This window comes from Novosphingobium sp. B1 (assembly GCF_900176395.1).
Lineage (GTDB): Bacteria > Pseudomonadota > Alphaproteobacteria > Sphingomonadales > Sphingomonadaceae > Novosphingobium.
Map to the genome: position 1 here is coordinate 621905 of NZ_FWXL01000001.1, position 57671 is coordinate 679575.

General features: G+C 60.8%; 49 protein-coding genes and 4 pseudogenes (2 of these 53 running past the window's edge). 16 read left to right on the plus strand and 37 right to left on the minus strand.

Going from position 1 to position 57671, the window contains the following annotated elements:
• From B9A23_RS02945 to B9A23_RS02965, 5 genes are all read right to left on the minus strand, one after another.
• A protein-coding gene (locus tag B9A23_RS02945; protein WP_084277332.1) for a diflavin oxidoreductase crosses the window boundary here: on the minus strand, nucleotides 1-1411 show its 5' portion. Its footprint begins 302 nt before the window's first position; 1411 of the gene's 1713 nt are visible here — the first part of the coding sequence; its start codon is at nucleotides 1409-1411; its stop codon lies beyond the left edge, outside the window.
• 43 nt (nucleotides 1412-1454) lie between these two features.
• Complete coding sequence (locus B9A23_RS02950; protein ID WP_084277333.1) at nucleotides 1455-1787, minus strand: Rieske (2Fe-2S) protein; 333 nt, start codon at nucleotides 1785-1787, stop codon at nucleotides 1455-1457.
• Nucleotides 1784-3082 carry a cytochrome P450 gene (locus tag B9A23_RS02955; RefSeq protein ID WP_084277334.1) on the minus strand — a complete coding sequence of 433 codons (1299 nt, stop codon included), beginning with the start codon at nucleotides 3080-3082 and terminating at the stop codon, nucleotides 1784-1786. The genes B9A23_RS02950 and B9A23_RS02955 overlap by 4 nt, the downstream gene beginning before the upstream one ends.
• Before the next feature lie 123 nt (nucleotides 3083-3205).
• Nucleotides 3206-3979, minus strand: a complete 774-nt coding sequence (locus tag B9A23_RS02960; protein WP_139797288.1) for an SDR family NAD(P)-dependent oxidoreductase — start codon at nucleotides 3977-3979, stop codon at nucleotides 3206-3208.
• 59 nt (nucleotides 3980-4038) lie between these two features.
• Nucleotides 4039-5211: an alpha/beta hydrolase gene (locus B9A23_RS02965; protein WP_084277336.1), complete on the minus strand. Its 1173-nt coding sequence runs from the start codon at nucleotides 5209-5211 to the stop codon at nucleotides 4039-4041.
• A 169-nt stretch (nucleotides 5212-5380) separates the two neighbouring features.
• Here B9A23_RS02965 and B9A23_RS02970 point away from each other — a divergent pair, with 169 nt between their 5' ends.
• Nucleotides 5381-6307, plus strand: coding sequence for a helix-turn-helix transcriptional regulator (locus B9A23_RS02970; protein ID WP_176217851.1), 927 nt, complete (start codon nucleotides 5381-5383; stop codon nucleotides 6305-6307).
• A gap of 69 nt (nucleotides 6308-6376) precedes the next feature.
• Here B9A23_RS02970 and B9A23_RS02975 read toward each other — a convergent pair whose 3' ends face one another.
• From B9A23_RS02975 to B9A23_RS03080, 22 genes and pseudogenes are all read right to left on the minus strand, one after another.
• Nucleotides 6377-6970, minus strand: coding sequence for a VOC family protein (locus tag B9A23_RS02975; protein ID WP_084277338.1), 594 nt, complete (start codon nucleotides 6968-6970; stop codon nucleotides 6377-6379).
• A gap of 90 nt (nucleotides 6971-7060) precedes the next feature.
• The gene (gene leuD / locus B9A23_RS02980; protein WP_084277339.1) at nucleotides 7061-7681 is read right to left on the minus strand and encodes a 3-isopropylmalate dehydratase small subunit; all 621 of its coding nucleotides are present in this window, start codon (nucleotides 7679-7681) and stop codon (nucleotides 7061-7063) included.
• Nucleotides 7678-9081: a 3-isopropylmalate dehydratase large subunit gene (leuC, locus tag B9A23_RS02985; protein WP_066762571.1), complete on the minus strand. Its 1404-nt coding sequence runs from the start codon at nucleotides 9079-9081 to the stop codon at nucleotides 7678-7680. The genes leuD and leuC overlap by 4 nt, the downstream gene beginning before the upstream one ends.
• On the minus strand, nucleotides 9081-9989 hold the full coding sequence (locus B9A23_RS02990; RefSeq protein WP_229660422.1) for a hydroxymethylglutaryl-CoA lyase: 909 nt from the start codon (nucleotides 9987-9989) through the stop codon (nucleotides 9081-9083). Before B9A23_RS02990 ends, leuC begins: the two co-directional genes overlap by 1 nt.
• A 2-nt stretch (nucleotides 9990-9991) precedes the next feature.
• Complete coding sequence (locus tag B9A23_RS02995) at nucleotides 9992-11221, minus strand: CaiB/BaiF CoA transferase family protein (RefSeq protein WP_084277340.1); 1230 nt, start codon at nucleotides 11219-11221, stop codon at nucleotides 9992-9994.
• On the minus strand, nucleotides 11218-11856 hold the full coding sequence (locus tag B9A23_RS03000) for a nuclear transport factor 2 family protein (RefSeq protein WP_010237057.1): 639 nt from the start codon (nucleotides 11854-11856) through the stop codon (nucleotides 11218-11220). The genes B9A23_RS02995 and B9A23_RS03000 overlap by 4 nt, the downstream gene beginning before the upstream one ends.
• The gene (locus B9A23_RS03005) at nucleotides 11853-12986 is read right to left on the minus strand and encodes a Gfo/Idh/MocA family protein (protein WP_084277341.1); all 1134 of its coding nucleotides are present in this window, start codon (nucleotides 12984-12986) and stop codon (nucleotides 11853-11855) included. The genes B9A23_RS03000 and B9A23_RS03005 overlap by 4 nt, the downstream gene beginning before the upstream one ends.
• Nucleotides 12987-14243 carry a cytochrome P450 gene (locus tag B9A23_RS03010; protein ID WP_084277342.1) on the minus strand — a complete coding sequence of 419 codons (1257 nt, stop codon included), beginning with the start codon at nucleotides 14241-14243 and terminating at the stop codon, nucleotides 12987-12989.
• 141 nt (nucleotides 14244-14384) lie between these two features.
• On the minus strand, nucleotides 14385-15245 hold the full coding sequence (locus B9A23_RS03015) for an SDR family NAD(P)-dependent oxidoreductase (RefSeq protein ID WP_139797289.1): 861 nt from the start codon (nucleotides 15243-15245) through the stop codon (nucleotides 14385-14387).
• Entirely contained in the window at nucleotides 15242-16312 is a 1071-nt protein-coding gene (locus B9A23_RS03020; protein ID WP_176217852.1) for a phosphotransferase, read from the minus strand. Before B9A23_RS03020 ends, B9A23_RS03015 begins: the two co-directional genes overlap by 4 nt.
• Nucleotides 16313-16356: 44 nt before the next feature.
• Nucleotides 16357-16794, minus strand: a complete 438-nt coding sequence (locus B9A23_RS03025) for an SRPBCC family protein (protein WP_082924272.1) — start codon at nucleotides 16792-16794, stop codon at nucleotides 16357-16359.
• 27 nt (nucleotides 16795-16821) lie between these two features.
• On the minus strand, nucleotides 16822-17574 hold the full coding sequence (locus B9A23_RS03030) for an SDR family NAD(P)-dependent oxidoreductase (protein ID WP_084277345.1): 753 nt from the start codon (nucleotides 17572-17574) through the stop codon (nucleotides 16822-16824).
• Nucleotides 17571-18323, minus strand: a complete 753-nt coding sequence (locus tag B9A23_RS03035; RefSeq protein WP_084277346.1) for an SDR family NAD(P)-dependent oxidoreductase — start codon at nucleotides 18321-18323, stop codon at nucleotides 17571-17573. Before B9A23_RS03035 ends, B9A23_RS03030 begins: the two co-directional genes overlap by 4 nt.
• An 80-nt stretch (nucleotides 18324-18403) precedes the next feature.
• Entirely contained in the window at nucleotides 18404-20734 is a 2331-nt protein-coding gene (locus B9A23_RS03040) for a TonB-dependent receptor (protein ID WP_084277347.1), read from the minus strand.
• Nucleotides 20735-20838: 104 nt separating this feature from the next.
• Nucleotides 20839-22071 (minus strand): NAD(P)/FAD-dependent oxidoreductase, encoded by a 1233-nt coding sequence (locus B9A23_RS03045; protein WP_176217853.1) that lies wholly within the window; start codon nucleotides 22069-22071, stop codon nucleotides 20839-20841.
• 61 nt (nucleotides 22072-22132) lie between these two features.
• Nucleotides 22133-22450 carry a 2Fe-2S iron-sulfur cluster-binding protein gene (locus B9A23_RS03050; protein WP_084277349.1) on the minus strand — a complete coding sequence of 106 codons (318 nt, stop codon included), beginning with the start codon at nucleotides 22448-22450 and terminating at the stop codon, nucleotides 22133-22135.
• A 138-nt stretch (nucleotides 22451-22588) separates the two neighbouring features.
• Nucleotides 22589-22852: pseudogene (locus B9A23_RS03055) on the minus strand (carboxyl transferase domain-containing protein); the annotation flags it as partial.
• A gap of 376 nt (nucleotides 22853-23228) precedes the next feature.
• The gene (locus tag B9A23_RS03060; protein ID WP_084277350.1) at nucleotides 23229-23951 is read right to left on the minus strand and encodes an IS6 family transposase; all 723 of its coding nucleotides are present in this window, start codon (nucleotides 23949-23951) and stop codon (nucleotides 23229-23231) included.
• Between the two features lie 55 nt (nucleotides 23952-24006).
• Nucleotides 24007-24435 (minus strand): annotated as a pseudogene (locus B9A23_RS23190) (NAD(P)H-dependent flavin oxidoreductase); the annotation flags it as partial.
• 182 nt (nucleotides 24436-24617) lie between these two features.
• Nucleotides 24618-26408: an acyl-CoA dehydrogenase C-terminal domain-containing protein gene (locus B9A23_RS03070; RefSeq protein ID WP_084277351.1), complete on the minus strand. Its 1791-nt coding sequence runs from the start codon at nucleotides 26406-26408 to the stop codon at nucleotides 24618-24620.
• A gap of 55 nt (nucleotides 26409-26463) precedes the next feature.
• On the minus strand, nucleotides 26464-28791 hold the full coding sequence (locus tag B9A23_RS03075) for a 3-hydroxyacyl-CoA dehydrogenase/enoyl-CoA hydratase family protein (RefSeq protein WP_084277352.1): 2328 nt from the start codon (nucleotides 28789-28791) through the stop codon (nucleotides 26464-26466).
• The gene (locus tag B9A23_RS03080) at nucleotides 28788-29924 is read right to left on the minus strand and encodes a thiolase family protein (protein ID WP_084277353.1); all 1137 of its coding nucleotides are present in this window, start codon (nucleotides 29922-29924) and stop codon (nucleotides 28788-28790) included. Before B9A23_RS03080 ends, B9A23_RS03075 begins: the two co-directional genes overlap by 4 nt.
• 276 nt (nucleotides 29925-30200) lie before the next feature.
• Between B9A23_RS03080 and B9A23_RS03085 the strand changes: the two genes are divergently transcribed.
• From B9A23_RS03085 to B9A23_RS03105, 5 genes are all read left to right on the plus strand, one after another.
• Nucleotides 30201-31565: a DUF3422 domain-containing protein gene (locus tag B9A23_RS03085; protein WP_084277354.1), complete on the plus strand. Its 1365-nt coding sequence runs from the start codon at nucleotides 30201-30203 to the stop codon at nucleotides 31563-31565.
• Between the two features lie 162 nt (nucleotides 31566-31727).
• Nucleotides 31728-32093: a DUF2147 domain-containing protein gene (locus B9A23_RS03090; RefSeq protein ID WP_084277355.1), complete on the plus strand. Its 366-nt coding sequence runs from the start codon at nucleotides 31728-31730 to the stop codon at nucleotides 32091-32093.
• Between the two features lie 42 nt (nucleotides 32094-32135).
• On the plus strand, nucleotides 32136-33431 hold the full coding sequence (locus B9A23_RS03095; protein WP_254894937.1) for an OmpP1/FadL family transporter: 1296 nt from the start codon (nucleotides 32136-32138) through the stop codon (nucleotides 33429-33431).
• Nucleotides 33431-35107, plus strand: a complete 1677-nt coding sequence (locus B9A23_RS03100; protein ID WP_084277356.1) for a long-chain-fatty-acid--CoA ligase — start codon at nucleotides 33431-33433, stop codon at nucleotides 35105-35107. Before B9A23_RS03095 ends, B9A23_RS03100 begins: the two co-directional genes overlap by 1 nt.
• 171 nt (nucleotides 35108-35278) lie before the next feature.
• Nucleotides 35279-35650, plus strand: a complete 372-nt coding sequence (locus tag B9A23_RS03105; protein ID WP_254894963.1) for a MerR family transcriptional regulator — start codon at nucleotides 35279-35281, stop codon at nucleotides 35648-35650.
• Nucleotides 35651-35773: 123 nt separating this feature from the next.
• Here B9A23_RS03105 and B9A23_RS03110 read toward each other — a convergent pair whose 3' ends face one another.
• Nucleotides 35774-36109 (minus strand): ATP-binding protein, encoded by a 336-nt coding sequence (locus B9A23_RS03110; protein ID WP_084277358.1) that lies wholly within the window; start codon nucleotides 36107-36109, stop codon nucleotides 35774-35776.
• A gap of 167 nt (nucleotides 36110-36276) precedes the next feature.
• On the opposite strand from B9A23_RS03110, the gene B9A23_RS23195 reads away from it, so the two are divergent.
• Together B9A23_RS23195 and B9A23_RS23200 are read left to right on the plus strand one after the other, a co-directional pair.
• Nucleotides 36277-36561 (plus strand): transposase, encoded by a 285-nt coding sequence (locus B9A23_RS23195; protein ID WP_254894938.1) that lies wholly within the window; start codon nucleotides 36277-36279, stop codon nucleotides 36559-36561.
• A 15-nt stretch (nucleotides 36562-36576) separates the two neighbouring features.
• Nucleotides 36577-36735, plus strand: coding sequence for a hypothetical protein (locus B9A23_RS23200; protein ID WP_254894939.1), 159 nt, complete (start codon nucleotides 36577-36579; stop codon nucleotides 36733-36735).
• A gap of 354 nt (nucleotides 36736-37089) precedes the next feature.
• Here the strand turns inward: B9A23_RS23200 and B9A23_RS03120 are convergent.
• Nucleotides 37090-37299, minus strand: a pseudogene (locus tag B9A23_RS03120) (ArdC-like ssDNA-binding domain-containing protein); the annotation flags it as partial.
• A gap of 167 nt (nucleotides 37300-37466) precedes the next feature.
• Nucleotides 37467-39454: pseudogene (locus B9A23_RS03125) on the minus strand (ParB/RepB/Spo0J family partition protein).
• Nucleotides 39455-39757: 303 nt separating this feature from the next.
• Between B9A23_RS03125 and B9A23_RS22660 the strand changes: the two are divergent.
• Together B9A23_RS22660 and B9A23_RS03135 are read left to right on the plus strand one after the other, a co-directional pair.
• Nucleotides 39758-40057 carry a hypothetical protein gene (locus B9A23_RS22660; protein ID WP_176217855.1) on the plus strand — a complete coding sequence of 100 codons (300 nt, stop codon included), beginning with the start codon at nucleotides 39758-39760 and terminating at the stop codon, nucleotides 40055-40057.
• Between the two features lie 122 nt (nucleotides 40058-40179).
• Nucleotides 40180-41571: a tyrosine-type recombinase/integrase gene (locus B9A23_RS03135; protein ID WP_084277359.1), complete on the plus strand. Its 1392-nt coding sequence runs from the start codon at nucleotides 40180-40182 to the stop codon at nucleotides 41569-41571.
• A 332-nt stretch (nucleotides 41572-41903) separates the two neighbouring features.
• Here B9A23_RS03135 and B9A23_RS03140 read toward each other — a convergent pair whose 3' ends face one another.
• The gene (locus B9A23_RS03140; protein WP_254894940.1) at nucleotides 41904-42431 is read right to left on the minus strand and encodes a PIN domain-containing protein; all 528 of its coding nucleotides are present in this window, start codon (nucleotides 42429-42431) and stop codon (nucleotides 41904-41906) included.
• Nucleotides 42403-43458 (minus strand): helix-turn-helix domain-containing protein, encoded by a 1056-nt coding sequence (locus tag B9A23_RS03145; RefSeq protein WP_084277361.1) that lies wholly within the window; start codon nucleotides 43456-43458, stop codon nucleotides 42403-42405. Before B9A23_RS03145 ends, B9A23_RS03140 begins: the two co-directional genes overlap by 29 nt.
• Before the next feature lie 161 nt (nucleotides 43459-43619).
• Between B9A23_RS03145 and B9A23_RS03150 the strand changes: the two genes are divergently transcribed.
• The 5 genes from B9A23_RS03150 (at nucleotide 43620) to B9A23_RS03170 (ending at nucleotide 48742) form a co-directional block, all read left to right on the plus strand.
• On the plus strand, nucleotides 43620-44852 hold the full coding sequence (locus tag B9A23_RS03150; protein ID WP_084277362.1) for a nucleotidyltransferase domain-containing protein: 1233 nt from the start codon (nucleotides 43620-43622) through the stop codon (nucleotides 44850-44852).
• A gap of 2 nt (nucleotides 44853-44854) precedes the next feature.
• On the plus strand, nucleotides 44855-45304 hold the full coding sequence (locus B9A23_RS03155; protein ID WP_084277363.1) for a type II CBASS E2 protein: 450 nt from the start codon (nucleotides 44855-44857) through the stop codon (nucleotides 45302-45304).
• Complete coding sequence (locus B9A23_RS03160; RefSeq protein ID WP_217806573.1) at nucleotides 45297-46439, plus strand: SAVED domain-containing protein; 1143 nt, start codon at nucleotides 45297-45299, stop codon at nucleotides 46437-46439. The genes B9A23_RS03155 and B9A23_RS03160 overlap by 8 nt, the downstream gene beginning before the upstream one ends.
• A gap of 46 nt (nucleotides 46440-46485) precedes the next feature.
• Nucleotides 46486-47922, plus strand: a complete 1437-nt coding sequence (locus B9A23_RS03165; RefSeq protein ID WP_084277365.1) for a DUF2235 domain-containing protein — start codon at nucleotides 46486-46488, stop codon at nucleotides 47920-47922.
• 70 nt (nucleotides 47923-47992) lie between these two features.
• The gene (locus B9A23_RS03170) at nucleotides 47993-48742 is read left to right on the plus strand and encodes a DNA/RNA non-specific endonuclease (protein WP_176217856.1); all 750 of its coding nucleotides are present in this window, start codon (nucleotides 47993-47995) and stop codon (nucleotides 48740-48742) included.
• A gap of 152 nt (nucleotides 48743-48894) precedes the next feature.
• On the opposite strand, the gene B9A23_RS03175 is transcribed toward B9A23_RS03170, so the two are convergent.
• From B9A23_RS03175 to B9A23_RS03195, 5 genes are all read right to left on the minus strand, one after another.
• Nucleotides 48895-51234, minus strand: a complete 2340-nt coding sequence (locus B9A23_RS03175; protein WP_084277367.1) for a S8 family peptidase — start codon at nucleotides 51232-51234, stop codon at nucleotides 48895-48897.
• A 10-nt stretch (nucleotides 51235-51244) separates the two neighbouring features.
• Nucleotides 51245-52228 carry an AAA family ATPase gene (locus B9A23_RS03180; protein ID WP_084277368.1) on the minus strand — a complete coding sequence of 328 codons (984 nt, stop codon included), beginning with the start codon at nucleotides 52226-52228 and terminating at the stop codon, nucleotides 51245-51247.
• Between the two features lie 183 nt (nucleotides 52229-52411).
• Nucleotides 52412-55504, minus strand: a complete 3093-nt coding sequence (locus B9A23_RS03185) for a beta strand repeat-containing protein (RefSeq protein WP_139797292.1) — start codon at nucleotides 55502-55504, stop codon at nucleotides 52412-52414.
• A gap of 88 nt (nucleotides 55505-55592) precedes the next feature.
• On the minus strand, nucleotides 55593-56888 hold the full coding sequence (locus B9A23_RS03190) for a CsgG/HfaB family protein (RefSeq protein WP_254894941.1): 1296 nt from the start codon (nucleotides 56886-56888) through the stop codon (nucleotides 55593-55595).
• Nucleotides 56889-56953: 65 nt separating this feature from the next.
• On the minus strand, nucleotides 56954-57484 hold the full coding sequence (locus B9A23_RS03195; protein WP_084277520.1) for a hypothetical protein: 531 nt from the start codon (nucleotides 57482-57484) through the stop codon (nucleotides 56954-56956).
• 137 nt (nucleotides 57485-57621) lie between these two features.
• Between B9A23_RS03195 and B9A23_RS03200 the strand changes: the two genes are divergently transcribed.
• A protein-coding gene (locus B9A23_RS03200; RefSeq protein ID WP_254894942.1) for a GIY-YIG nuclease family protein crosses the window boundary here: on the plus strand, nucleotides 57622-57671 show its 5' portion. It continues 433 nt past the right edge of the window; 50 of the gene's 483 nt are visible here — the first part of the coding sequence; the start codon lies at nucleotides 57622-57624; its stop codon lies beyond the right edge, outside the window.

Below are 57671 nucleotides of genomic sequence, written 5' to 3' on the forward strand. Positions count from 1 at the left end.
GATAGAGAAAGTCGAATTCCCGGTTCCGCTCACCAAACAGCAGCCAAGCCTTGCCGCGATTCGTCTCGCAGGATCGTTCCTGCAGGAACCCCCTGAAGGGTGCGATCCCGGTGCCGGGGCCGATCATGATAATCGGTGTCGTTGGTGCAGGCGGCCGAAAATGCTCGTTGGGTTGAATGTATACTTGAACCTGCGAGCCGACGGGTGCGCGCAGGACAAGCTGCCCTGTCGCGACGCCGCGCCGCGCTTCACCGTGCAGTTCGTACTCAACCGGCGCAACCGTGAGGTGGACCTCTCGGGCGGTAACCCGCTGGCTTGATGCGATCGAATAAAGCCTCGGCTGTAGCGGCCGGAGAAGCGAAATGAACTCTTCCGCGCTCAGCCCTGATATGGGGTACTGGCGGATGACGTCGATCACATGATTGGCATGCATGAAGGCGATCCGCGCCTTATCATCCGATTGCAGCGCTTCGAGCCCAGGTGAAGATGCAAGCTTTGACCACCCTTCGATGAAGCGCGGCGTCAACGCACAGATTTCATAGGATTCAGCCAGCGCACTGGCGACTGAAATCATTCGCCCGTTTGAAGGCACCTGTATTGCCGGATCGAAGGACAAGGCCTTCAAAAGAGCATCGACAACGCCATCATCATTATGCGCGATCAATCCAAGCGCGTCGCCCGGTGCATAGGCAGGAGGTTCGTCCACGAACTCAAGCGCGATATGCCGGGTGGCCTTGGTGGATCCCGGCGCTGTCAGTATCCGGTTTTCCGTCACGCACGCGGTAAGCGGTTCGTACCGCGGCGATCGCTCGACCGATCCTGCGATTTCCGCTTCTGCGACAGGCTTTGCAGCTTCCTCGCCGATGAGTTTGGCCAGGACAGAACCACGCCATTGCGCGGCTGTATCCTCGTAATCGACATCACAGTCGACGCGGTCCTGGATACGTACAGCACCTGCCGTAGCCAGCGCGCGGTCGAGCCGCTTGCCAGCCTCGCAGAACTGTTCGTAGGTGGAATCCCCGAGGGCGAGAACCGAATAGCGAATGCCCGACAGATCGGGGCAATCTTCGCTTTCGACCGCTTCGAAAAATTCCTCGGCTGTATAGGGTACTTCACCTTCGCCCGTAGTGCTTGTAACGAACAGCAGCACATCGAGTGTGTCGAGATCCTCTGGATCGAAATCGGCGACATCCTGACACGTGACTGTAAGGTCGGCGGCCTCGGCTTCGCGCGAGAGCGCACCTGCCACGTCCTCGCTCGCTCCGGTCTCAGTCGCGTAGAGGATGGTTACCAGTTTCGGTCGCTCGGTCGCAGTCACCGTCACAGCTTCCTCGACAAGGGTTTGTGCGCCTGCATCAGCAGACCAGACATCCCGCCCGTCAGCCACGATTGATCGATCGGCCGTCAGCATCGCGACCCCATCGATTCAAGCGCGAGAAAGGCGGGCCCGGAATTCATGCCGACGCTTCTTCCGATTCTTCGACGATAAGGAAAACGCTGTCACCTTCGACCTCGACCGGATAGGTCCGGACCGGAATCCAGGCCGGCACGCCGGTGACTTCGCCAGTGAGAAAGCTGAACCGGGAACTGTGCATGGGGCATTCCACGCTCTCGTCGCAAAGGTAACCTTCGCTGAGCGATTCATCTTCGTGCGTGCAGCGATCGTCGATCGCGCGGTACCCGTGTTCTTCCAGATGCGCGACGCAGATTGTCCGGCCTGCCGCCTCGACCTTGGTCATTTCGCCAACGGGCAGCTCGCTTGCCTTGAGTACTTCAACCCTACTCATGCCACATTACTCCAATTGTCCAGAATCACCGGGAAAGAAACGAAGGTCGGGATCTGGTCGCGTGGATCATCCGAATGCTTCAGCGGCAAAGTCTGGACCTGCCGGTCTGGATCGCGCCGGATGCCGGCGCGGAAGAGGCCCTGAACCATGCGCAAATGGCTGCCGCTCTTGCCGTCGTTGCCGAGCACGGTGCGCAGGCCCAGGCATTGGTGCGGGCCAGTGGCAAATGCAAGACCATAGCGATTGATGCCTTCGGGAATTGTCCGGTCGGGGTTGAACTGATTTGAGTCACCCCCGAACACGTCCGAATCCCGCCCTGCACGCGCAATGTAGGCATGGATTTCGTCGCCAGCCTTGATCTCGACCTCGTCGACATCGACATCGTCGACTGCAAGTCGCGTAAGATAGGGAACGAAAGGTGCGCGCAAGCGCAGCGTTTCCTGGAGCGCATTCGAGACGAATTCCATGTCTTCGATGCGCTGGCGATCCTCGGGATGTTCCTCGAACCAGCCGATGAGATAGTCGACCGTAGACATGACGGCCTGCGCACTCGTACCCGTGGTTGCGACGAAAAACAGGATGGCTTCCTTGACCCCGGTTTCTTCGTCGGCATAATCCTCGACTGCTTCGGTTGCGATCATGTGCAGCAGATTGAGCGGCACCTCGTCTTCAGACAGATCTCCGGCTTCGACCTGTACCAGCTGGCTCTTCGCAAACTCGAGTGACGGCTTGTAGAATTCCTCTACGAATACCTTCCGTGCTTCGAGCCCCGCATTGGTCACTTCTTCGCGATTTTCGAAATGGGCCGCGCTCAGGCCACCGAAGATGGGCAGCGCACAGCCGCGCAAACGCGCCATGCCTTCCTCGGACTCGACGCCCTGGATGCCGATGATCTTGGCCGCAAACTCGAGGAAGATGAGCTCGACTACGCCCGCCAAATCGATGCTGAAGGTGCCATCGGCATTTTCTTCTGCCTTGCGCCCCATCCAGCGCTGGACTGCCGGGAGGATGATTTCCTCGCGGTAATGTACGAGCTGCTCTGGCCGCACCAGTTGGTTTAGGAGCCGGCGACGCTTGCGGTGCGCATCGCCCTTGCTCATGGCAAGGTTACCCTCTTGAAACGCCTTGACGTTGATGGCCCCCAATTCGTCCGGGTGGAGGTAATTGTCTGCGGAGACGTTTGCATCTTCTTCGACGGCCTTGGAACGCAAAACCTTTTGCAACACATCGAGCTTCTCGATCTCGATGCGCGAAAACGGGCATTGTCCGGATTGCGCCGATGGATCGGATGCCATTCGAGTTCTCCTCTTCCTGTGAAAACCGGTCGCCGGAGCGATGCCTCACTTAGTATTCAATTAAACATAGAGGCTGGCCAAACCTTCGTATGTCACCAATGGTGGGGACCGTCACAACGCTGGTCAGAGCGCCGACCATCCTCCGTCGACCGGCAGGAAGATGCCGGTCACGAAGGCTGCTTCCTGCGAAGACAAAAACATGACAGCATTCGCGATATCACGCGTCGTCGCGAGCCGCTTCATCGGGTGCATGTCCGCAATCGCCTGGCGTGCAGCAACCTCCGCATCGGCATCGAGACCGGAGAGGCTCTGCTTCATCATGCCCGTGGGTGTCCCACCTGGAGCAACGCAATTGATACGAATGTTCTGCTCGGCATATTCGATGGCAGCGTTCTTGGACATGCCTAGGACAGCCGCCTTGCTGGCCACGTAGGCGGTTTGCATCGCCATCGAGTGGACGCTCAGGAACGATGCGGTATTGACGATCGCACCGCCAGAATCCTGCTGCAGCATCAATCGGATCTGTTCGCGCATACAGAGCCACACGCCCATCACGTTGATCCGTAACACCCGCTCGAATTCGTCCACGGGGATGTCGGCGGCCAGGCTGGAAGACTGGGTGATACCAGCATTGTTGAAGGCTATGTCGAGGCGGCCGTTGATGGAATGAGCTTCCTTGACGGCTGAACGAACCGAGTTCTCGTCGCCAACATCCGCGACGATGGGATGAAACCTACGCTCGCCATCTCCCAGCATATTGCCGGTTGAGGTCAACCCGCCTTCGGACAAGTCTATGCCCGCCACAGTCGCACCTTCGGCAATGAATGCGGCGGCCGCCTCTTGGCCGATCCCGCTGCCAGCGCCCGTGACCATTACAGTTTTTCCGTCGAAGCGCATCTTTGTCGGTTCCTTTCCCAAATTCGTCGTGCTCGGACCTGGTGCGCTCACAGCGCAATTCACCGCCCCAGAAGTCGCCGGTCAGCCAACCAGCCCTCGGTAAGGTCTATGGCTCTGCCCAAATGATCTGGCTGGCCGACGTAGTAGTGAGTGGCCCCATCGATCCGATGGTACTGCTTGTCCACGGTGCCTGCGGCCTTGAAGACTGACTGGCAATGATAGCTTGGCACTGCATCGTCAGCCGAGTTTTCGATCAGCAGCAATGGAGCGGATATCTGCTCCGCGCATTTGATCCCATCGGCATTGGTGTCGTCGATAGACCATTGCGAGAGCCAGCTGCGTAGGGTCGAGAAGCGCGCGAGCCCAACGGGGCCGGAATTCACCGTTTCGGGATCGCCCAGATAGCACCATCCGATCGGGCGATCATTGGGGTCGAGCGCAGGATCGAGGAACCGGGGGTCTGCAAGGGTGCGGTGCGTGACGAAACCACGCTCCTTCTCTTTTCCTCCAACATTGCGGAGTCGTTCGAGCGTGTCCTTCACATTAGCCGTGATCTTGCGCACGCGCGCCAGTTGCGCGCCCCGGTAGCGCTCCAGGAAAGCGGTGTCGAATGGCGGATTTACCTGGTCTCCGTAGATGTCCAGCGACTGGTCCCGCGTATCAGGATCGTCTTCATCGATGACAGAAGGATCTATGACATCGAGCAGGAGTTGCGCGCGGGAACTGTGTGCCGCCTGGAAAACTACTGCATCAGCCGGAATCAGCCGCGCCCCTGCGAGGTCTATGGGATCCCCGGCAGGCGTCCCCGTTATGGAAGGATTTTCGGCCTGAGACTGATAGAACAGCGAAAGGGAACCACCGCCGCTCCATCCGACGAGCACCACATGCTTGTAGCCAAGCACTTCCTTGGCGTGCCGGATATACGCGCCCAGATCGAGCAAAACCTTTTCGAGAATGCAGGCGGTATCGTTCCTTGCATAACGGCTGCCTGCACAAAGGACGTGCGCGCCGCGATGCGCAGCTTCGCGCGGAACCGGAAGCAATTGCAGGGTCGAAGCGGGATGCATATAGACCTGCAACGTGTCGCTCGACTGGTCGCGCGGTCGAATCAAAATTCCTTCGACGTTCACCGCGCCTTGGTTTCCAGCAAAGCCATATGTTTCGGTGAAGGCTTGGCTCTCGTCATAGGCGAGATGAAGCCATTCGAATTCCAGGTTGAAGCGCTGCGGCATTTCGTTTTATCCCCTCACACTTTGAGGCAGGGTCCGCGCGAAACTTGCCCGTTAACCTCTTCAAGTCTATGCTTTACCGAACAGCCGCGTCTGCCGCTGTCCCCTGCGCGCGGGACGGAACCGGAATTGACGGCTGAATTGGAGAGAGAAGATGCCTTTTTGGACCCAATTGTCCGAGACGAAGCTCATGCAATTGGAGTCGGAGTTTCCGAAACTGATTATGTCGATCGGTCAAAAGTCTTTCGGCGCCCATCTGCTTCGCCTTCTTAACGCAACTTGCGGAGCGGAACACGCATCAGTCTTTAATCTCACTAAAGACGATCTCGTAGAAATTACGGCAGTGAGTATCGACGGCTCGGACACGGCGCACCGCCAAGTGGAAATCTACCTGAAGGAGGGCCTGTGGCGCAAAGATCCTTCTCTCGACGAGGCGCGACAACAACTGCGCATCGAGGATGCCGCGGTTGTTCGGACCGATGTAGAGCACCTATCAAACCCGACCTTACGAGATCTGGTCTATGGTGAGCCTCATGTTCAGGACCGACTTCTGATCTGCGCACGGAATGGTGACAACATTTTGGGATTAAGTGTCCTCCGAACATCAAAGAAAGGTCCCTTCACCTCAGAGGATGTGGCATCGATCCGGTCAATTTCCAATTCGATTTTCGCGGTCGTCGCGAAGCACATCAACCTGACCTGGGATGGACCCGATGTCTCGGTGGCGCTCACCTCGCTTGAGGAAATTGAAGCTTGCATCGAGGAATGCGCAAGCGAACTGCCTCGGCGGGAGGCGCAGGTATCTTCTCGTATCATATTCGGCATGACCACGACGGGGATCGGCCTGGAGCTTGAGATCAGTGACGAGACAGTCATGACCTATCGCAAGCGTTCGTATCAGCGATTGGAGATCGCAACACAGCGCGAGCTTCTTCTCTGGTACCTCGAGCTTTGGAGTAAGTGGCAAAACCGATCGACGCGCGAGAGTGATCTTACGCTGTCCAATTCTGACAGGGATCGAGACAGGAGGCTGCCCCGCGCGAGCACCGGTATCACGTCTCGCAAGACGATAGGCTCGCAGGTAAGCGCGGCGGCCTAGAACCGGCAGCAATTTAGCTTGGCTCGCGACGACAGACTGGCCTTCGGCGAAGCTAGATAGCCCTTTCGATCAACGCGCTCGCTTGATGTCGTTGATGACGTTCGTCATCGATTGGACGATGTCTGAACCCATCTCGATCGCGCGCTGCTTGCCGTCTTTCCACGCTTTGAGATGCGCGATGCCCTTCTCCGAATGATGGTTCCAGTCGGGATCGGTAGGATAGGTGATCTCCAGCCTGATCCCGTTCGGATCCTTGAAATACACACTGTAGATGAGGCCATCATGATCGGTTGGTCCTACAACCTCCAGGCCCTTTGACGTCAGCCAATCGAACCACTCGTCGACTTCCTCCCGACTCTCAGCCTGAAGCGCGATATGATCGAATATCTCGTATGCCGGGTGCGAGACGGCGGGGCGCTCTGGCAGTCCCGGAGCTTCGAAGAACGCAATTGTCGACCCGTCCTTCATGCGAAAGAAGATATGAAAGTAGGGAAATTCGTCGCCGGTCGAAGGCACCGAATTGCCGACCACGGTACTCGCGAGGTCCATCCCCATGACGTTCATGTAGAAGTCAGCGGTGGCCTCGACATCATGCGTCACCCACGCTGCGTGGTTGAGCATGAGCGGAGTTAGCTTTGTCGACTGGGTTTCGTGGACGGTCATTTCAAACACTCCCCGCATTGGATAGATTAAGGAATTAGACTATCGGCGCCAGAAACTATGTCCCAAGCGATTGGGACAGCTGCGCAGAGGCTACTCAACGCCTAGTAATATTGGCGGCAATTCGCGGCAGTTGGCCTGCTGCCAGGCCAACAAGGTGGACCGAAGGCTCAACGTTTCGGCGATCTCGTCACGCCCTTCGATCAAAGCGCGCTTCCGTCCTTCGGCGATATCGAAGGGCAGCTCGATACCGCCGCCGTAGGTCACCGTCTGACCAATCAGATCGACCCGTACCCGCGCCCGCCCAGCATCTGCCACTGTTTCTCGAAGCGCAGATATTTCAGGAACGGCAAGAACGATCGGCAAAATGCCATTCTTGAAGCAGTTGTTGTAAAAGATTTCGGCAAAGCTTTCGGCTATGATGCAACGAATTCCGAAATCCAGCAGGGCCCATGGCGCATGCTCCCTGCTCGAGCCGCACCCGAAGTTTGCCCCTGCCACGACAATGCCCGCATTGGCCCATGGCACACGGTTGAGAACGAAGTCGGGATTGAGTGAACCGTCGGCACGATATCGCATTCTCGCAAACAGGGCACGGCCGAGACCCTTGCGCTCGACGGTCTTCAGAAACTCTCCGGGAAGTATCTTGTCGGTGTCGATATTGTCGATCGGTATGGGAGCCGCAGTCGCTTCAAGGCGTTCGAAACGAGTCATCGCTCAAGCTTTCTGGGATCAGCGATCTTGCCCGACAGCGCACTTGCGGCCGCGACCGCGGGCGAGACAAGATGGGTACGTCCGCCGGTGCCCTGGCGGCCTTCGAAATTGCGGTTCGAGGTGGAGGCACACCGTTCGCCAGGCGCCAGTCGATCCGGATTCATGCCAAGGCACATCGAGCAGCCAGCTTCCCGCCACTCAAACCCCGCCTCCAGGAAAACGAGATCGAGTCCCAGATCTTCTGCCTGCAGGCGGACCTGGCCGGAACCCGGTACGATCAGGGCGCGCACGCCGCTGGCGACCTTTTTTCCACGCACGATTTCCGCTGCTGCGGCCAAGTCCTCCAGCCGCCCATTCGTACAGCTGCCAATGAAAACAACGTCTATCGGGAGGCCCTCGATTGCCTGTCCCGGCGCGAGACCCATGTAATCGAGCATCGCGTGTAGTTGCGGCTTCTGCTGTTCTGGAAAGTCTTCAGGATCGGGAACCACACCATTGATAGGTACGACCGCATCAGGGCTTGTTCCCCATGTGACCATGGGCGCCACATCGCGGGCGTCAATGATGACGGTCTTGTCGAATTTCGCCGAAGCGTCAGATCGCAGCGCACCCCATCTTTCGACTGCTGCGTCGAATTCTTCACCTTGCGCAACATTCGGGCGGCCATGCAACCAATCAAAAGTCTTTCGGTCCGGCGCAATCATGCCTGCGCGAGCACCTGCTTCGATGGTGAGATTACATAACGTCATTCGCCCGGCCATATCGAGCGCTTCGACAGCAGCTCCGGCATATTCGATGACGTATCCGGTGCCGCCTGCGGTCCCGAGTGTACCGATCACATGAAGAGCAAGATCCTTTGCCGAGGCACCCGCGCATAGGGCGTTGTCGATCCGAACAAGCATCGTTTTTGACGGCCTCTGACGCAGGGTTTGCGTAGCAAGTACGTGCTCAACTTCACTAGTTCCGATCCCGAATGCCAAAGCGCCAAATGCTCCATGGGTCGATGTATGGCTGTCTCCACAAACGATAGTCATGCCGGGTTGGGTCAGGCCAAGCTCCGGTCCGACGACATGCACGATGCCCTGCCGCGCGCTGCGTAAGGGAATGTAGGGGACTTTAAACTGCTCGACATTGCGCTCCAGCGTTTCGACCTGGAGCCGGCTGGCCGGGTCTTCAATCGGTCCGTCACGGTTATCGGTGGGCACATTGTGGTCAGCCACTGCGATCGTCAGCTCAGGATGTGCGACGGTCCGGTCTTGCATGCGCAAGCCCTCGAATGCCTGGGGGCTAGTAACTTCGTTCACGAGGTGCCGGTCGATGTGAAGAAGCCACGTCCCGTCGTCCATCTCCAGAATGGCATGAGCATCCCAGATTTTTTCGTACATCGTCCGGGGCGGCATCACACCGCCTCCGTCAATTTTGCGCGCAGGGCATTGCGCACTCGCCCACCGGTAGCCGCGCCCGGTATGCGCTCGGCCTGCAATGATGCAGTCAATAGGCGATCAAGATCAATCCCGGTTTCGACCCCCATCGCATCTAGCGTCCAGACGAGATCCTCGGTTGCAACATTTCCGGTTGCTCCCGGAGCGAATGGACAGCCGCCGAGGCCGGCGAACGCTGAATCGATCACCGTCACACCTTCCCCCATAGCCGCGAGTGCATTCGCCACCCCCAGTCCATATGTATCGTGACCATGGAAAGCCCATCCGCCGACTTGCGGGATTTCGGAGACCGCGCGGGCAAACAATGCAGAGACCCTGTCTGGGGTGACCCGCCCGGTCGTGTCGCAAAGGGCGATTTCGGCTGCAGGTGTAATCTCCGACAATCGCGCGAGGATTTGCAGAACCGCGTCCTGTGCTACCGGCCCGTCAAAGGGACAGTCGAAGGATGTGGCCAAATTGATCCTGACCTTCACTTCGGACGGCAATTCGCTGACCAGCAGCGCAAACTCCTCGACCGATTCTTCTGGAGTACGACGCACATTGCTCTGGTTGTGCGCCGGCGATGCGGACATCACGAAGGCAATATGCCCGGCACCGGCCTGGAGCGCCCGCTCGGCTTGACGCCCGGTAGGAACCAGCATCTGGACATCAAGATCGGCGTATCTGGCGCAGTGCGCGAGAATTTCGGGCGCGTCGGCCATCTGCGGAACCGCGCTGGTACTGACAAAGGCGCCCGCCTCCATCCGCCTGAGGCCTGCTGCATAGAGGCGATCGATGAATTCGAACTTTTGCTCGGTCGGAATGAAGTCCTTTATCGGTTGGAAACCGTCACGAGGTCCGACCTCGACAATCTGGATTTTACGCATTGTCACTTGAGCACTCCGCTCTGCTGTAATTGCGCGATCTTCCCGGCATCGTAGCCAAGCAGTTCGCGCACGATCCGCACGCCGTCGGCACCGGTCTCGGGGCCGGTATTGCGCACGCTCCCAGGTGCGCCGGGAAAATGCGGCACGATTCCCGGGTGCAGGACGTCGCCGAACCGGGGATCAGCGACCTCCCGTACCATTCCGCGCGCACGGTATTGTTCGTCGGTCGCGATATCTTCCGCAGTGTACACTTTTGACGAAGGTATGCCCGCCGATTCCAGCGAATCGAGCAGCTGCTGCGTATCGAGCGACTGCGACCACCCTGTAATGATCCGATCGAGTTCCCATGCGTTCGCGACCCGTTCGGCATTGCCCGCGAAGCGTTCGTGCCCAATCAAATCCCTGCGGTCCATCAGTTCTGCAAGGGCCGCGAACAACGGCTCCGAGTTCGCCGCGATCAGGACGAACTCGCCCTGCTTAGACGGATATGCGTTGGAGGGTGCCGCCGTGGCGATGGCCCCTCCGGTCGGCTGCTTTATCCGCCCAAGCGCGCCAAATTCAGGGAGCATCCCCTCCATCAGGCTCAAAACGCTCTCCGTCAGCGCGACATCGACGGTCTGATACCGTTGATCACTCCCCCTGCGCTCGCGCCGCCACAGCGCTGAGACGATGCCCAGCGCTGCATAAAGACCGGCGAGCGAGTCGCCGACGCTGATGCCTACCCGGACTGGCGGAAGATCGGATGTACCGGGCGGGTGGTCGGTCAGATAGCGCAGCCCCCCAACGGCCTCGCCAATGACGCCGAACGCGGCACGATCCTTACCGGGACCCGTTTGCCCATACCCAGAGATATGGGCGACGATAAGATCGCGATTGCCTTCACGCAGAACATCCGGACCTAGACCCATTTTCGTGAGCTGACCGGGGCGGAAATTCTCGACCACGACATCGCATTTCTGCGCAAGATCGATAGCGATCCTTCGACCTTCCTCGGACTTTAGATCGAGAGCGATGCTTTGCTTGTTGCGACCGTGGACCGACCACCAGAGGGATTTGCCATCGACCTGGGCACCCCACTGCCGGACCGGGTCGCCACGCAGAGGTTCGATCTTTACAACCTCAGCCCCGAGATCGGCTAGCAAGCGGGTACAGAACGGCGCGGCCACGAAGTGGCCGATCTCAAGCACTCTGACCCCGTCAAGAACGGCTGGCAGGGTTGCGGACTCCCTCACGAGGCAGCGTCCTGCGCTTCCCTCGTCAGACGGTCGTAGCGCTCGACGCGGGCGGGATCGACCACTAGCGGGCGTTCATAGGAAGGATCGCTTGTATCGCGGCTCGCCTGCTGCCCCGTTTCGGCCACAGCAAATTCATGAGGCGCGATGCAGTCGAAGTTTGGGGCTCCCTCCGGCGTCTTGCTTCCTTCGATCGTATTGATCGATGGTGCGACCCAGTCGACGATATACTTGCGATGCGCGATGGCCCATTTGCCTTCGCGCTTCTCCATCCGGTCGATGTAGCGACCGCCGATTGAACTGAACGGGGCGCCTGTCGTGTTCATTGCCGAGTAGGAGAGATAGGTTTCGCAATGGGCGGTTTCACCGTCAATTTCCACATGATGATTACCGATCATGTGCTGGGTCGCGCTCTGATATTGGCCGTGCAGGTTCTTGACCCAGTCCCAGAACGCGTCGGGTGGCCCGACAAAACTGCCGTGATCGTCCATCGCATCGGGGTGATAAGCCGACATAACCATGTCCCGATCAAGTCGATCGCACCCGCGGCAATAGCGCACCACGACGTCATAGATTTCCTGGCGATCCATGAGATAGGTCAGCTTCGCTTCCATCTCTTCTATCGTCATGCTCATATACCACTCTCCATGTTCCAGCCAGCCGCGTGTCTGATCCGATCAAGCAATCGGTGCAGCTTCACGGCGTCGGCAAAATCCGGCACGCTGGCGGCACCGGTCCTCAGGTCTTTGGAAACTGCGTGATAGGCATGCGCCACGCTATCGGCGTGACTGTCCTCCGCAGTCGTGCACTGGCGATAGATCGGGGGAATTTGGAGCGGCCGCAGCTCTTCCTCGCCCCGCCCGCCGCTTATATCAAGATGACCGTATTGCAGATGACCGCTGCCGGACTCGATCAGGAGCGCTCCGGAATCACCGGAAATTTCCCAACGCAGATTGCCTGCAGGAGACTCTCGGCCAGTATAGTGCAGCGAAGCGACCGCGCCCGATTGAAGGGTGCCCGATACGACCACCTCATCCGGTCCATTGGCTGCGATTGTCTCCCCGGTGTCGGTGAGTTTTACCTGAGGGAACTGCACCGCCATTGTCGCGTCGAGTTCCGCGAATTCGCCAAGAACCCACGTGAAACCGTCGATCATATGGCCGAAGGGGATCGTGAAGAGAGTAGCCCCGAGACTGTCATCGAGCGTGTAGGCAAGCGAAGCGAGCGCTTGGCCGCTCCAGGGAAACCCGCCAGAGCCCGTCACTCGGGTCGAAATGACCCTGCCGACATATCCTTCCTCCACGAGATCGCGGATATAGCGCAAGGCCGGAGAGCTGCGGGCCTGCAAGCCGACGAAGTGCCGCACGCCTGACCGGCGCGCAGCGTCCAGCATCTCCTCCGCCTCAGTCGTGTTGCGGCCTAGCGGCCATTCGCAATAGACATCCTTTCGGCAATAAAGCGCCTTCTGCACTAGATCACGGTGCTCCGGCACTTTCACGGCCACGACCACCAGCTCGACATCTCCGCTTGAGGCCAGGACCAGCGCATCGCTAGTCGCCATCGAGACTGCGTGCGCCTTTGCGGCAGCTTCAGCGGATTTGCCCGAACTCGCCGAGAGAGCAACAACGTCGAATTTGTCGGGCATCGAGCGCAGTGCGGGAAGATGAGCCAGGCTCGCCCACCCTCCGTTTGCGCTCAATCCGATAATGCCGACGCCGCAGCTATGCGGCGCAGCACCTTCGGCGGCTGGCTCCTCGTCAGCCATTCAACCCGCCTGTTTCGCGCCGGGCGTGAACTGCACGTGCAGGCTTTCGAGAGCATGGACCTGGAAATTCGCCATCCACTGCGGCGCAGGGTGCTTTTCGGACAGTCGCAGATCCTTCAGGCGCTCCAGCAGGCGCCGGATCGCAACCCTCATTTCCATGCGAGCAAGCTGGTTGCCGACGCAAAAATGGATACCGCGGCCGAAGGCGAGGTGATTGCGGACACCTCTACGATCAATGTCGATGGTTTCGGGGCACTCCCATTTGGCCTTGTCGTAGTTCCCCGCGAGATAGCTCACCGCGATGATCGTATCCTTCGGGACCGGGAAACCGCCAATTTCCGTGTCTTGAGTGGTGTAGCGGTACTGCTGAGGCACAGGGGCATGCGCACGCAGCATCTCTTCGATGACGGCTGGAACAGCCTTTTCCTCGGTCATCACGCGCTCTTTCAGGGCGGGGTCCTTAAGGATCATCCACATTGCGCTTGTGATGCCGGTCGTGGTCGTTTCGTTTCCGGCCACAAGGATAAGTTGCGCTACCATCAATAGCTGCCCCATGGTGAGGCGTTCGCCATCGACATCGGCATGGACCAGCCGTGAAATCAGATTGTCGCTGGGATTGGCCTCATAGTAACGCGCCCGCTCGGCGAGGTAATTCTGCATGTCGATCATGCGATCAGTCAGCATGAGCTCGCGATCCGGCGGGCAGTTCGGATCGTTGCGATCCACCCAGGCGTTCGACCAGAGTTTAAATTGCTCGTAGTCCTTGCGATCGACCCCCAGCTGATCCGAGATAATATACATCGGGAGATGGACTGCGAAACCGGCGCTGAGGTCAGTTTCGCCATCCTCGATGAAGCCGTCGATCAGGTCATCGATGATCGCCAGCGCATAGGGTTCGAGCTGCTTGGTGTAGCTTGGCGTGAAGACCTTATCGACAAGCGCGCGATGTAGCGTGTGCTCGGGCGGGTCGGCGAATGCCAGAACATGCTCTTCCGGCCATCCCCGCTCCTTGTATCGCCGGGCGACTTCTTCGGAAACCGAGGTTTTCCGGTTGATCATGATTGGCGTGCGGCTGGAAAAAATATCCGGATTGCTGTTGACGAAATTGATGTCCTCATAGCGACTTACCCAGACCATGCCGGTGCCCTCGTCGCGATAGACCGGAGCCTCCTCGAGCAGGCGGTTGAGGTGCGGAATAGGGCAGCGCTGCACCTCAGGGGACGCCCAGGTCCCAAAATCCTTCGCTGAAGATGTCATATTCCGCTCCTCTTGCTCGGCCGCCGAATTTCAAATCGCCACTTAGGATAATGGCGGGTTCGGTTGTGCTTTGGAGCAAGAGCTAACAGACCATGCCAATCACTTCAGTCACCGAAGGGCGGGACAAGATCGGGGCATCTTTTAAAGCGGCGCAGACCGATAGATGTCGAGAATGACGTCGTCGATTTCGCGATCGGAAGAGTTCTTTGCCAGGTTCAGCATGTATCTTGCATGATCGCCAATGGGATAGCGCGTCGAAGGCGGATTTTCGCGCAAGGCCTCGATTACCCCTGCCGCGGCCGCCTCCGGCGACGAGTATGTACCGTTAGCGAGCGCTTCATCGGCGCGATACTTCATCTGACGGTAGAGATCGCCATATCGTTCCGCCTGATCGGCTGACAGGTTGGCAATCGTGTGGCCGAGGTCCTCCTGGGTTCGCCGCATCATTGGCGTGTCGAGCGCACCCGGCTGGATCAGCACGATCTCGACCCCCCAGCCCTGAGCTTCCTGACGCAGGACATCGGTAAGGCCCTCAAGAGCGAATTTCGACGCGACATAGGCGGCCATAACCGGGGTTGCCACCTTGCCGGAATAAGAACCAGTCAGGACCAGCCTGCCCCTCGTTTTGCGAAGATGCGGTATGGTCGCCTGGTAGATGGCGAGCGCTGCGCTACAGTTGATCTCGATTGTGCGTCGAAATTCTTCGATGGCGACCATTTCAGCGGGAGCGCATGGCGCAACCGCAGAGCAGACAACAACCGCATCAACCCGTGACAGCCGACTGGAAAGAGCCGCAATCCTTTCCTTCACCGCGACGGCATCGGAAAGATCGAGAGCCTCGACAGCCTCGCAGGAAGGGCAATCCGCAAGAAAGGGATCGATAGCAGCCCGGCGCGACACTGTAGCTGTGAGCGCATAGCCGGTATCAAGCAGCGCCCGCGCAACTGCCCTTCCCATCCCGCCATTCGCACCTATCAGCAATGCTGCAGGCTTGGCACTCACAGGCCTTCCCTGACCAGGACAAGCGTTTCATGATCCTCGACTGCCGTCGAGACACGCAGCAAAGCTACTGCCAGCGTATCCCAGCCATAGCTGAGCGGTGGGCAGGTGAGCCAGCCAATATAGAGGGTCCACAGCGCTGCACGGCGATGCTCGCGCCACAGCATGTCCATATCGGGCGGACTGACAAGGCCATTGGCGACAAGACAATCTCGATAATGCTCCAGCAAGTCTCGCTCGTGCACACGGCGCTGGGAGACTGAGAGGGACGTGTTGATGATGTATGTGACATCGTGCAGGGCAAATCCCTTCACGCACAGCTGCCAGTCATGCAGTCCTACCGTGCCATCGGGCATCAGATAGGTGTTCCCGATGTGCAAGTCACCGTGCAGCAAGGTTTGGGGCAGCTTCGATTGATGCAGCTTGTTTGCGCACATGCCCGCGAAAAGTTCACGTTCGCTGGTGCCCAAGCGCTCGAGAATTTCCCGCTTGAACTTGTGCTGCTGCAGTTCGCTTGCGATGCCCTTTTCCGGAATCACGCTGCGCATATGAGTTTCGACGCGCCCGGACAGGTGCGTCTCGACCCAGGCAAGATCATCCTGGAATCGCTCGCTTTCCCAGAATTGCGCATGCAGCCGTGCGACAGTGGAGAGGATCCGTTTGACGTGGTCGAGCGCAATATCGTCCTGATTGCTCGGGAATCGCGCACCCCTTCTGGTGACGTCTTCCATCGCCAGAATGTATCGTCCGGTGGCCTCGTCGAAGTACCCTCCCAGCGCGAGCGGCGCTTCCAGCGAGAGTTCGGGACGAATGCGATTGTAGAAATCGACCTCGTTGTCGAACAACCCGGTGAGATTGCAAAACCACGCATCCGTTCCCTCGACGCGCGGATCGAACGACAGCTTTAGGACTATGTCCTTCGGGAGCTCGCACGCGGGGTCGGAATAGGCCAATCGGGCGGTGGCCCGGGACGAGGTGGAAACATCGCCCTCGCCGTACTCGTGTGCCCGGACGATTTCGACAGCGGTGACCAGTGCCTCGGGGTAGCGCCGGCGTACGATCCCGGTCATGAGTTCTGGCGTGATATCGAAAGGAGAAAGAGGAATGTCCATCGTTATTCAAAAAGGTCTGCAAGCAGGTCGAGGCTTGTCGCCAACAGGTCGTAGCGGCTCTTTTCAAAATCCTTCGCTTCGCCAGGCTGAAGCGGGGTGTCATAGGTCAGCGTTCGGACGACGAGAGTGGTGTCGTCGGCCGTCACCGGATGGAGTTTCATCGCTCCCCTGACATTGTAAACCGGCAATGGCAGCTCGCCGACAACATCGTATTCCTGATAGAACCTTCGATCATCCTGTGTCGTAAGAATTTCATCGAAGAAAGAACCATCGCCATAAGTCACCCGGCGCTTGGTCCCGATCGTCAGCCCGGTGCCACCGGTGACGGCGATTTCAGGATTGTGTTCGATCCAGCGAGAATGGGATTCGAAGTCTCGAATAGCACCCCACACTTTCGCTACCGGAGCCTTGATCACCCTGCTTGCGGTTACCCTTGGCATTGTATCATGTCCTTGATTCTTGGCACTTCAGATTGCGGTCATCCCGCCGTCAACGACAAGCGACGAGCCTGTGATGAACGAAGCCTCGTCGCTTGCGAGAAACGATACGACGGCAGCAATTTCTTCGGGTCGGGCAAAGCGTTTCAAGGCGTGCTTGTCCGCCCAGGCTTTGAAAGTGCCTTCGTCCATGAAAGATTCAGCCAAGGGGGTGAGTACTCCACCCGGACAAATCGCATTGATTCTGATTCCGTGCGCGCCGTATTCCAGTGCCGCGCCGCGCGTCAGGCCGAGCATACCCGCCTTGGCGGCGGAATAGACCGACAGGTTCTCGAAGCCGATGAGCGCGCCGACCGAAGACATGTTGATGATCGACCCCGAACCCTCTGCCACCATGGATGGCAGGACCGCTTTCATCGTCGACCAGCATGATCGCAAGTTCACGTCCATGACACGCTGGTAATTCTCTTGATGGCCATCGGCGAGGAGAGCGAGTTGGCCGTCGATGCCGGCGTTGTTGACCAGAATATCGATCCGGCTCCACCGATCGAGCGCTGAACGGACGAACAGATCGACTTGCGTGTCATCGGCAACGTCTGCGATTTCGGCGACGGAAGAATCGCCGAGCTCGAGCGAAAGAGCCTGAACCTGTTCTGAAACGTCGACGCAGACAACTCTTGCGCCTTCGGCGGCCAACCGCCTGGCGGAGGCTTCACCGATGCCGCTCGCAGCGCCGGTTACGATCGCAACCCGTCCTGTAAGGCGTCCTGCAACTGACATCATCCAGTGGTCCAGCCTCCGTCAACAGCGTAGGCGCTGCCGGTTACGAAACTGGCCCCTTCGGACAAAAGGAACGCTATCACCGAAGCTACTTCTTCCGGCTTTCCGGGCCGGGGAATCGGCAATGCCTGCGCAAACTGGAGGATGGGCGCGAAGGCGTCGTCATCACCGTCTGGGCGGACCATCGGCGTATCGATCAAACCTGGATGCACCGAGTTTACCCGGATCCCGTCAGCGGCCAGGTCCAGAGCCGCGACCTTCGTCATCCCCGTTACGGCAAATTTGCTACCCACGTAACCAATCGCACCAGGCGCTGCTTTTAGCCCGGCAACCGATGACACGTTGACGATCGAACCGCCGCCTGCCTTGCGCATTGATGGGGTAACCGCTTTCATTCCAAGAAAGCAGGCGAGCTGATTGACTTCAAATATCCTGCGGAATGATTGCTCGTCGACCTGGTCCAGCGGAGCTGGCGCGGCGGCAATCCCGGCGCAGTTGACCAAACCGGTCACCGGACCCGCAACGCTTTCGATTTTCGAGACGATGTCCCGCCAATCGCCTTCTTGGGTGACGTCATGTGGGAAGAACGTCGCCCGTTCTCCGAGCTCCAACGCGAGTTCGGCGCCCTGCGCTTCCGAAAGGTCGGTAATTGCTACCGTAGCGCCGGCCTCTATTGCCGCTCGAACAGTCGCGGCTCCGATCCCGCTCGCCCCGCCGGTGACAATGATGTTCCGGTCCGCAAGGTCCGGCATATCCTTACCTTTTCCGTTGATGCATATCCGACCTGGGGCGAGGTACGAACCTCGCACCCCGCCGAGCCCCTGTCGTCAATTCAATAGCGGAAGCTGAAGGATGCGCCGAAGGTCCGGGGTTCACCCGTGAAGCGGACGGCACCGTCTCCGGCAGAAGCGACCGAATTCCAGTAGTATTCGTCGGTCAGGTTCCTGCCATAGATGCTGAGCCTCCAACCGTTGTCGGAGATCAGGCCAACGCGCGCATCGAGGAGCGTGTAGGACGGCATCGCAAAACTTGCGGGCTCGCCAAGATCAGCGAAGGTGTTGTCGCGATAGGTGACGCTGCCTCCGATGAACGGCCGGACACTACCGCTGGTCTGGAACTCGTACTCCGCATCTATATTGGCAGACCATGGCGGCGCGTAGTTGAACTCCTTTCCAGAGAAGTCGAGGGGTTGGCCGGCGAAATCGAACCCGACGTAGTTGCCTACCTCTGTCTTGATGTATGTCGCCCCGCCTCTGATCCTTAGACCATCTACGGGCTTGGCCGTAATGTCGAACTCTAACCCATCGACGGTCGACTCCGGAATATTCACCAGGGTTGCGGTCACAAGCGCACCCTGAAGTACGGGCAGGAACGAGAAGAACTGCTTGTCCTTGTAATTGTAGTGAAAAGCAGCGGCGTTGAGTTGAACGCGGCCATCTGCAAGCGTCAGCTTCGCGCCCGCTTCATAGGACGTCAACTCCTCTTGCGTGACCGGCTGAATGACCGAATTGAACAGGTTGATGATGACAGGATATGTGCCGGCTTTATAGCCACGGCTTACCGATCCATAGAGCAGCACCTGATCCGATGGCTCGTAGCTAATAACTCCGCGCCAGGCGATGTTGTCCTCTTTCTGAGTCTGATCGGCAAACACCGGCAGGAAGGAGAAGTTCGGCGGACCATCATCGATAGTGATACATCCGCCTGGAACGTACGCCGCAGCCAGGGCAGGGTTGATCCCTGCTACGATGAACTGGCTGATACCTCGCGCACCGGGATTCCCACCTCGGTCGAAAGTGCAGCCATAGATCGACTGTTCGGTATCGGTGTAACGAGCGCCGGCGCTCAGCGTGAGGCCATCGACAACCTTGAAGTCGACATTGCCAAATACCGCCAGTGCTTTCTGGGTCAGATCGTAGCGCCATTCGGCAGGTGAATTGGGGGGAAACCCGGTGTAGCCGACATAGTCGTTGGCGACGCCTTCGGTGATGTCGTCATCGGCGTAGCTACCGCCAACGACAAACCGCACCCGTCCATCTGCAAAGTCGCCGGCAAGCCGGATCTCCTGGTTGATCGACTCGATATCAGCCTTCGATACGGCGGGCTGCATCGGAACGGCCGTGCCGTCCTGATCATGCGGGGACCGAAAGCGCGTATCTATGTAGTTCGTAATCGACGTGAATGTCAGACTATCGGTTATCTCATATTCTGCTCTCAGGATCGCCTGAACGGTATGACTATCCGCCCGCGTGTCGAGACCTCGGTCGAAATCCGCATCGCGGGCATCATTAGGTTCGTTGCCAATATAGGATAGGAACGGACCTGCTGCAGGCGCGGCCGGATTGACGGGCGTGAACAGAAACGCCTGCGCCTGCTGCTGCTCACTCTTGTCGTAGGAGGCATTGAGATTGAGCGCCACCGACAAACGATCAGTCGGTGTCCAGTCGAGTAGCAGCCTGCCTGCCACCTTATTCTGATCGCCGTTCTTCTCATCGTTGAGGAAATAGCCGCGCTGCCAGCCCCCAAACTGAGTAGTTTGCGCCGCCACTCGCGCTCGCAGCGTGTCGCTCAGCGGCCCGCTGACGTATGCCTCGGCGTTCGTTTCACCCCAGGTGTTGACATCGACCCGGAAACCCGCCTCGAGGGAAGATGTGGGTTTCGCCGCGATGACGTTAATCGATCCGCCGGTCGCATTCTGCCCAAAAAGGGTTCCCTGAGGTCCTTTCAAGACCTCGACACGCTCGACATCGAGAAACATTGCTTGTCCCATGATTGGGTAAGGAATGGATGCCTCGTCGATGTAGGAACTGACAGTCGGAGGGGCGGAAGCCTGGAAGGAGTTGAAGTTTACGCCGCGCAGCGAAAACACCGGCGGCCCGAACACCGAGGTGGATGCAGTAAAGCCAGGAACGATGGCACCCAGGTCGGTGGCATCGACGACACCGGAAGCCTGAAGTGTTTCTGCGGTAGCGGCCACGACCGAAACCGGCACGTCGCTCAGCTTCTCTTCGCGCTTCTGCGCGGTAACGATTATCTCAAGACTGGTGCCGCTCTCGCTCGCCTGGTCGTCAGCCACGTCCTGAGCGAATGCGCTGACCGGAAAAGTGAACAGAGAACCCGCAAGTACCGTCCAAGCCACCGAAACATAAAACTTTTGCTTCATACATCCTCCCTCTCTCGGTTCCGGTGTCCCGGATTTATCTGACAGCAGTGTAGGATCATGTGGTGAACCGGTATGTCCCTATGATAGGTGACAATCCAAACAGGCTACTGGGAGACAGATTCTTTCAAGGGTATCGAGGCATCCGCCAGCCTGACCGGATCGATTTTGGTTCTCGACTCGATCAGTTTTCGAGCTTCGACGTAGTCCTTCGTGTTGTTGACGCAATCGATGGCCACGACCCGGCCATCTTTGCAATAGACAAGCGAGAACTTTGCTTCGGCAACTGATCCTCGCACTACGGCTTGATCATATTCGACCGAGAGACCGGCAGTCTGCAAACGGCAATCGTACTGATTGGACCAGAACCACGGGAGCGCATCATATGTCACGTCTTGTCCGCAGAGCACTTTCGCAACAGTGTTCGCCATGTCGCTCGCGTTCTGCACCGATTCAACTCTGAAGTGCCTACCCCCGGCCCAGGCATTGGCATAGCAGGCACAATCGCCGATGGAGAATATGCCGGCCACGCTCGTCCTACATTGCTTGTCAACGTCGATCCCGTTCTCTCCTGTGGCTCCGGTCCGCTTGACCGGTTCGACCGACGGAATAATTCCGATACCCACGATCACCATGTCGGCGGGGATATGGGTTCCATCGGTCAACTCCACTCCCGAAACTTTGAAACCATCGCCGACGAGACGCTTCACACCCACGCCGAGCCGCAGATCGACGCCCTGCTTTGTATGCATGGATTGCACGAAATCGCTGATGGTTTCACCCGCCACGCGGGACAGCACCCGCGGCAATGCTTCGACAAGGACGACTTCGCGTCCAATTTTGCGAAGTACGGCAGCTGCTTCGAGACCGACATAGCCGCCGCCAATGACGACAATGCGATGGGCGCCAGAGCGCAGACTGGCTACAATGCGATCGACATCGGCGCGGCTCCGAACGCCATGTACCCCTTGGAGATGGGCTCCTGGGCAGCTCAGCATTCGCGGTTCGCCCCCAGCAGCCCAGACAAGGGACCCGTAAGCGAATCGTCTGTCGTCCTCCGAAATGGCGACATGGGATTCAGCGTCGATCGACACGATGTTGCAGCCCAGTTCGATCTCGATTTTCTTGCTGTCCCAGAACTCAGCCGGTCGGATCAACAGGCGTTCAAAAGGCTTATCGCCAGCGAGATATTCCTTCGATAGCGGTGGCCGTTCGTATGGCGGTTCAGTGTCACGGCTCACCATAAGGATCGAGCCTTCAAAGCCAAACTGGCGGAGACTAATGGCTGCCTGGGCACCGCCATGCCCCGTCCCGACTATTACAACGTCATACATTTTCATGGCAATCTCCGCCCAGCCAGCAGTTGGGATTTGTGCGAAGACGAACCCTCTGCTCGTCTTTTCAATCCTCTTGAGCGATTGTGATTTTCAGCCCGTCCAAGTCTTCAGTGAGTGGGATCTGGCAGGACAGCCGCGACTGGTTGTCTCGATGTTCGGAACTCTCCAGAAGGTCGTCCTCGTCATCGCTCATATCGGGAAGTCTGGGTAGCCAGCTCTCATCCACGTGAACATGACAAGTAGCACACGAACAGCACCCTCCACAGAGAGCGAGGAGCTCATCGACGCCGGAATCCCGGAGCGCTTCCATCAGTGAACCGTCAGGCGTTGTCGAAATGGCCTTAGTGCTTCCATCCCTTAGTGTCGCAAGAATATTGATCATATCAGGTATCCGAATGGTTCTTCATGTTGCGTTTGAAAGCGTGAGAATGACTCATCGACAATAAGGCTTGAGCCTTCGCTGACGTTGATCTTGCTCACCACTGACCGCTTTTCGGCACGCAGGATATTCTCCAACTTAAACATAGATCAGTTGGCCGTTGATGGCGCCCGATCCGGCGTCCATGCCGTCGCCGGGGATCTTCTGCTCGTCCATGCCGAAATCGACGCAGTCATGTTCGAAATAGGTATCGAGCTCCTCGAAAGTGCCCTCGTTCAGCAGCAGCTTGAGCCGTTCGCGGGCGGTCAGCTTGCCCTTGGCATGCTGCGCGACGATCCGTTTTTCACCCCCGCCCAGCTTGGCTGCTGCGCGGCGGCGTTCCATTTCGGCGATATTGGCGGACATGGTCTCGTTTTCTTCATATTTCAGAGGTCTAAACGCAATCACATGAGTGACGCAGCTCACCGCAGGGCGATGACTCACTCACGTGTCGGAGGATCTTCGTTTCTAGCGTCCCTAGTGATGCCTTTTGTCCGGCGGCTCATTCCCCTTCTACAGGGACACCATCCTTAAAGCTTTGCTCGAAGACCGTTCGACCGACCTTTCGCAATAAGGTGCTTGGACGACATCAAATCGTCCGCGATACATTTTGGGAGCGACGGAGTTTGCCGAAAGTCGAGAGATCAAGATAAGCGTCAGGAAATATAAACTTTAGGGGGTGCTGTCAGTCTAATGCGAACTGGTCTCCACTTGGCGCAGTTTCCCCTTCCCCACCGACAGCCTAGGCGAACAGGTTTTGCCACTCGACCAAGGCGGCCGAACGTCGCTGCTTGTAGGTCTGCCTGTCGACGAGATGGCGTTCCTGGTTGAAGTGATTGTTGAAGGACGCATGGACCGCGGTGAACTTCTGCAGAGTCTTCATCCGTCGGAACCGGAGCATGGCGCGCTCTCGCCTTCGGACCGGCAGGTGACTGCATTCAGCGCGATTGTTCGCCCACCTCCCCACTTCCTGCTTGTTCGCGTTCCCAAGCAGCTTCATCGCCGCCTTGTACGACCCCAAGCCATCAGTGGTGATCGCCTCGGGTGATCCGTGCCGCTTCAGCGTCTTCTTCATGAACCGCAGAGCCGCGGACTTGTCGCGGGATCTGGTGATGTAGCTCTCGAGGACTTCGCCTTCATGATCGACCGCCCGCCACAGGTAGACCATCTCGCCGTTTACCTTCACGTACATCTCGTCGAGATGCCATTTCCAGTGCCGGTAGCCGCGCATCCGGCTGACCCGCTGGCGCCGGATGTCTGCAGCAAACAGCGGCCCGAACCGGTTCCACCAGAACCGCACGGTCTCGTGGCAGATGTCGATACCGCGTTCGAACAGCAGGTCCTCGACGTTGCGCAGCGACAGCGGAAAGCGGACGTACATCAGCACCACCAGGCGGATCACCTCGGGAGAGGAGTTGAACCGGCGGAACGGGCTTGGCGGCAACGCGCGGGATTTGCGAGACATCAACCGCCGCTAGCAGGTGCCTGGTTAGTCTGACAGAGCCAGCGAGACTCTCCTCCGCAGCGATGAAGTGCGAGCCGATATAAGCCAGGCCCGCCCCCATCAGACGGGCGGCGGCGATCTGCTGGCCCCGCGTAATGGCGCCTGCCAGCGCCAGCGGCCCCGAAAAGAAGCGGCGTATTTCTTCGACCAGAGCAAAAGGACTTAACGTTCCGCCATGCCCCCCTGCCCCGGCTGCCACCGCGATCAGTCCATCCACGCCGGCAGCTACCGCTTTTTCCGCATGGCGCACGCTGGTAACGTCGTGAAACACGAGACCCCCATAACCCTGCACGACCTGAACCACCTCGGCTGCCGCACCCAGCGAGGTGATGACGAGCGGTACGCGGTGCCGGACCGTCAACTCCAGATCAGCCTCGAGCCTGGGATTGCTTTTGTGAACGATGAGATTGACACCGAAGGGCGCAGCCCCATGTTTCCCCCGCAAGCCGTCCCTCTATCTCGTCGAGCCATTCTCCATAGCCTTCGCTGCTACGCTGGTTGAGGACGGGAAAAGTGCCCAGCAACCCTGCCTTGCAGCACTCGACCACCAGGTCCGGACCAGAGACCAGAAACATCGGCGCGACGATGGCCGGGATCGCAAGTCGGTCGCCAAGAAGTGCGGGAGCGTCAAAAGATCTCATCCTCCAGCGCCATCATCGACTTCTTGCCTGCCTTGATCGACAGGAAGTGCGCGGTCGCCTGCGGCAGGATTCGCTCGAAGAAGAATGTCGCCGTCTTGATCTTGGCGTCGTAGAATTGCTTGTCTTCAGTTCCGAAAAACAGCTGAAATCCGGCGATTTTGGTGGCTTTGGCAAAACAATAGCCCATCGCGACCAGACCGAGCAGACGAAGATAATCTGTCGACGCGGCACCGGCTTCCTCCGGATCCTTCATTGCTCGCTGGGCGACTGTCGCGGTCGAAAGCTGAAGCGCGCCAAATGCCTTGGCAAGCGCCTCGACCATCGGCTTCATCGGCCCGTCGACATTGTTCTCCTCGATGAAGGCCGAAACGGGATGGAAGAAGCTGCGCAGATAACGACCCATATGAGCGCCAAGCTTTCGACCGACGAGGTCAAGTGCCTGAACCCCGTTCGTGCCCTCGTAGATCATGGTGATGCGGGCATCGCGAGCATATTGCTCGACACCGCTCTCGCGAATGTATCCATGTCCACCATAACATTGGACCGCCAGGTTGGCGCTTTCAAAGGACATGTCGGTGAACATGGCTTTGACGACCGGCGTCATCAGCGCAATGAAATCCGATGCGCGCTGCCGCACTTCCGGTTCCGGCGAATGCTTCTCCGCATCGAGCGCGCGAGACACCCAGGCCGACAAGGCGCGACAACCCTCATTATAGGCGCGCATCGTCATCAGCATGCGCCGTACGTCAGGATGCACGATGATGGGATCGGCCGCCTGATCGGGATATTTGGGTCCAGAAAGTGCGCGACCCTGGATCCGGTCCTTCGCATACCATGCCGCCGCCTGATAAGCGGCCTCGCCCACGCCCAGCCCCTGGATGCCTACCGACACGCGCTCGGTATTCATCATCGTGAACATCGCGGCCATGCCCTTATTGGGCTCGCCGACCAGCCAACCGACGGAATCGTCAAAATTCATCTGGCATGTAGCGGATGCCTTGAGGCCCATCTTATGTTCGATGGCCGCGCATTGCACGCCGTTCGATGGTCCCGGAGTGCCATCCTCCTTCGGGAGATATTTGGGCACGAGAAACAGGCTGATGCCCTTCACGCCTTTTGGCGCATCGGGGAGGCGCGCCAGAACCAGATGAATGATATTTTCGGTGAGGTCATGCTCGCCGGCTGAGATGAAGATCTTCGAGCCCGTGACCTTGTAGCTGCCGTCGCCCTGGGGCACGGCGCGCGAACGCAAAAGACCAAGATCGGTACCGCAATGCGGTTCGGTCAAGCACATGGTGCCCGACCACTGGCCACTCACCATCTTGGGCAGATAGGCCTGTTTGAGCGCATCACTGCCATGGCCTTCCACGGCAGTCGTCGCGCCGTGGGTGAGCCCTGGGTAGAGGCCAAAGCTCAGATTAGCCGAACAGATCATTTCCTCCACGAGCTTGTTCACCGTCTCCGGTAGACCCTGACCACCCCATTCCGGATCGGACGCGAGCGAGGTCCAGCCGCCTTCTGCGAACTGGCGATAGGCTTCTGGAAAGCCCTGCGGCGTGCGCACCACGCCATTTTGGAGGTGGCAGCCTTCCTCGTCACCCGATCGGTTGAGCGGCAAGAGCACATCGCGGCAGAAGCGGGCTGCTTCCTCGAGCACCGCATCGGTCAGGTCCGGGGTGAACTCGGACAATGCGGGGATATCCCCGAAACCGTCATCCTGATGGAGCTCGTTGAGGACAAAGCGCATGTCGCGCAGTGGAGCGTCATAGACTTGCATGGTTAAATATCTCCCCGCGGGCCAACGCACCTGACGGCGCACGACCCGCATCTTGTCAGTTGCGAAGCGGCTTGCCGGTCAAAAGCATCTGCTCCACGCGCGCCTGCGTACGCGGGTCACGAACGAGCTGCATGAAAGCCTTGCGCTCCAATGCGAGAAGATCGGCTTCGCTGACGATATCGATCAGATCCTTCTCCCCGCCAGACAGCACATCGGCGAGCACACCCGAGACCACCCCGTCATAGGACGTGGCGAGACCGCGAGCCTGGAAGCCTTCGACGGCGAGTTCGAGGGCCACCTTGCCGCCGGCTCCAGGCAGACGAAATTCCGGCGGAGCGGGCGGCGCATAACCCTCGACCAGTGCAAGAGCCTTCGCCTTCGCATCGCTGAGAAGACGAACGCGGTTCATCGTGATGCCGTCGCTGGGTCGCAGGAAGCCATATTCTTTTGCTTCGGCCGCGGATTTGGCGACCGTCGCTGTCGAAACGGTCTCGAAAACCTTTGCGACGGAAGGCATGGGCCCTTTGGGCAAAGCGGGATTCTGCCGCCAGCGATCGAGCATCTCACCGCAGCCACCCCAGCCGGGGATCAGGCCCACCCCACATTCGACGAGGCCGATATAACTTTCGGCATGTGCCTGAACCGCGTCGCTGTTCAGCAGTATTTCACAACCACCGCCCAGGGCCATGCCCGATGGCGCGCTCACCACCGGGAACGGCGCATATTTAAGCGCCTTGTAGGCTTCCTGGCCACCCGCGACGAGCTTTTCGATTTCGCCCCACGCCGCGATATTGAGCGCGAACAGGGCAAGCCCGAGATTCGCGCCGGCCGAGAAGTTGCTGCCTTCATTATAGACGACCAGCGCTTTGTATTTCTCTTGCACCAGCGGGATGGCTTTGCCGATCAGGGCCATGACGTCACTGTCGAGGGCGTTCATCTTGCCGGTGAATTCGAAGGCCACCACACCGTCGCCGATATCCCAGAGTGCGGCCGAACCGTTCTTGATCAGCGGCTGCGAGGAGAGCTTGATGTCCTCGAGCAACAAGACACCTTCGGGCCTGACGACATCATGATAATCGCCATCCAGTCCAAGATATTGCCGTTTGCCATTTTCCACGCGGTAGAAACTGCGATCTCCCGCTAACGTCAGGAGCGCCGGCACCGGACGGCCTTCGGCGGCGAGCCGTTCGGCGAGCTTCGCCGCGCCGATCTTGTCGATGAGTTCGAAGGGCCCGAACTTCCAGTTATACCCAAGCTTCATCGCCGTATCGACGCCAACGATGTCGTCAGCGATTTCCGGCACGAGGCTGGCAGCGTAGGACAGAGTCGCACCGAGGATGGCCCAGGCATAGGCGCCCGCCTCACCGGGTAGGGCGATAAGAGCTGCAAGGTCGCCTTTACCAGCCGCGCCAGAAACAGACGGCGCCTTAATGGCCGGCCGATAGTCGCCGGTCGAAAGATCGATGGCCTCCTTGCGTTTGCCGGCATCTCGGTTCAGGCGGTAAAAGCCGCCTTTGCCCTTGCGGCCGGTATAGCCGTCCGCGATCATCCGGTCGATTAGCGGCGCGGGCCGCGCGATCGCCTGATAGGGATCATCGGCCGGCAGGGTCGAGGTCAGGCTCTTTTGCAGATAGGGCATGAGATCGATGCCTACGAGATCGACAAGCCCGAAAACCCCTGTCTTGGGGACCCCCATGGGCTTTCCCGCGATCGCATCAGCCTGTTCGACCGTGATTCCCAGGTCGAAGGCTGCGTTGAGCGCCGCCTGAATCCAGAAGGTGCCAATGCGATTGGCGATGAAGCCCGGTGTATCCTTTGCGCGAACCACGCTCTTCCCAAGCGTGCGGTCTGCGAAGTCAGCGATCCGTTCCACCAGAGCCGTATCGCTCTCGGCTCCTGTCACGATCTCCAGCAGCCGCATATAGCGGGGCGGATTAAAGAAATGGGTGATAAGAAAGTGGCTGCGAAAGCCATCCGACCGCCCCTCGATCAGTTGGCCCAGCGGGATGGTCGAGGTGTTGGATGACACGGCCGCATCCGGTCTGCGATGCGCCTCGATCTTCTCGTATAGCCCGTGCTTGAGATCCAGCCGTTCGACAATCGCCTCGACGATCCAGTCACAATCGGCGATTTTCGCCAGATCGTCCTCGATATTGCCAGTTTCGACCAGCTTTGCCGCCGCCTTCGACATGAAAGGAGCCGGGTCCGTCTTGAGCATCTTGGCCACCGCGCCCGCCGCCACGGCGTTGCGATCATCAGGATCGCGCACGATATCGATGAGGAGAACGGGAATACCGGCATTAGCGACCTGCGCCGCGATGCCCGCACCCATCGTGCCTGCGCCGATGACGCAGACCTTCTTCACGGAAGCAGGGCCGCTCATTCCGCTGCCTCCAGCACCGTCGCAATCCCCTGCCCGCCACCGATGCACTGGGTCGCGAGCGCATATTTGCCACCTTCGCGCTTCAGCAGCGCCGCAGCCTTGCCCACGATGCGCGCGCCGGTCGCTCCCAAAGGATGGCCGATGGCGATCGCGCCACCGTCGACATTGACCTTGTCGACATCGAGCCCAAGATCGGAAATGCAAGCCAGCGACTGGCTGGCGAAAGCCTCGTTCAACTCGACAATATCGAGTTGTCCAACATCGAGGCCTGCACGGCCAAGCGCCTTGCGCGAAGCCTCAACCGGACCGATGCCCATGATCTCGGGCTGACATCCCGAGACCGCGACCGACTTGATCCGCGCCAGAATGGGAAGCCCGTTGGCAAGCGCATAGTCTTCGCTGGCGATGAGAACCGCGCTGGCGCCATCGGTCAAGGGTGAAGATGTGCCTGCGGTTACGGTTCCTTCTTGGGCAAAGGCAGGCTTGAGGCCGGCAAGCGCTTCCACCGTCGTTCCGGGACGCGGCGTGCCGTCCTTGTCGACGATGCCGGCTTTGGTCGGGATCGGGACGATCTCGGCCTCGAGCTTGCCCGCAGCGATGGCGGAGGCGGCCTTGTCCTGGCTCGCGACGGCAAAGGCTTCCTGCTGCGCACGCGAAATCTGATACTTGGTGGCGACGTTTTCAGCAGTGTCGCCCATCCCGAGATAGGCGGCCGTCTTCTTGGCCAGCTCAGCGTTCGGAAGCGGATTGAACCCCATCATCGGTACACGGCTCATCGATTCGACGCCCGCGCAGATAAAGACCTCGCCCGCGCCCAGTTGAATCTGCCCGGCAGCGATGTGCACAGAACTCATCGACGATCCGCAGAAGCGGTTGACCGTCATGCCAGCGACCGAGAGCGGCAGATCAGCCAGAAGGCCGATGAGACGCGCGACGTTGAAGCCTTGCTCCCCCTCGGGGAAGGCGCAACCGAGCACGATATCCTCGATATCCTCGGGCTTTACACCGGTACGTTCAATCAGACCGCGGATGACCTGAGCAGCCAGATCGTCCGGGCGGACGCGCGCAAGCGCGCCCTTGCCAGCCAGATGAAACGGCGAACGGGCATAACCCGCGACAACCACATTACGCATCGATCGAAGCCTCTCCATGGAATCGGGAATCAGAAACACGCTGATGACCTAATGGTGCTTAGATTGACCTATACGTCAACAGAAATGTTTGGCATGGTACCCAGAAGCGGCGCGGGCGAGCACGGGCCATGTGAAGAAGGAGGGTGTCCGTGACAGCAAGGAATGCCTGAAAACCCGCCCCCAGCCCCGACCCAAGCAAACGCTGATGCGTCCGGCAATGCGGCGATCCCGGCCCATCCACAAAGGTAGCGTGCGCCGCGCTGAAGGAGATTCGAAATGCGCCTTCATGAACATGCCTTGCGCCGACAGGTCGTCAACGAAATGCACCTGCGGCGATTTGCGAGACTAGATCCGCCGGCGCTCGCCATACAGACCGTACGACTGCTCGATGACGAGCAGTGGGAGAAGGAGTGGTCCGTGATCAGCGATCTGCGTGGTGCAGATCTGGATCGTACCGCGCGACATATGGAAACCGGCTGGAAAGATGCTGTCCGTATCGCTTGGGAAAGGCATAGCGAGGCAATGACAACCACCCTTACATTTGCTACGGAAAACAAAAATCCGGAGTGGAACTTACCCCTGACCGGACCTTCTGCAGAGGCTTTGACCTGGATGGAAGAGCTTCCTGGCAGCGTGATCCGCGCCACGCAGATCGTCGTCGTCACCAGCGACAGCGCTGCCGCCGAGCTTATCGAAAGAGCTGCATTTCACCCTGCCCATTTGGTTTCATGCGTCGTCGACGATGCCATCCGGATCTGGAGCGACTTTCGCATACATGCAGAAGGGTATGGGCGCCTAGTGGTCGCGACCAATGGCGCAAGCGTTGACGAGGTTTCCCGCTGTATCCAGCGCGTGCAGGAACTGGGGAACTATCGGAACCTCGCGCTTCTCGGTTTGCCGACTGCGCGACATGGCTGGAGCGTGCTGGATGAGATCGAGCGCAGTCTGGACGAGACTGGTCGGGCACTGCGCGATTCTTCGCGCACTGATGATAGCCTTCTTGCCTCTCTGTCGTCGCTGACCGCAAGATTGCTAACATTAGCGAGTGAAACGGATTCAAGGCTGAGCGCCACGGCCGCCCTAACTGAGATCGTCGCAGAGCGGCTTACCGATCTCGTTGCATCGCGCCTTCCAGGATTCCAGTCGCTTAGCGACTTCACCGGAAGGCGCTTTAATCCAGCGGTCCGAACATGCCGGGATTTTCAGACGCGCCTAGCCCAGGTCAGCCTTCGAGCCGCACAGTTCACTGCCCTCCTGCGCGCACGGATCGAGACACACATTGAAAATCAGAATGCGTCGCTGCTTGCTTCAATGGACCGCAGCGTTCGCATGCAGCTTCGCCTCCAACACCTGGTCGAGGGACTCTCAGCGGTTGCCGTGGGCTACTACGCGCTCGGCCTAATCGGTTACCCTCTCAAGGCAGCCGAGAAGGCATTCCCCCCCTTTTCCTCCGTTATTGTCCTGGGGGGTTTGGCTCCGCTGGTTGCGGTGATCGCATTTTTCTCAATCGCCTACGCACGTCGCCGAGCCGTCGCCGACGCCTCGGTCAAGTCGATACGTAAAAAAAACCCGGACAGCGGTGGGATGCATCGCCAGCCTCCGGAAGCGGCAAACAGCAACCGGACGAAATCGGAAGAATGATGACGATTTGAGTCCTTGACTTACCTATACGTCAACATGATGGTGAGGGAGAGGCCGATTCGAGCCGCTTCGACGCGGTCCAGCAAAGAACAATCGCGTTAGCGGTGCCTCATGGGAGCGGAACGAATGACAATCTTACTGGCAATACTGGCAGCGGCATCGATGCCGGCCGACGCAGCGTTGGGTCGTTGGCAGACCGAAAACCGACATGGCGTGGTCGAGATTGCCAGATGCGGTTCATCCATCTGCGGCACTTTGCTGTCCTCCGACGGCCTCCGGGCGAACCCGCAGTTGCGCGATGAGAAGAACAAGGATGCGCAGCTGCGCAGCCGCGCCCTGAAAGACTTGCGAATCCTGCAGGGCTTCCAATGGAAATCCGGCTCTTGGTCCAGCGGCACCATCTACAACGCCGAGGACGGCGGCACTTACGGCGCGACCGTCACCGTGATCGACAGCGATCATTTGCGCCTGAAGGGCTGCATCGTCTGGCCACTGTGCAAGACCCAGACCTGGATACGTTTACGCTGACAACAATGCATCTGAAATAAATCACGCGAGGGGAGAATAGCATTGAAACACGGCCTGAAACGTCATGTAACCGTAGCTCTTGTCGGAGCGCTGGCAGTGCCGCAGGTTGCACATGCCGGTGGCTTTTATCTTCAGGAACAGTCGGTCAAGGGCGCGGGCCGCGCATTCTCAGGCGAAGTTGCCGATCAGGGAGCGGAATCTCTCTGGTGGAACCCGGCGGCGATCGGGGGCGTGTCAGGCGTCGATAGCCATTTCGCGATCAGCGCGATCCTCCCCAAGGGTAGTATCGACAACGTCAATACGCTCATCGTACGGCCGGGACAGACGCCTGCAGCGGTCGGTGGTGATCAGAGATCGCGTAATCCCATCAACAACGGCATCCTCCCATCAGGAGCGATCGCCTTTGCAGTCAGCCCGAAACTGGCCGTCGGGCTCGCACTGACATCGCCTTACAGCTTTACCACCGACTACGAGGCGACAAGCTGGGTGCGCTACACCACCGATAAGACGAAGTTGCGCACCTACGATATCCAGCCGTCCATCGCGTTTATGCCAACGCCCAACCTCAGCATCGGCGCGGCGCTGAATATCGAATATGCGGACGCTACTCTGTCTAATTATCTGCCCAATCTTTCCCCGCTCCTGGCCGATGGCCATCAGGAACTCAAGGGCGATGGTTGGGATCTGGGCTGGACTGCTGGTCTCCAATATCGCGCAGGTCCCGTCACACTGGGTGCGAGCTACAAGTCCAGCGTGAAGCATGACCTGAAAGGTTCGATCGCAACGACCGGGCTGCTCGGACCGCTAGCCGGACAAAATGGCTCGATCGACACCGGCGCGAGTTTCCGCACGCCCTGGCAGGCAACAGTCGGCGCACGCGTAGCGGTGTCTCCCAGGCTGACCTTGAACAGCCAGATTGTCCGCTTCGGATGGTCGGAGTTCGACAGCATCAAGCTGGGGTCTCCGCTCAATACTGCCATCCCGGAAAACTACCGAAACACCTGGAGCTTCGCGGGTGGCATTGATTATTCTGCCTCCCCCCAATGGACCATCCGCGCAGGCGTGCAGCACGATCAAACCCCGACGAGGGACGGCAATCGCGACGCGCGCGTGCCAGATGCGGATCGATGGAACTTCGCGGCGGGCAGCAGCTTTGCTCTTTCCCGCAATTTCACCCTCAATGCCGCCGCCGCTTACATCGCCTTCAAGGACGAGACGATTGATCGAACAACTGCCGCTTATGCTGGAAGTGCCGCGCAGACCCCCATCCTGGTCAACGGCGGGGTGAACGACGCTCATGCCGTCGTGCTGTCCCTTGGTGGTCGGTTGACCTTCTGATGTTCGAGGCTGCCATGGCTGAACCCATTTCAGACATCTTCGACGGACAGCAGGATCCGTCGCTTCCACCCCGATTGATCACCGACCTGCTGGATAACGCGGTTGCGCTCTATCCAGACCGGATAGCGATCGATTTCCTGGGTAGAACTTGGACCTACGGTGAGATCGGCGGCCTCGTGCAGAGGGCAGCCAGGGGCCTGCAGGATCAGGGCTTGAAGAAAGGCGATCGATTCGGCCTTTGCCTGCCCAATTGTCCGTACTTCGTTGTCCTGTATTTTGCCGCACTCCAGGTCGGTGCGATCATCGTGAATTTCAACCCTCTCTACACCGAGCGAGAACTTGAGCATCAAATCCGCGATTCAGGCACGCGGATGATGGCCGTACCGGATCTGAAGGCAATCCATGGGAAAGTGGAGGCGGTTGCAGCAAGCGCCGGCCTGGACAAGATCATTCTGTGCGGCATGGTCGACATGTTGCCGCGAATGAAAGGCTTGGGCTTTACCTTGTTCAAGCGCAAGGATCATGCTCGTGTACTGGACGAGAGCATTCACGTCCGTTTGAACAGACTCTTGTCGAGCAATGTTCTCCCGAATCCTGTGCGGCGTGAGCCGGACGACGTTGCGGTGTTGCAATACACCGGCGGAACGACCGGTGTTCCCAAAGGAGCGATGCTCACGCATGCCAACCTCGCCGCCAACAGCGCGCAGATGGTCGTGCATGTTGGGGGGCACAGCTCCCGCCAAGAGCGCACACTCGGCGTTCTGCCCATGTTCCATGTCTTTGCGCTCACCACAGTGCTGAATTTCTCCGTCGAGATCGGTGCGGAGATGGTGCTGCTTCCTCGCTTCGAGATGGACCAGGTCCTCAAAACCATGAAGCGCAAGCCCCCCACCCAGTTCTTCGGCGTGCCCACCATCTATGTGGCTCTCAACGGGCTCGCGGACGACAAGATTCCGAACCTGTCGTCAGTGAGAGCCTGCATATCGGGCGGTGCCCCTTTGCCCCTCGATGTCCGGGAGCGTTTCGAAGAGCGGACCGGGGCAAAAGTCGTTGAAGGCTACGGCCTTTCCGAGACGGCCCCTATCATAGCGTGTAATCCCCTGGACGGCCTCGTGAAAGACAACAGCTGTGGGCCGCGCTTTCCCGGCACCATCCTGGAAATCCGCGATCCGGAGAACCCTACGAGGGTGCTTCCCCAAGGCGAGCGGGGCGAAGTCTGCGCCCGGGGCCCACAGGTCATGAAAGGATATTGGCAGCGCGAAGAAGACACGCAGGCGGTATTCGTTGAGGGAGCGCTACGGACTGGGGACATCGGATATCTCGATGAAGATGGCTACCTCTTCCTTGTCGATCGCATCAAGGACGTGATTTTTTGCGGCGGCTATAATGTCTATCCTCGCATCATCGAGGACGCCGCATACCAGCATCCAGCCATCAAGGAGGCAATCGCCATTGGGATTCCGGATCCTTACCGGGGTCAGTCGCCTAAGCTCTTCGTGGCACTACACAAGGATGCAACCGTCACTACGGGCGAACTGAAGGATTTTCTTCGAGAGCGCCTCAGCAAGATCGAGATGCCAAAAGCGATCGAAATTCGCGATAGCCTGCCCAAGACCATGATTGGCAAGCTATCGAAGAAGGAACTTGTCGAGGAGGAGAATAAAAAGCTCGCATGAGCGCCACCGGCCTGCCACTGTCAAACTTAGCTGTTTTGCAACAGGCACCGTGGGATGAGGGTGGCGGACATTGATAGGCGGAGCAAGGCCAACGTGAGACGTGAGCGGATCAAAGCGCCTGTTGATAATAACGGTGCCGGGGCGCGGGATGCGCGTGAATTTACACCCCCACTGCAAGGTATAAATGATGTTGCCCGCGAGTTGGGGGTCACACTGCGAACTCTCCGCTTCTATGAGAAGGAGGGTTTGATCGACCCCCAACGCGTCGGCAATACGCGCATATATTCCAAGCGCGAGATCGGGAGGATGCAACTCATTCTCCGGGGCAAGCGGCTGGGTTTCTCCATTCGAGAGATCAAGGAGTTCCTCGATCTATATGATGCCGACCCGGGACATCATGAGCAGATGGGCAGACTCGTAGAGCGCGTCCGCGAGAGACTTATTGATCTGAAGGGTCAGCGTAGCGCCCTTGATTTAACTATCGAGGAACTGACCAAGATCGAAAATGAGGCTACCACGCACCTCATGCGAAAGCAGAAATAGTCCGCGCCCTAGGATCCTCTTAGCGGCCAAGATCGCCTACGGGAAATTCCAACCCGATTTCCAAGCCATGATCAAACCATGCGCGCTCCACTTTGCCATGCAAAGTCGCAACACTCGCCCTCTCTAAGCGGCGGCCGAAGCCCTCGTCTGACTTGCCCCGGACATTCGCCGGGCGCCGGTCTCGCGCCATGTCATCGTCATGCGCTCACCTGCGATTCCAACTTCAATTCTCAGTTGCCCTTCCGGTGTAGCCAGACCGCCGTATTTCACTGCATTCGTCGCGAGCTCATGCAGCAGCAGGGCGATCGTAGTAAGGGCATGGGGACCAATAGGAAGATTGTCGCCTTCGATACTGATACGCTCCTCATTGATTCCCTGATGGGCAGCCAAGATCGCATCCAACAGCGCCAATAAGGTCGTTTCAGTCTGCTCAACCACGTCGCCGGCGAGATCGGGCATCGTGAGCGTGTGCGCCCTCGCCAGCGAGGCGAACCGCGCCGTCAGATTGTCGGCCAGTTCGTCGATGTCTTGGTAAGCGTCCGTCCTCGGGCGTGTTGCGGCATTCAGGCTCGGCGCTGATGGACCTCCGCTAAGGAGTCTCTTTCTGGACTCCAGAAGGAGGCCAAGTGAAGGGTCGGGTAGAGATCATCGCGCGCACCGAACGGCGCAGGAAGTTTTCGGATGCCGAGAAGGCGGCGATCCTCGCCGAGGCGGATGCAGACGGCGTATCGGTCCGTCAGGTCGCTGAGCGCCACGAGATTGCCGAGAACCTAATTTACAACTGGCGAGCGGCGCGCCGCCAAGCGGCGGCCATCGCCAGCGAGGCGCTGGAGTTCATTCCCTACGGTGCAATCATAACGACGGAGCCCGCACCTGCGCCGGCAGTGCCCGAGCCTCAGAAGGCACCGTGACCCATTTCGTCGCCGATGCCGCCAGCGCCGGAGGATCTGATCCGCCCCCATCCCGGTGCACGCCCCGGCGCAATAGACATAGATCTGACCAGTGGCGTGCGCCTGTCGGTAGACAGCTATGTCAACGAGAAGGCACTGGCCCGCGTGCTGCGTGCATTCCGGGATGTCTCGTGATCTCGCTGGCGCCCGGAACGAAGGTCTATCTGGCAAGCAAGCCGGTCAGCATGCGGCTCGGCTTCGATGGGCTGGCGGCACTGGTTCGCCCGCTGTTCGCGGTCGAACCCTAAGGCGGGCATGTTTTCCTCTTCCGAAGCAAGAGCGGCAACTACCTGAAGGCGCTGCACTGGGACGGGTGTCGTGTTGCCTCACATAAATTTGTTACCGCTTGCCTCAGCAGGAATGTTCCCTGTCGTCACATCATAGCACCGCTTATGGGCTTCGGGCAGCGCGGAGCCTTTGGCGCAGTGCGGCCCGAAGCCCATAAGCTGGGATCTGCTTTCGCACTGCTTACTCTGGTGAGTTCGGATGCGCATAGCCGCACATGTCGGCGACCATCCACAGCCAGAACACATTCATGCCCCGGTACGGAATTCCGCAGGCCCGCAGGGGCCGGGAAACGGGCACGCCGCGCCACGGCTTTATCCACGGCTTCGTGCCTGCTTCCAAACGGGCGATGATTTCCTGGGTGATACGGGTGGCGGGCGACAGGCCGCCGCCCTGCTCCTTGCGATAGGCCATGATGGTTCTCCTGATTGCGGCATCTGGACAATCGGCGACGGGTTCGCCGGTCAGTACCACAGGGTCCCGAGCCCCCTCTGCTCTTCTCCCAAAAAGGAAGCGGCCCTCCGGCGTGAGACGAAGGACCGCTTCTCGAGGTGCGAGTGGCCGAGCCTGTCAGGAGGTGGTCAGGCGGCCAGTTCGCGGGGGGTATGGATTTCGCCGTCGACACCAGGCTCAGCGTCGCTTGCGTCGATGTCGACTTCGCCAGCCTCCGGAGCAGTGGAGGCAAACCGCATGACCTCAGGCACCCAAGCCAGGGCCTTCTCGCGAACTTCGACTTCGGTGATGTAGGTGCCGGCGAAGACGCGCTCGGCGCTCATCGCGAGGTCACCCTTCTTGACCGAGGCAAAACGCGAGGAGAGTTCGAGACCGCCGACATCGGTCAGCGCATCGAGGATCACCTGCTTCGACACCCGATCGAAATAATTGGTCGCCGTCGGGCGCCACCACTGGGCCATGTCGATACCGATCAGGCTGCCAAGGTGATCCTGGAACGGCAGCTGACGCTCACCGGCCATGTTGAGGCTTGCCTCGAGCGACCGAGCGACGACATAGCCCAGCCAGGCGGCGCGACAGTCATCGGGCAGTACACGGAAGAGATCGAAGCGGGACGTCGCATCATTCCCGGCGCGCCAGCTTTCGTCGAGACTGGACCTGAGCTCGGCAAGCGCGCTGCTCGCCGGCGCATCCTTGGATTCAAAGCCGATGATCGGGCCAGCCGGAACAGGCGCGCGCAGCGTGGTCGCAGCCCGCGCCCGCCAGTCGTGGGTGTCGGCATCGGCAAGCGTGAAGACCATGATGTGGAGCGCCAGACCAGGATCGGATGCAACGTGCAGCGCCAGCACATCGCGGCGCTGCATGGCGAGCTCGTCGACCAGGCGCTTGGACAAGGTGGTCCGGCGCTTATCCGAACCTTCATCGCCCGTAACGACTTCGATCCCACCGTCGGCTCCGACGGGTTCAGCCTGACGCTCACCGTAGAACACCGGCTGGAGAACCGGCGTGCCATCGCGGGAGAGCACCAGCACCATCCCCGCCTCGGCCTTGAGTTCGGTCGCGATGACGGGCGGGCGGGCCCGGATTTCCTGGCACTCGCGTTCGATGGCCTCGATTGCCGCTTCGGCGCAGCCACAGCCTCCTCGGCACTGTCCTGATCCTCGAGGATCGCCGCATGTTCGTCATAGGAGGCATCGAGTTCGTCGATCCTCGCCAATTCTGCGTCGGTCAATGGCGCCGGTTCGGCAGGAAGCCGGACCAGCCCTTCGACCAGATCGTGGCTGGCATAGGGATCGAGCGTCGGCTTGACCCAGGCAAGACCCTGCTCGGCGGCGAGGGCTTTGGCCTGCTCTTCCATCTTCGCGGCGGCAAGGCTTTCGAGCAGCGCAACATCGACCCAGGATTCGCTGTCGTCGTTGTCGAACAGCTCACGCTCGATCCGGCCGCCCGCGGCAATGTAGGCATCGCGGCCAACGAGACGGGCGCGCGGATCGCTGCCCCGGACTGTGCCGGAGAGGACCATGCGCCGGATGCTGTCGGGATTGGGTGCGTAGTAGGCCGAGGAAACCTGCTCGAACACCCGGGCCTGGATGTCCTGGTCCGAGGTCGCGCCGAAGGCCTTGGCGATATCGAGGGTGATTTCCCCGGAGGCCAGTGCCTCAAACACCACAGGCGCAAGGTTCGCGAGACGCAGCCGGCCATCAACGAAGCGAACGGTCAGACCGAAGCGGCGGGCAACGTCCTCGACGGTCGCACCGCCCGCCACGAGCGCGGCAAAGGCCTGGGCTTCGTCGGCCGGGTTCATGGCGAGGCGGTGAAAGTTCTCCGCAAGGCTGGTCTCGACCGCGACCTCAGCGCTATCTTCGAGCACGAGGCAGGTGACTTCGTGATCGCGGGCAAGGATCTTTTCGTCTGCCAGCGCGAACATGGCGCGGCGACGCCGCTCGCCAGCTTCGACCTCGAACTTTCCCTTCGCGGCAGGCCGAACAATGAGGTTCTGCAGCAGGCCACGAGCTGCGATGCTGGCTTTGAGCTCGGCATCGGCAGCTAAATCACTGTGACGGCGGACATTGCGGGGCGATTGAACGAGCTTGTTCAGCGGGATCGACTTGATCATGGGACACACTCCTGATTGTGAGCCCAGTGCATCGACCATCGACGCCCAAATGGCTCAATCAGGGCAAAGCCCCCTCCCCTCTCGTGCGTTCGTAGAAGATCTGCGTATATGCGCTGAGCAATAGCGCACGACTATGCTTGCGGACGATCCGCAACGGCCCATTTCAGGAGCCTTGATCGAGATAGCGGACATTTCAGATAGCGAAGGAAGCTGATCGCCAAGCGCACCAAATTCGGTCATGAAAGCCGTCTAGGGTCGTTCTATAAAGCGTTCATTCGTTTGGTGGATAGGCGACGGTTGGAGATGGGCGGCCCGATCAACCTGCCGGACCGCCCGCTCGATATTCTCGACGAGCGCCCGGATCAGGTCCGCGGTCTGCTGGACGAAACTCCGGGTGAACACCGACAGTTCGTTTCCGTTCTTGTCAAACCCGTTACGGTGGACGCAATCGTGCCGCAGCATGATCGCAGCAAACAATGCGGTTTTGTCGGATGTGAGGTCGAGGATGCGGATGCCGAGCGCGATATCGTAGAGCACATCAACCTTGGCAAAGTTGCAGATCGACTTTTCCGGCCTGCGACGGACTTCGCCATTCTTCTATAAGATATTGTTATTATTGTTGAATAATGGATTTTGATACGCTACCCTTGTCGGGAAATACACCCCTATTTCCGACATCGGTGGTCGCCCGGTGGTCGCCCAAATTGGGGGGCAGGAGGTAGTTTATGGCGCAGAATACCGTGCTTTTGACCAAGCGAGTCATTGATGCCGCACGCCCTGAGGAAGCGCGCTACGATATCTGGGACAGCGAGATCGCCGGGTTCGGACTTCGCGTAGGCGTCGGCGGAACCAAGACATTCGTGCTTCGCTATCGCGCCGAAAATGGCGGTCGAGGGGCGCCTAAGCGGCACATCACGATCGGTCGCTTCGGTCCCCTCACTGTCGAGTTGGCCCGCCGCCAGGCACGGCAGCTTCTTGCTCAGGCGACTGTGGGTGAGGATCCGGCAAAAGCTCGGAACGACAAGCGGGCGGAAATGCGGATCAGCGACCTGATCGATCTTTATGAGGTGGAGGGATGCTTCATCCAGCGCGGCAAACATCAGGGTGCGCCGATGAAGCCGCTCACAAAACAGTACACGATCGCGCGCTTGCGCCATCATGTGCTGCCCTTGCTTGGCAGGCATCGTATAACGGAAATCGGTGCAACCGAGATTGAGCGCTTCTTTCGCGACGTGGAGAACGGGAAGACTGCGAAGAACGAAATGATTAGTCCCCGCAAGCGTATCATCGTGAAAGGAGGGAGCGGCGCGGCCCGCAAGGTCTTCCGCGATCTGTCGGCCGTGTTCAGCTTCGCCCGTCGGCGCGAGATGGTCGATCGCAACCCCTGCGATACCGCGTCTGTCCGCAAGACGGACAATCATAAGGATCGCTATCTCACTCTGGCAGAGGTCAAGCGCTTCGGTGATGCGTTGCGCGAGCTCGAGAATGAAGGGGTCAATCGAAAGGCTCTTGATATCATGCGCTTGTGGATGCTGACCGGATGCCGGCGCGAGGAAATTGCCAGCCTCAGATGGAAGGAAGTCGATTTCGACCATGGCAGCCTTCGGTTCGAGGATAGCAAGACAGGAAGAAATGTTCGTCCGATCGGTGCGGCCGCGGTCGCGGTGCTCAACACCGTCGAACGCTGTGAGAATTCCGATTTCGTTTTCCCTGCCGAGGATGGCGACGGCTATTTCAGGGGGTATAAGACGCCTTGGAAGAAGGCTGTAAACAAAGCGGATCTGACTGACGTCACCCCCCATACACTGCGACACACAATGGGCTCGACGGCTATTTCTTCGGGTGAAGCGATGGCCTTTACCGGAGCGATCCTGGGTCATTCCAATCCCCGCTCGACGGCCATTTACGCCCATGTTCAGCATAATCCGGCACGGCGAGCGGCCGACCGGGTCGCGGAGAAAATCGCGGCCGCCCTTGCGGGCATGAGCGATGCCGAAATCGATGCTCCTTCCGCAGACGAAGATGAAGACCTGCTACGGCGTGTTGCGGCAACCCTCATGAAAGGAGGGGCGGAAGCTGAGCGCCTGCGCGTCGTGGTCAATGCTCTGGCAATTTAGCTGACGGGTGGACTGTGGCGGACGTAGGCTTCGGCCTCGCCCCGATGCTTGCGGCGGCGGTAGCCGCTGTCGGCATAGGCGCACCGCACCGTGATGGTATGCGTCCGGCGGGACGTACAATTTCCAGTCCGAAGGATCGCTCCTTCGCAGCAGTCCGCAGGAGGAAGCAATATTCCTTCCCGCTGCACAGATACGCCACCCACCAGCCTGACCATGACCCGCATGGGCCGAAACCCGCCAGGGGTTCGGTTGGAGCGCAGCGGCGATAGAGCAGTGGTCCCGCGGGAGGCGTCCAGCTTTGCCCAACGATCTCGGGGTCGAACTGATCGAACCTATCGGCCAGAATAGCGCTTCAGACGCAGCTCGATTTCGCGCCGCGGCAATCGGCAGCGCGGGTGGGCCGCCGTTTTCGACAGGCAGCCATGCAATGTGGCGGCATCGCAAATGCGGTTCGCCTCGATGCGATCGAAAACCCACAGCACACCGTGCACAGCGATGCCCTCAGCTTCTGCGATGGACCGCAGCACACCGTCGCCGGTCAACAGTGTCCATTGACGCCCCTGCGCCAGGGCAAAGGCGAAGGTATCGGCCACAGAGAGGCGTGGCTCACCGCGGCGCAGCTGGGTTGCGCGGCGGACTTCACTACCATCGAGAGATTCGATCACGATGCCCAGCGAGCGAAGCCGCTCGCCGAAGTCGGCATCGAGCTCGCGTTCGAAAAGAAGGTCCGGGACTACCAGGCTGTCATCGAGCTCGAACGCGGCTTCGAGCAGGTCGCCGCGATCAAGGTCGATGATGACCGAAGTGTCCGAGACGAGGAACGGCACCCGTTCAAACTGCCTCAGCCAAACGCTGGTCAAGCGCCTGCAAGGTGATCCCGAGCATTTCGGCCGCGCGGCTTTCGCCGATCACGCCTTCCGCGAGCGCACGATAGCACAGCCGTTCGAACCGCTTGGGCTCCTCATATTCGGGTGCAATGCAAGCCGGTTCGGCGAATGGCTCCTTGCGCCAGCCCCGTTTCGTAAACTCTTTGAACAACGCCGAAAAGGCCTTCTTCTCGATGATGCCGAGATCGAGGCAGCGATAGGCGATCGCCTGGACGCTGACGCCGAAGCGCTCCTTGATGGCTACGAGTTCGCCAATGCTGATGGCCGAGCGCTGTGCGCCGATTTCAGCGCGCACGACGTCGGCCGGCATCAGAAAAGCGCCGGCAAAGCGGTGCGCTGCGCGTTCCTCGTCAACCTCTGCCGTAGGCGTCATCACCATATGGCCGAGCTCGTGCGCGAGGGTGAAGCGTTTGCGCTCTGCCCAGATGTTTCTCCGCACGACGATCACGCGGGCGGCGTCGCGCTCCTTGCGCATGACGCGCGCGGCGAGGCCGTCGATGTCGTCGAGAGCAAGCGAGAGCACCTTGATACCGCGTTCTTCGAGCAATTCCGCGAGCTTGGGCACTGGGTCGTGACCCAAGCCCCATTCCTCGCGAACTGAGCGGGCTGCGTCTTCGGCATCACGTATATCGTGCAAGGGGTATGGCGCGCTGCGAGGCTGCTCCCATTCGACGCTTTTGAGGCCGAGAAGATCCTCGATCGCGAGATAACGCTCCAGCAGTTGCAGCGTCTGCGCCTCGATCGTCGCCTCTTCCTTGGCGGTGCGCTTCTTGCGGAAATCGACGCCTTCCAGCGTCAGCTCCTCGTCGCTGAGCAGATAGGACTCGCTGACGCTAAGGGCGCTAGCGAGCGCCATCAGAGCGCGCGAACCCGGCATGTCCTCGTTCCGCTCATATTTCCCGATCGCCTGCGCGCTGACGACGTTGCCCATGCGCTCGGCGAGGTCTCGCAGCGACAATCCAGCGGATGCGCGGGCGAGCTTCAGTCGCGTGCCGATCATGGCTTAGCTACCTTTCGTTTCTCCGGTTTACAAAAAGTCGATATGGAGACTATTTTGTAAACCGACACCCCTTGAAACGCCATCATGGCTGCCCCAGATGTGTGTTCGTGGTGGCAGTATAACGAAAATTTGTAAACCGGAGTTTCGTCATAGCTTCAAATATGCTTCGCGGTGACGGCAGGCCGTTCGATCCGTTCGGCGACCCGTTGGACGCGATCCTCGCTGAGATCGCGGTCAATCTGCAGCTGCCGCCCGGCCTCCATGCCATCGCTGTCGATCGCTACACGGCGGTCTGCCGGTACATCGAGCGCCCCGGCAGCCCCCTCGCAGGACGGGTGTCGAGCTTCTACCCGCAGGGCTCTATGGCAATCGACGCGACGATCTCGACGCGCGGCACCGACGACGAATACGATCTCGACGCGGTGGTCGAGATCATGGGTGGGTGCGAGGGGCCGGAGGAACTGCTCGACCTTCTGGAGGCCGCGCTCAAGGACTATCCGGTTTCCCGGATCGAGCGCAAAACTCGCTGCATCACGCTCTATTACGCTGATGGCATGCACCTTGACGTGACGCCGGCGCGGCGGCGCGCCGTCAAGGAAAAGGAGGGCGTGATCGCCCACGCCAAGCGGGGCAGGCCGCAAGAGCACCGTTATGTGCCGATGAACGCCTACGGCTTCTGCGCCTGGTACAATGATCGGGCGCCGGTCGAAGAGCGCTTCGCGCTGGCACTGAATCGTGAACTCTATACCAAGCACGGCTACGCCTTCGATGCCGCCGAGGTGGAGGAGGTGCCGGATCAGACGCCGCTGCTGATCAAGAGCGTGACCACCGTCGCACTTCAGCTCATCAAGCGACACCGCAACATTCTCTATGCCGATAAGGCAGGCCGGATGCCGCCCTCGGTCGTCTTGTCCTGTCATGCCGGACACGCCGCGGCACCGGGTATGGGGCTGGCCGATATGGTGATGCGCCAGGCGCGCTGGACGGCGCGGGCGATCGATCAGGCGGCACGGCAGAACAGGCTCCTCGACGTCGCCAATCCCGAATTCTTTGAAGAGCGGTTCACCGATCGCTGGCCCGAGAACCAGTCCCAGCAGCAGCACTATGCCCAGGCGCTCCATGGCCTTGCCGACGGCCTCCAGGCAGCGCGAGAACGCGGCGTGCAGCTCGAGGACCTGCAGGATTGGCTGCGGGGTCAGTTCGGCCAGCGCGTGGTCACGCGCTCGATCGATCTTTTCAACAAGCGCCTCGGACAGCAGGTGCAGGCACGTCAGCATGGCTATACGCGCACCGGCGGCCTGTTCACGCCGGCGGCTCCCGCGATCATCACCGGCGCAAGCGCGCTCGCGCCGGTTGCCGCCAGGGCGCACACGAACATGGGTGAGCGCCGCTGACCATGATCCACGGCATCGACGCGCAGATTGATGCGATGCGGGCGATCTGGCCCGCGTTCGTCGTGGTCGCGCGCGATGGCGATGCAGCGGCTTGGGAAGGCTCCGTTCGCCCGCTTCTGCAGACGTACCGCGTCGGCATCTTCTACCGCGCGCCGCTGCTGATCGAAAATCTGGACCCGCGTCGCGTGCAGCCGCGCGTCTCGGTCCTGAATCCGCGGCTCCGACCGCGTCCCGGCGACCGCGAAGGGCAGCTGCCGCACGTCTATTACGGACCTGACGGCGAAGTGACGCTGTGCCTCCTCGATCCCGAGGCAGGCGATTGGTCGCCCGCCGACCTGCTTGCCGAGACCACGGTGCCCTGGACCATCGAATGGCTGGCCGCCTACGAGGGCTGGCGCGCGACCGGCAAATGGACCGCGAGCGGCCGCCATGTGGAGGCGGCCCGTGGCTAAGACCAAGGCCCCACAAAAGGTTCAATCCGCGCTCTGGGCGCGGTCGGCCGGACGCTGCCAATACCGGGGATGCAATCGCGACCTCGTGGGCGATCTCATCTCCGGCAATGAGAACGCGCTCTTCGGTTTCATCGCGCACATCGTCGCGGACAGCGCCGATGGGCCGCGCGGTGATCCCGTCAGGTCACCGCACCTGGCCAAGAGCCTCGACAATCTGATGCTGATGTGCGCCGTCCATCACAAGCTGATCGATGTCGATGGTCTGGCCGATCATCCCGAGGCTCTGCTCGTCGAGATGAAGGCCGAACATGAGGCGCGCGTCGCGCTGCTCGCCGGGATCGACAAGGATCGGGCATCGCATGTGGTGCGGTTCGGCGCCAGCATCGGCGCGAACGAAGCGCTGGTTTCGACCCGCGCGATATTCGCCGCCATGCCGCCCGATCACCATCCGGCTAGCGCGCAGACGATCGACCTGGAAATGACCGGCCATGCCTTCGCCGACAGCGATCCGGCATTCTGGTCCATGCAGCAGGCGAACCTCCAGCGCAATTTCGCAGCGAAGGTCGGCGGTAGGATCGAACGCCAGGACATCCGCCATCTCAGCGTGTTCGCCTTGGCGCCGCAGCCTTTGCTCATCGAACTCGGTCGCTTGCTTTGCGACATCGTGCCGACGGTCATCCATCAGCGGCACCGCGAGCCCTCGACCTGGACCTGGCAGCGCGACGTTGCGCCCGTGCGCTATCAGACGGCCGAACCGCCATCCCGGAAAAGCGGCGTGGTGGCGCTCAAGCTGGGGGTCAGCGCGACGATCACCGATGATCGGATCGAGCGTATCGTCGGCGGCGATGCTGCGATCTGGAGCCTGTGCGCCGAAGCGCCGCATAACGACATCGTTCGCCGCCCCGAGGATCAGGCGGCCTTTCGCACGGCGCTTCGCCGCATGTTCGACGCGATCAAGGCCCGGCACGGCGAAGGGGTAGCCATCCATCTTTTTCCGGCCTTGCCGGCGTCGCTCGCCGTGGAGACCGGCAGGGTGTGGATGCCCAAGGCCGATCCCGAACTGCGAATCTACGACCAGCAGCGGGACAGCGGCTTTGTTTATGCGCTGACGATCGCTCAGCCGGGATCGCCATGATGCCCCACTTGGAGCCCCACGCAGAAGCAAAGGAAGGAATGTGCCGGTGCCGAAGAATATTGTGATCTATTCCGATGGCACCGGCCAGGACGGCGGAGTTCGGCCGGAGCAGCGGATGAGCAACATCTTCAAGATGTATCGCGCGACGCGGCCCGGTCCCGACAGCGCGATAGATCCCTCCCAGCAGGTGGCCTTTTACGACCCGGGCCTCGGCACCGATGCCGGAGCTTCGGGCCTGACATCTGTACGGCGCTGGTTCGCCAAGCTGCTGTCTTCGGTGACCGGGCGCGGCATCACGACCAATATCGCCGACTGCTACGAGTTCATCATCAATCATTACCGGCCGGGCGATCGCATCTGGCTTTTCGGTTTCAGCCGTGGGGCATACACGGCGCGCAGCCTTGCCAATGTGATCAGGCTGTGCGGCGTTCCGACGAAATCGCCCGACGGCGAGCTGCCGCGGTTTCGCCTGGCCACGCGCGAGATCGCCGAGCGGGCCGTCATCCGCGTCGCCGAGCACGGCGCAGGCCACGATCGGGACACATACGAAGAGGAGCGCGAAGAGCTCGGTCGCCGATTTCGCCTGGCGCATGGGTCCGATGCCGATGGTGAGGCAAACGTCGCACCCTATTTTATCGGCGTGTTCGATACGGTCGCCTCACTCGGCGCGAAGGGACCGCTTCGCTTTGTGCTGGCACTGGCACTGGTGGCACTGATCGTAGCCGCCGGAGCGCTTGCGGCTGCGTTCCTGCATTGGGCGTTCGAGTTCGCGTGGACGATGTCGTTCCTCGCGGCGACCGCGTTGATCGGAATCTACGCGCTTTGGGCCTATCTGCGCACGTCGCTCAAAATGATGTGGCCGCCGGTGGAGGGACGCCGGCTCCCCAGGTTTCACATCGCGCAGTGGAGCGGCAAATACTTTGACCGCCTTCTGGGCGGCGCCGTTCCTTATGCGCGTCACGCGATCGCCATCGATGAGAACCGGGCCGACTTTCCGCGGCTGCCCTGGGGGCCGGGCAAGGGCGTCGAGGCCAGGCCTGAGGTCGAGGGCGAGGCCAAGCCGTTCGTGCAGCTGTGGTTCGCGGGCAACCATTCCGATATTGGCGGCAGCTATCCGGAATCGGAATCGCGCCTGTCGGACGTCGCCTTGAAATGGATGATCGATGAAGCTCGGTCGGTTCCCGCTCCGCTGTTTGTCGAGGACAGCCGACTTCGGATCTTTCCATCGGCGGACGGCGTCCAGCACGATGAAATCGCGGGCATGGCAGACATGATAAGACAGCGGACGCCGGCCCTGCTGAGGCGCCTGACCCGGGGGCTGAGCTGGAAGGCGCAGCTTCGCGATCCTGTCGCTGCTGCCACCTTGCACCCCTCCGTCGGGGAAAGGTTCGGCCTTGAAAGCGTCGTCAGGCAAGGCGGTGAAGGCCCATATCGGCCTGAAGCGCTGCGAGATCATGAGAATTTCCGTCACCTTTACAAGTGACGGCGACCGAAGGGCGGCCGCTATGGGCACGTTTCGCAAGTGTTGGACCAAAGCCACGACTGTCGTGACCTTGGCTTTCGGCTCCCTAACCGGCTCGCAAGCCATTGCGGCGCCGGAGGGCGAGCTGCACACATTTCACTGCCTGCACGGCTGCCCGGTCGGCGCGCCGGCCATCGACGATATTATCGTGCGGGAGATTTACACGCTCGCCTCGAACGACCTTACCAAGATGGCTGACTGGGTTGCCTATCGGGTTACGCCGGACACGATCGGACCGTCGGGGACGCGCAAATGGGCAAGCGACCCATGGCTGTCGCCTGATGAAACACTCGAACCCGACGACTATGACGGAGCGCCTGCAGCACTTGGTATCGACCGGGGGCACCAGGCTCCGCTTGCCGCGTTTTCCGGAACGCCTTTTGCGGCCGACACCAACATCCTGTCGAACATTACGCCGCAAGGCGCCCCGCTCAACCAGGCTCCGTGGCAGCGTCTTGAGGCGCAGGAGAACGAGTTGGCACGCCGTGAGAACATAGCCGTCTATGTTCTCACCGGCCCTCTTTTCGAGCGCGTCGTTCCGGCCATGCCACGCGCCGATGAACGGCATCGCGTGCCTTCTGGCTACTGGAAAGTTGTGGCGACAGTTGATGGTCGCCTGGCTGCTTTCATCATGGACACGGCCGCCCCGAGATCGCTCGATCATTGCGAAGCGCGGGTATCGCTCGATGAAGTTGAAATGCGCGCCCGGCTCGCCCTCTTTCCACGCTTGGGCCGACTGGTATTTGCGGACTTGTCCAAGGCGCTCAATTGCGAGCCGTGAATGCACGTTCCGCAGACGAAGATGAAGACCTGCTACGGCATGTTGCGGCAACCCTCATGAAAGGAGGGGGCGGAAGCTGAGCGCCTGCGCGTCGTGGTCAATGCTCTGGCAATTGAGCCAACGGGCGGGCTGTCCCGCTCGCGAAAAGCCGATCAGGCTCTGACACGGATGCGCTGGCGCAGGCGCTCGTAGAGCGGCAATTCCGCTTCGTGCGAAATCTCGACCGTCACCGCGAAGGATTGCCGCCCTTCATCGCCGGCCCAGCCGCCGGCGCAGCGCACGACGAGATAATAATTGTCGCCATAGCCCCGGATATTGCGGGAGAAACTGACGCTGGCGGTCTGAAGGCTCGACTTTTCCCTTATGGTCGAACTGGGAAGCAGCTTGCAGTTGTACCGGGCCGCCATATCCGGAAACGGCCCCTCATCGACGGTCCGCTTGCGGAAATGTTCGAAGATCATATCCGGCTCGCAACCTCTGATCAGCCGGAACCCCATGGACACACCATTATAGTCGAGGCGGCTGTGCCTTACCGGCGGATCATAAGCGAGGCTGACACGGATGTTACGCCGTCCGCGTTCGGTCTGGAACAGTTCGGGGATCGGAAGCTGATACACCGCGAAATGGTCGATCGCGAGGTCATCCTCGGCATAGAGAATGACGCGGGAGTCGTCCGAGAATGCCGCGCGTTCGGCATCCACCAGGCCATGACCACAGAGCGCCCGCTCGGCCGCATCGCCCAGAAGTGCAAGGCGACGCGTCGCTTCAGGCGGCGTTACCGAACTGGACGCCAGCAGCACGCGTACGAGGTTCGCTGATGCCTCGGGGAAACGCGCGAGGATCTGGCTGGCCTTGAACGCCACCAGCGGTGCCGCATGGGACGTGCCCGAACGCGCCGCGAACAATCGATCGACCGGCCGGAAATGGAGCGACATGACCCCGGCCTCAGCGCGTATCTCGCCGCCCTGCAGCGCGGCAGTCGGCCCGTCGTAGATCAGCGTCCCGCCGACGTCGGTGAAGTCCGGCTTGATCGCGCCGCGCACACCCGGACCGGCGCGCGAGAAAGGCGCAGGCTCCATTGCTTCGGTAATCGGCCGAACTCCGGCATTGTCAGCCGCCCGCGCGCTCAGGCCGTTGCCATGCGCGACCGCGCCTACCGTCACGATGTTCATGCCGCCCGCAGGTTCGCACAGGCGGTTCTCAGGCTCCAGGAGGTAGCCTGGATAATCGGTTACGGCTTCCTCGACGCGCATTCCGCGTCGCGGCTGACGATTGCCGGCCGCCACGATGATGACCACGTCCAGTTCACGCACCAGTTCGTCGAGTGTCTGCGCCCAGGGGCCGACCTTGCCGCCTTCGATGACCTTGGTCCGGTCCCCCAGCGAGATGACGAAGATCCGGCAACCGAACTGCTCATGAAGTCCGGTAATTGCTTCACGCATCAATTTGGGCGCGAGGCGCCGGTTCGGGAAATTGCCGGTGTGGTCGATCACCTTGGCCGAACAGAGGCGGGCGCGCCGGACGAGTTCGCCTGCGCCAAGCTGGGCGCGCAGGTCGCCGAACGTGGCGATGCCGCCGACAAACGTCCCATGACCATGATCGTCGGCTGTGCCGAGTGTTTCGGGAATGGCGATCGACCCGACAATGATGTCCTCGATCAGCGGATGGTCGTTGATCCCGCTGTCGATGATTCCGATGAGCGGCGCATCCTCATCCAGATCTTCCAGGTCGGGCAGATCACCAAGCGCATCGTCGATATGCTGCGCGGCAAGCAGATCGGGTTCGGGCGGCAGATCGATTTCCGCGACCTCCTCGATCGACAGCAAAGTGCGCGCGACGGCGCCGTCACAACTAAGACGGACGAGGGTGAGATTGGGGCCGATGTGCCGGTCGAGTTCCTCCGCGCGGCGCGCCTCGGCATAGCGGACGATGTCGTCGATCTTGCGCTCACGCAGGGCCCGCGCGCCCAGATCCCAGAGTTCGATATCGAGCGTATAGGTCTCGCCGACCTGGAAATCCTCGGGCGCTGCCAGCCCGGCCTCACGCGCGCGCATGCCGATCCGATCTCGCGGCGCAACCTCGGTGATCGTCTCGACATTGGCGATGAACGACGAAAAGGCGGGACTCTGGCGCCCGGGCTGCACGCCCTGTCCATAGGCATCGAGCTTGCGCTGGAATTCGGTCAGTTCATCGGACGAAGAGAAAAGCACAAGGGTGCGATCCTCGTCGCTCGAAAGGACGGTAAGCCCGACCCGGTTCCACTCCTCTTCCAGCAAGGGGCCGCTCATCTGCACTCGCAGGATCAGCGAAGGGTCGACCGCGTCGGGTCGGCGGCGTTGGCGCTGCGCCGTGACGGCCTGCTCGAGTTCCTGCCCCAGACGCTCGCTGTGTCCACGCGGATTGCGCTGAGGTGGCGGGCCGCCACCGCCATTCTTGCGTCGGGGCATGCGCTCGGGCAGCCGCAGAAGCTGCAGATGATCGTAACGTGCCACGCAGCGAGGGTCAGGCCGTCATGCGGTCGGTGCGGCGACGACGCCGACGTTCGTCGGCAATGGCATGAAGGAAATCCTGCTCCCTGACCTGTTTTCGCTTGTCGATGACCGAGGCCTTGATCGCCTGAACGCAGATGCGGTCCAGTTCGGCATAGGAATAGCCGCCCAGCTGATCGAGATGCGCCTGCGGATCGAAGGCCAGAGCGACATTGCGGAACTTCATGGTGAGGAAACGCCCGACCATTCGGGTATCCGGAAGATCGAACCAGACAACCTCGTCGAAACGCCGCCAGATCGCCGGATCGAGCGACTGATCCAGATTGGTGGCGGCGACCAGAAAGCCTTTGGGCTGGATCCGGTCGATGAAGATCAGCAGGCTGTTGACCACGCGCCGCAATTCATTGTGCTCGCCGCCGTCCTCGCGGGCGCGGGCCAAGGCGTCGAACTCGTCGAAGAAGAGGACGGTCGGCTGCTTGCGCGCGAACTCGAACAACTTGCGGATATTGGTCGCGGTTTCGCCAAGATAGGAGGAGATCAGGCGATCGAGCTTGACGATATAGAGCGGCATACCGAGTTCGGCGGCAAAGACCTCTGCGCAAAGCGTTTTGCCGCAGCCGGGTGGGCCACAGAAGAGCAGCTTGGAACGCACCGGCAGACCGCGCCGGCGGATTTCGTCGGCACGGCGAAATTCACGCATCAGGTCGAGAAATATGCGGATATTCTCGCTCGACAGGATGATGTCCTGCTTGTTGTGCGTCGGCTCGACCAATTCGATGAAATCGCCGGCCGCTTCGGGAAAAGGAATGAGGGGCGCAAGCGCCTTGGGCTTGGCCGGACGGGAGGGAGCGGCATCCAGTGAACGACGAAGAGAGCGCGCGAGCACGCGATTGTTCTTCTTCTCTTCCTCACCGATGATCTGCTCGGCAACGGCACGGAACTCGTCGTCCTTGCCATAGCTCGCCAGCAATTTCTTCATCAGTTCACCGCGCGCCATGGATCCGTCTCAACCCTCCTTCACGTCGCCAGCATAGCCAGATCTGCCGAATCCGCCATGATTTCCTGCATCCGATGGACAAAAAACCGGGCAGTGAAAGACCGTCACGCCGGGGGAAGCGTGACGGCCTTTCCCGCATGCGGCGGGCGGTCCAGGGGCTTGTGGCGCCGCCCGCCACGCGGATCAGCGCGAGACCGTGACCTTGCTCGTGGCCGCGTTCCCGACGGACGATGCGCTGATGCTGTTGCCCGAGATGCCGATCCGGCTCGCCCCGAGGCCCGGCGAGGTGATCGTATAGGCCACGCTGGTGACCCGGGCGGTCACCCCGCCGCTGTTGGTCTGGACGCTGCCGATGCCGGACGCCGGCAAGCTGCCGAGCGAAGCCAGCGTCACCATGTTGGTGGCGCTGTTGCCATAAGCGGCGACCGAGACGCTGTTACCGGTCACGCCAAGGCGGCTGTCGTCGACACTGCCATAGCTGACCGACACGGTCGGGCTGGCGGCATAGGCAGACACCCCGCCTGCGTTCATCTGGACGTTGGACAGGAGCGCGGGCGCCATGGCGCTGTTGAGCGCGCCGGTGGTGATCGAGGCCATGTCCGGCGTGCAGTCGTCTTCGGCCACGCCGCTCACAGCCAGCGCATTGGTCGCCATATTGCCGCGGGCCATGGCCGTGGTCACATTGCCATCGACCAGGCTGGAGGCGTCAGACGAGGCGTGCGCGCCGATGCCATAGGCACTGGTCGCCTGCGCGCCGACCGATGCATAGTTCAACTGCTGGTTAAGCAGGCCAGCGCTGGCACCGCCCGCTACCGCCGAGGTCAGCGCAAGGCTGTTGCTTGCCGTGTTCGCCGCTGCCTCAGCCAGCGTCTCGTTACCGCTCGCCTCGAAGCTGGAGCGAATGATCGATGCTGCCGGATCCACCGACTGGCCAGTCGTCACGGCCGCCGCGCTGACGCTGCCATCGGCGACCTGGATGCTGGAGAGGACATGATCGCCCATGACTTGCGAGGCATAACCCACATCCACCAGCACAGCCGCCAGCTCCCCGCTCAGCGTTCCGGCGCTGACCGTGTCGACCGCGAGGCTGTTGGTCGCATCGTTCATGCGCGCCCGCGCCACATTGTTGTTGCCCGACAGGAGCAGGCTGGAATCGACTGCTGCCGTGGTCACCCCGAGCTGCATGTCCGAGACGGCATCGACACTGGTATCGGCCGCCTGCATCGAGGACAGGGCGGATCCCGGCGCCGGATCCTCGGCCCCGCCCAGCGCGGTCGCGGTGATGGTAAGGCTATTGGCCGCGCCATTGCCGAGCGCCGAGGCCGTCTGGCTGTTGCCGGTGACCTTGAGGGCGGAACGCACCGCGCCGTCGCCGGCGGCCGCATCGAAATCCCCATAGGCCGAGGCCTTGACCGCGACGGGGAGTCGGTAGCCACCCCGGATTTCCTGGGCATTGGCCAGCGCATAATCCGCCGCAGCGCCCACGCCATAGTCGAGCATGCCGCCTCGCGCATTCTCATGGCCGCTCGCATTGACCAGGCGATTGGCGGTGATGCTCATGCTGTTGGCGACTTCGTTCTCGGTCGCGTTGGCCGCAAGGCTATTGTCCGAAACGGTCAGGCCGGAATCGACCACATCGCCAGCAGCGGACAGGACCGCGCCCGCGCGGTCCCCGGCAGAGCCGACAGAAGCGGTGACCACACCCTTGCCGAGCTGGAGGCTGTTCAGGTCGGCTGCGGTCGCAAGGCTGTTGGCGTCGAGTATCAGCCCATTGGCCGCCCTGTTGCCGGTCGCCTGAGCCAGGGCGCTATTGCCGATGATCGTCGCGTTGGAGCGGACGATACCAGCGTCGGCCCCAATCGCTGTTGTCACATCCTTGGCCCTGGCCGTTACACGGGCCTGGCTGATCTGGCCGTTCTGGACGCTGAAGGGGGCGGTCACACTCATCGCCCCGTCGCCTTCGACCAGCGCGGTCCCGATGTACTCGGGGCCTTCCACGACAATGCCGCCTTCCTCGCCGCCAAAGCCTTCGCCAGCATCGATGGCATTGGCCGTCACGACAAGGAGGTTGCCGTCCGCGCGGTTGGCGGTCGCCACCGCGAGCACTGCATTGTCGCTGGCATCCAGGCTCGCCTCGACCGCATCGTCGGCGATGGCGATGCTTGCCCCACCCTTGGCGACCCCTTTCACGAGAACGGCAGCCGCTGACTGAACATTGGTTATGTTGGCGACCGCGCCGCCGTTCCATTCATCATTGACGATCGCGTCGGCCGACAGATCGAGACCATTGGTGGACTGGTTGCCATAGCCTGCTGCGACCAGACTGTTCCCGTCGCTCGCCACGTTCGAGGCAAAGGCGGTATCACCCACCTTGACGGCGAAACCGCCATTGGCGCTTGCCGTCACGGCGCTGCCGAGCCACTGGTCGGCCAGCACGGCATAGGCGGCGTTGACGGAAGGATCGCTGGCATTGGCCTCGACGATCGAGGGCGTGCCATAGCTCGCCGCGGCATCGAGCTGGACGGCGTCGATGCCAAGCGCATTGGCGGCGCTGTTGCCATAGGCGACGGCCCGCTGGAGATTGTCGCTCACATCGAGATCGCTGCGCGAGGCATCGGCGACCTTGAGCGCCGCCGTACCGCTGAAGCGGGCCGAGACCGCGGCATCGCCGCCGACCGACTGGTCGCTCACCACGCCCGCACCGGTGCCGACGGCAACGCCGGTGAGCGACAGGGTATCGGCAGCATCATTGGCGAGCGCGACGGCTTCCTGCGTGTTGGCGCTCACCACCGCGCTGCTATCCACCAGATCGCCGAGCCGCGCGCGAATGCGGGAATTAGCGGTCGTCGCGGACACGGGTGCGCCATCGGTCGCCTGACGCGTCGCGATCAGGGCCGGCGATTGCCCGTCGGTGCCGTCCGTTCCGGTCGCCAGCCAGGTGCCGCCGGTCGCGGCTTCGAGATCGCGTGCATCGGGCGTCAGGGCCGCGCTTGCGCTATTGGCACGGGCGGTGGCGCTGACGGCATTGCCGGTGACGGCGACGCTCGATCCATCGACCGCGCCGGTGGCTTCGACGAGGGGATCGGTCGCAGTGGCGCTGACCGGCGACCAGTCCTTGCTCTGGTCGGTCACGATGACCTGCGCACCGTTGGCATCGACACCCGGTACAGGATCGGGCGTGGCGAAGGCGGGGACGGCCAAGGAACCGGCAAGGGCAAGAACCGCGCCGCCCATCAGCCGGCGGTGGCGGGAACGGGAAAACACTGTCTGTTTCATGGGAAAATCCTTCTTTTGAAGCTGCTTGGAAAACCGGGCATGGACGTGTCGGGTGGGCGCCTCCTTTTCGTGCGAGGGATGGAGACGATCAGCCGATGCGCAGCCGCGCGAGCCGCTGCAGGCCGGCGCCGGCACGCTGGATGGCGGGATCGGTGGGGGCGGGACGCCAAACCGGCGCGATCGCCGCAGCAGCGATGCCCTGCCTGGCGAGCGCGGCGGTCAGGGCCGCGATCCGGCGATCGGTCAGCGCCGCGCGGGCCTTGGGATCGAGCGTTTCGCTGTCACGGGCCAGCAGCGTCACGAAGACGCCGCCATGTTTGGCCGCCGCGACGATCCGATCGATCGCCCCTTCCGTCCCGCCCTGCAGGCTGTCGATGCCGGTCTCGAACAGGAGAGGGAGATCGACCGCCCCGCTGTCATCATCAGCGCTGGCTGGCCCATTAAGCGGCGGACCATCGGTGCTGAGCCGTTGCCGCAAGGTCGGTGTGGCACTAACGGCTTGCACCGGCAAAGCGGGCGGCACGCTCGCCGTCCAGCTCGCCTGACTCATGCAGGGTTCGGGATCGACCCTGGCCACCGCGCCGATGAGGCGCATCGTGGCTTCCTCGAGCGCGGTGCGAATGCCGAGCTGAAGCGGTTCCTGTCCCTTGGCGCCGATATTGATGTCGAAGAGGTTGGAGCCGAAGAAGCGGAAGATGCCGAAGCCGGTCTCATAGCCGGTGAACTGCTTGGTGAGGCTCACCGTGCGCACGACCAGCAGCGAGCGGGTATCGACGATGCGCAGATCGAGCGCGACGCTCTGGGTATAGGTGCGCGCCTTGGGGCCGACCGAATTGACGCCGGTCTCGATGCCGCCCGAACGGATGTCGTAATTGAGTTCGGTGATGCCGCCGACGATGTAATAGTCGGACGCGGCGATGCTGCCCCCAAAATAGGGGAGCCAGGGCACGACCTGCCGGCCCGAGGGACCGGCGAGATCATGGACCTTGCCGTCGCCCAACTGCCGGCGATCGGCATAGGCGAGTTCGCGCTCGGCGATGACCGGATCGAACCGCTCGGCGATCCGCACACTCCCCCGCAGCTTGCCGAGGGCGGAGGCGACCATGAGCGCGCCGCCCTGGGTGATCGCATTGCCTTCGCTCACCGAATATTTGCCGGTATAGTCGCGCACGTCACCGACCGCGATCACCAGCGGTTTACTCCCGCGCGACCCCAGCCAGCCCGCATAGCAGGCGAGCGCCGCGTCCATCGGCGTGCGATTGTCGCGCACCGGCGGCCCGACGACGATCAGCTCTTCGCCGATCCCGATCCTCTGCTGGCTGACACCGGCGCAACCGGGCAGCGCGAGAGCGAGGAGCGGCAGTCCCGCCGCCCGCAAGCTCACCCCATGCCACCCCCGGCCCATCCTCTTCCCGGCCAGTTGTCGGCGGCCCGCCGTCGCCCCGCCCATCAGTTGAGCGCTCCGAAGGCGCAGCCGATGGAGCCGGCGACGCTGGCGCTCTGCGCGCCGCTGTTCGACTGGGTGGAGTTGAGGGCCTGCCAGGCGGTGCCGTCGACCGCGACCGTCGTGCCGCCGGACACCGAGGTGGACACCAGTCCGCTGTTGGTCTGGCCCGAACTGGCGCTCCCGGCGCCCTCGACACTGCTGGAACTGCTATTGCCCTGCGCGCCCGACGTCGCGCCGGTCGTGGTCGGCGAATGGGCGAGCGCGGTCTGGCTGTCCACATTGCCGGTCGCGGTCGCCGTGACCCCGCAATTATACTGGCGCTCGATGGTCGTCGTATAGGCCGGGCTTGCATAGCCGCCCGCACGGCGCTTCTCCATGATGTTGAGGATCGCGGCCTGATTGGCGCGGTCAGCCGAGGTGCGGAATTGCCAGGCGGCGCTTTCGCCATAATTGTTGGCGAGCGCCGGCGAGGCGAGCACGAGCGCGGAGAAAAGCGCCAGAGTGGCTCTTCCTCCTGGTGCAGAAGAGATCATGAGCATCATCCCCCGAAGGGCCGCGGCACCGTGCCGGGGCTTCGGGGGCCATCAAGAGAGCCATGAAATGAGAGGAGGCAACAGCGCGTTGCGGGCGTAAAAGAGCGGCGTTGAAAGACAGGCAATGGCGTAGGACGATGGACGGCGAAGACTTGGCATTCATGGCGCTCATCACAGAAGCGCCCGG

What these genes read in the sequence shown, in the direction of transcription:
- B9A23_RS03135 (WP_084277359.1), top strand. Translation starts at nt 40,180, where the DNA reads ATGGCGCAGAATACCGTGCTTTTGACCAAGCGAGTCATTGATGCCGCA.
- B9A23_RS02960 (WP_139797288.1), bottom strand. Translation starts at nt 3,979, where the DNA reads ATGCGCTTCGACGGAAAAACTGTAATGGTCACGGGCGCTGGCAGCGGG.
- B9A23_RS03060 (WP_084277350.1), bottom strand. Translation starts at nt 23,951, where the DNA reads ATGTCTCGCAAATCCCGCGCGTTGCCGCCAAGCCCGTTCCGCCGGTTC.
- B9A23_RS03030 (WP_084277345.1), bottom strand. Translation starts at nt 17,574, where the DNA reads ATGATGTCAGTTGCAGGACGCCTTACAGGACGGGTTGCGATCGTAACC.
- B9A23_RS02955 (WP_084277334.1), bottom strand. Translation starts at nt 3,082, where the DNA reads ATGGCATCCGATCCATCGGCGCAATCCGGACAATGCCCGTTTTCGCGC.
- B9A23_RS03150 (WP_084277362.1), top strand. Translation starts at nt 43,620, where the DNA reads ATGCTTCGCGGTGACGGCAGGCCGTTCGATCCGTTCGGCGACCCGTTG.
- B9A23_RS03040 (WP_084277347.1), bottom strand. Translation starts at nt 20,734, where the DNA reads ATGAAGCAAAAGTTTTATGTTTCGGTGGCTTGGACGGTACTTGCGGGT.
- B9A23_RS03035 (WP_084277346.1), bottom strand. Translation starts at nt 18,323, where the DNA reads ATGCCGGACCTTGCGGACCGGAACATCATTGTCACCGGCGGGGCGAGC.
- B9A23_RS23200 (WP_254894939.1), top strand. Translation starts at nt 36,577, where the DNA reads ATGCCGCCAGCGCCGGAGGATCTGATCCGCCCCCATCCCGGTGCACGC.
- B9A23_RS03075 (WP_084277352.1), bottom strand. Translation starts at nt 28,791, where the DNA reads ATGAGCGGCCCTGCTTCCGTGAAGAAGGTCTGCGTCATCGGCGCAGGC.
- leuD (WP_084277339.1), bottom strand. Translation starts at nt 7,681, where the DNA reads ATGACTCGTTTCGAACGCCTTGAAGCGACTGCGGCTCCCATACCGATC.
- B9A23_RS02990 (WP_229660422.1), bottom strand. Translation starts at nt 9,989, where the DNA reads ATGCGTAAAATCCAGATTGTCGAGGTCGGACCTCGTGACGGTTTCCAA.
- B9A23_RS02975 (WP_084277338.1), bottom strand. Translation starts at nt 6,970, where the DNA reads ATGACCGTCCACGAAACCCAGTCGACAAAGCTAACTCCGCTCATGCTC.
- B9A23_RS03085 (WP_084277354.1), top strand. Translation starts at nt 30,201, where the DNA reads ATGCGCCTTCATGAACATGCCTTGCGCCGACAGGTCGTCAACGAAATG.
- B9A23_RS03110 (WP_084277358.1), bottom strand. Translation starts at nt 36,109, where the DNA reads ATGCCCGATCTCGCCGGCGACGTGGTTGAGCAGACTGAAACGACCTTA.
- B9A23_RS22660 (WP_176217855.1), top strand. Translation starts at nt 39,758, where the DNA reads ATGGGCGGCCCGATCAACCTGCCGGACCGCCCGCTCGATATTCTCGAC.
- B9A23_RS03145 (WP_084277361.1), bottom strand. Translation starts at nt 43,458, where the DNA reads ATGATCGGCACGCGACTGAAGCTCGCCCGCGCATCCGCTGGATTGTCG.
- B9A23_RS03080 (WP_084277353.1), bottom strand. Translation starts at nt 29,924, where the DNA reads ATGCGTAATGTGGTTGTCGCGGGTTATGCCCGTTCGCCGTTTCATCTG.
- B9A23_RS03050 (WP_084277349.1), bottom strand. Translation starts at nt 22,450, where the DNA reads ATGATCAATATTCTTGCGACACTAAGGGATGGAAGCACTAAGGCCATT.
- B9A23_RS03090 (WP_084277355.1), top strand. Translation starts at nt 31,728, where the DNA reads ATGCCGGCCGACGCAGCGTTGGGTCGTTGGCAGACCGAAAACCGACAT.
- B9A23_RS03185 (WP_139797292.1), bottom strand. Translation starts at nt 55,504, where the DNA reads ATGAAACAGACAGTGTTTTCCCGTTCCCGCCACCGCCGGCTGATGGGC.
- B9A23_RS03180 (WP_084277368.1), bottom strand. Translation starts at nt 52,228, where the DNA reads ATGGCGCGCGGTGAACTGATGAAGAAATTGCTGGCGAGCTATGGCAAG.
- B9A23_RS03070 (WP_084277351.1), bottom strand. Translation starts at nt 26,408, where the DNA reads ATGCAAGTCTATGACGCTCCACTGCGCGACATGCGCTTTGTCCTCAAC.
- B9A23_RS03000 (WP_010237057.1), bottom strand. Translation starts at nt 11,856, where the DNA reads ATGAGCATGACGATAGAAGAGATGGAAGCGAAGCTGACCTATCTCATG.
- B9A23_RS03195 (WP_084277520.1), bottom strand. Translation starts at nt 57,484, where the DNA reads ATGATCTCTTCTGCACCAGGAGGAAGAGCCACTCTGGCGCTTTTCTCC.
- B9A23_RS03025 (WP_082924272.1), bottom strand. Translation starts at nt 16,794, where the DNA reads ATGCCAAGGGTAACCGCAAGCAGGGTGATCAAGGCTCCGGTAGCGAAA.
- B9A23_RS03010 (WP_084277342.1), bottom strand. Translation starts at nt 14,243, where the DNA reads ATGACATCTTCAGCGAAGGATTTTGGGACCTGGGCGTCCCCTGAGGTG.
- B9A23_RS03020 (WP_176217852.1), bottom strand. Translation starts at nt 16,312, where the DNA reads ATGACCGGGATCGTACGCCGGCGCTACCCCGAGGCACTGGTCACCGCT.
- B9A23_RS03155 (WP_084277363.1), top strand. Translation starts at nt 44,855, where the DNA reads ATGATCCACGGCATCGACGCGCAGATTGATGCGATGCGGGCGATCTGG.
- B9A23_RS03005 (WP_084277341.1), bottom strand. Translation starts at nt 12,986, where the DNA reads ATGGCTGACGAGGAGCCAGCCGCCGAAGGTGCTGCGCCGCATAGCTGC.
- B9A23_RS02965 (WP_084277336.1), bottom strand. Translation starts at nt 5,211, where the DNA reads ATGCCGCAGCGCTTCAACCTGGAATTCGAATGGCTTCATCTCGCCTAT.
- B9A23_RS02950 (WP_084277333.1), bottom strand. Translation starts at nt 1,787, where the DNA reads ATGAGTAGGGTTGAAGTACTCAAGGCAAGCGAGCTGCCCGTTGGCGAA.
- leuC (WP_066762571.1), bottom strand. Translation starts at nt 9,081, where the DNA reads ATGCCGCCCCGGACGATGTACGAAAAAATCTGGGATGCTCATGCCATT.
- B9A23_RS03100 (WP_084277356.1), top strand. Translation starts at nt 33,431, where the DNA reads ATGTTCGAGGCTGCCATGGCTGAACCCATTTCAGACATCTTCGACGGA.
- B9A23_RS03045 (WP_176217853.1), bottom strand. Translation starts at nt 22,071, where the DNA reads ATGAAAATGTATGACGTTGTAATAGTCGGGACGGGGCATGGCGGTGCC.